This is a genomic window from Rhizobium sp. FY34, from assembly GCF_005222845.1.
Classification (GTDB): Bacteria; Pseudomonadota; Alphaproteobacteria; order Rhizobiales; family Rhizobiaceae; genus Neorhizobium.
The window spans coordinates 1-56,526 of record NZ_STFZ01000021.1; the positions used below are offsets into that span (position 1 = coordinate 1).

57 protein-coding genes and 4 tRNA genes (1 of these 61 only partly in view) are annotated in these 56,526 nt (G+C 59.3%); 17 read left to right on the forward strand and 44 right to left on the reverse strand.

All coding sequences use genetic code 11. The features are described from left to right. Positions 1–37: 37 nt before the first annotated feature. Together E8M77_RS16835 and E8M77_RS16840 are read right to left on the reverse strand one after the other, a co-directional pair. Positions 38–400, reverse strand: coding sequence for a hypothetical protein (locus tag E8M77_RS16835; protein ID WP_137131803.1), 363 nt, complete (start codon positions 398–400; stop codon positions 38–40). Position 401: 1 nt separating this feature from the next. Next, on the reverse strand, positions 402–605 hold the full coding sequence (locus E8M77_RS16840; RefSeq protein ID WP_137131804.1) for a DNA-binding protein: 204 nt from the start codon (positions 603–605) through the stop codon (positions 402–404). A gap of 101 nt (positions 606–706) precedes the next feature. On the opposite strand from E8M77_RS16840, the gene E8M77_RS16845 reads away from it, so the two are divergent. Both E8M77_RS16845 and lexA read left to right on the forward strand, forming a co-directional pair. Beyond that, positions 707–1,213: a helix-turn-helix transcriptional regulator gene (locus E8M77_RS16845; protein WP_170975913.1), complete on the forward strand. Its 507-nt coding sequence runs from the start codon at positions 707–709 to the stop codon at positions 1,211–1,213. A 348-nt stretch (positions 1,214–1,561) separates the two neighbouring features. Beyond that, a complete protein-coding gene (lexA, locus tag E8M77_RS16850; protein WP_137131806.1) occupies positions 1,562–2,272 on the forward strand; it encodes a transcriptional repressor LexA in 711 nt (236 codons plus the stop codon). Between the two features lie 31 nt (positions 2,273–2,303). Here lexA and E8M77_RS16855 read toward each other — a convergent pair whose 3' ends face one another. Continuing rightward, complete coding sequence (locus E8M77_RS16855; protein ID WP_246659303.1) at positions 2,304–4,736, reverse strand: ComEC/Rec2 family competence protein; 2,433 nt, start codon at positions 4,734–4,736, stop codon at positions 2,304–2,306. Between the two features lie 423 nt (positions 4,737–5,159). Between E8M77_RS16855 and gltA the strand changes: the two genes are divergently transcribed. Next, entirely contained in the window at positions 5,160–6,449 is a 1,290-nt protein-coding gene (gltA, locus tag E8M77_RS16860) for a citrate synthase (protein WP_137131807.1), read from the forward strand. Positions 6,450–6,653: 204 nt separating this feature from the next. Then, positions 6,654–6,899 (forward strand): DUF982 domain-containing protein, encoded by a 246-nt coding sequence (locus E8M77_RS16865; RefSeq protein ID WP_137131808.1) that lies wholly within the window; start codon positions 6,654–6,656, stop codon positions 6,897–6,899. Positions 6,900–7,387: 488 nt separating this feature from the next. On the opposite strand, the gene E8M77_RS16870 is transcribed toward E8M77_RS16865, so the two are convergent. The 5 genes from E8M77_RS16870 to E8M77_RS16890 all read right to left on the reverse strand — a co-directional run bounded on the left by E8M77_RS16870 (position 7,388) and on the right by E8M77_RS16890 (position 9,223). Beyond that, positions 7,388–7,464: transfer RNA gene (locus tag E8M77_RS16870), tRNA-Arg, on the reverse strand. Positions 7,465–7,487: 23 nt separating this feature from the next. Beyond that, positions 7,488–7,793, reverse strand: a complete 306-nt coding sequence (locus tag E8M77_RS16875) for an ETC complex I subunit (RefSeq protein WP_137131809.1) — start codon at positions 7,791–7,793, stop codon at positions 7,488–7,490. 146 nt (positions 7,794–7,939) lie between these two features. Beyond that, positions 7,940–8,016: transfer RNA gene (locus E8M77_RS16880), tRNA-Pro, on the reverse strand. A gap of 84 nt (positions 8,017–8,100) precedes the next feature. Further along, positions 8,101–8,538, reverse strand: a complete 438-nt coding sequence (locus tag E8M77_RS16885) for a DUF192 domain-containing protein (RefSeq protein WP_137131982.1) — start codon at positions 8,536–8,538, stop codon at positions 8,101–8,103. A gap of 106 nt (positions 8,539–8,644) precedes the next feature. Continuing rightward, positions 8,645–9,223 (reverse strand): cold-shock protein, encoded by a 579-nt coding sequence (locus E8M77_RS16890; RefSeq protein ID WP_137131810.1) that lies wholly within the window; start codon positions 9,221–9,223, stop codon positions 8,645–8,647. Between the two features lie 208 nt (positions 9,224–9,431). On the opposite strand from E8M77_RS16890, the gene E8M77_RS16895 reads away from it, so the two are divergent. The 4 genes from E8M77_RS16895 to E8M77_RS16910 all read left to right on the forward strand — a co-directional run bounded on the left by E8M77_RS16895 (position 9,432) and on the right by E8M77_RS16910 (position 11,108). Further along, complete coding sequence (locus tag E8M77_RS16895) at positions 9,432–9,872, forward strand: VOC family protein (RefSeq protein WP_137131811.1); 441 nt, start codon at positions 9,432–9,434, stop codon at positions 9,870–9,872. 102 nt (positions 9,873–9,974) lie between these two features. Further along, complete coding sequence (locus E8M77_RS16900; RefSeq protein ID WP_137131812.1) at positions 9,975–10,604, forward strand: hypothetical protein; 630 nt, start codon at positions 9,975–9,977, stop codon at positions 10,602–10,604. A 174-nt stretch (positions 10,605–10,778) separates the two neighbouring features. Next, positions 10,779–10,853, forward strand: a tRNA-Glu gene (locus tag E8M77_RS16905). A 180-nt stretch (positions 10,854–11,033) separates the two neighbouring features. Beyond that, a tRNA-Glu gene (locus tag E8M77_RS16910) sits at positions 11,034–11,108 on the forward strand. Between the two features lie 62 nt (positions 11,109–11,170). Here the strand turns inward: E8M77_RS16910 and recJ are convergent. The 5 genes from recJ to E8M77_RS16930 form a co-directional block, all read right to left on the reverse strand. Further along, positions 11,171–12,973 (reverse strand): single-stranded-DNA-specific exonuclease RecJ, encoded by a 1,803-nt coding sequence (gene recJ / locus E8M77_RS16915; RefSeq protein WP_137131983.1) that lies wholly within the window; start codon positions 12,971–12,973, stop codon positions 11,171–11,173. A gap of 99 nt (positions 12,974–13,072) precedes the next feature. Continuing rightward, a complete protein-coding gene (locus tag E8M77_RS23925; protein WP_170975915.1) occupies positions 13,073–13,246 on the reverse strand; it encodes a hypothetical protein in 174 nt (57 codons plus the stop codon). A gap of 189 nt (positions 13,247–13,435) precedes the next feature. Further along, a complete protein-coding gene (locus E8M77_RS16920; RefSeq protein ID WP_137131813.1) occupies positions 13,436–14,755 on the reverse strand; it encodes a homoserine dehydrogenase in 1,320 nt (439 codons plus the stop codon). Between the two features lie 63 nt (positions 14,756–14,818). Then, a complete protein-coding gene (locus tag E8M77_RS16925) occupies positions 14,819–16,042 on the reverse strand; it encodes an LL-diaminopimelate aminotransferase (RefSeq protein WP_137131814.1) in 1,224 nt (407 codons plus the stop codon). 98 nt (positions 16,043–16,140) lie between these two features. After that, the gene (locus E8M77_RS16930) at positions 16,141–16,539 is read right to left on the reverse strand and encodes an SHOCT domain-containing protein (protein WP_137131815.1); all 399 of its coding nucleotides are present in this window, start codon (positions 16,537–16,539) and stop codon (positions 16,141–16,143) included. A 141-nt stretch (positions 16,540–16,680) separates the two neighbouring features. On the opposite strand from E8M77_RS16930, the gene phaC reads away from it, so the two are divergent. From phaC to radC, 4 genes are all read left to right on the forward strand, one after another. After that, entirely contained in the window at positions 16,681–18,513 is a 1,833-nt protein-coding gene (gene phaC / locus E8M77_RS16935) for a class I poly(R)-hydroxyalkanoic acid synthase (protein ID WP_137131984.1), read from the forward strand. A gap of 23 nt (positions 18,514–18,536) precedes the next feature. Beyond that, entirely contained in the window at positions 18,537–19,253 is a 717-nt protein-coding gene (gene sfsA / locus E8M77_RS16940; RefSeq protein WP_137131816.1) for a DNA/RNA nuclease SfsA, read from the forward strand. Between the two features lie 30 nt (positions 19,254–19,283). Then, entirely contained in the window at positions 19,284–20,120 is an 837-nt protein-coding gene (map, locus tag E8M77_RS16945) for a type I methionyl aminopeptidase (RefSeq protein WP_137131817.1), read from the forward strand. 66 nt (positions 20,121–20,186) lie between these two features. After that, entirely contained in the window at positions 20,187–20,969 is a 783-nt protein-coding gene (gene radC / locus E8M77_RS16950) for a DNA repair protein RadC (protein WP_137131818.1), read from the forward strand. Between the two features lie 7 nt (positions 20,970–20,976). On the opposite strand, the gene E8M77_RS16955 is transcribed toward radC, so the two are convergent. From E8M77_RS16955 to E8M77_RS16985, 7 genes are all read right to left on the reverse strand, one after another. Next, entirely contained in the window at positions 20,977–22,785 is a 1,809-nt protein-coding gene (locus tag E8M77_RS16955; RefSeq protein ID WP_137131985.1) for an ABC transporter ATP-binding protein, read from the reverse strand. A gap of 8 nt (positions 22,786–22,793) precedes the next feature. Next, positions 22,794–23,552, reverse strand: a complete 759-nt coding sequence (locus E8M77_RS16960) for a DUF1028 domain-containing protein (RefSeq protein WP_137131819.1) — start codon at positions 23,550–23,552, stop codon at positions 22,794–22,796. A gap of 3 nt (positions 23,553–23,555) precedes the next feature. Beyond that, a complete protein-coding gene (locus tag E8M77_RS16965; protein ID WP_137131820.1) occupies positions 23,556–25,343 on the reverse strand; it encodes a gamma-glutamyltransferase family protein in 1,788 nt (595 codons plus the stop codon). An 18-nt stretch (positions 25,344–25,361) separates the two neighbouring features. Next, a complete protein-coding gene (locus E8M77_RS16970; RefSeq protein WP_137131821.1) occupies positions 25,362–26,231 on the reverse strand; it encodes an ABC transporter permease in 870 nt (289 codons plus the stop codon). Continuing rightward, positions 26,228–27,175 (reverse strand): ABC transporter permease, encoded by a 948-nt coding sequence (locus tag E8M77_RS16975; protein WP_137131822.1) that lies wholly within the window; start codon positions 27,173–27,175, stop codon positions 26,228–26,230. The genes E8M77_RS16970 and E8M77_RS16975 overlap by 4 nt, the downstream gene beginning before the upstream one ends. Before the next feature lie 105 nt (positions 27,176–27,280). After that, the gene (locus E8M77_RS16980) at positions 27,281–28,789 is read right to left on the reverse strand and encodes an ABC transporter substrate-binding protein (protein ID WP_137131823.1); all 1,509 of its coding nucleotides are present in this window, start codon (positions 28,787–28,789) and stop codon (positions 27,281–27,283) included. Between the two features lie 99 nt (positions 28,790–28,888). Further along, complete coding sequence (locus E8M77_RS16985; RefSeq protein ID WP_137131824.1) at positions 28,889–29,632, reverse strand: FadR/GntR family transcriptional regulator; 744 nt, start codon at positions 29,630–29,632, stop codon at positions 28,889–28,891. Between the two features lie 227 nt (positions 29,633–29,859). Here E8M77_RS16985 and sthA point away from each other — a divergent pair, with 227 nt between their 5' ends. Further along, positions 29,860–31,356: a Si-specific NAD(P)(+) transhydrogenase gene (sthA, locus tag E8M77_RS16990; RefSeq protein ID WP_137131825.1), complete on the forward strand. Its 1,497-nt coding sequence runs from the start codon at positions 29,860–29,862 to the stop codon at positions 31,354–31,356. Positions 31,357–31,392: 36 nt separating this feature from the next. Here the strand turns inward: sthA and E8M77_RS16995 are convergent, their stop codons facing one another. From E8M77_RS16995 to E8M77_RS17075, 17 genes are all read right to left on the reverse strand, one after another. Then, positions 31,393–31,608 (reverse strand): hypothetical protein, encoded by a 216-nt coding sequence (locus tag E8M77_RS16995; RefSeq protein ID WP_137131826.1) that lies wholly within the window; start codon positions 31,606–31,608, stop codon positions 31,393–31,395. Between the two features lie 98 nt (positions 31,609–31,706). After that, positions 31,707–32,591, reverse strand: a complete 885-nt coding sequence (locus E8M77_RS17000) for an aminoglycoside phosphotransferase family protein (protein WP_170975916.1) — start codon at positions 32,589–32,591, stop codon at positions 31,707–31,709. A gap of 95 nt (positions 32,592–32,686) precedes the next feature. After that, the gene (lpxB, locus tag E8M77_RS17005) at positions 32,687–33,856 is read right to left on the reverse strand and encodes a lipid-A-disaccharide synthase (RefSeq protein ID WP_137131828.1); all 1,170 of its coding nucleotides are present in this window, start codon (positions 33,854–33,856) and stop codon (positions 32,687–32,689) included. Then, positions 33,856–34,749 (reverse strand): LpxI family protein, encoded by an 894-nt coding sequence (locus E8M77_RS17010; protein ID WP_137131829.1) that lies wholly within the window; start codon positions 34,747–34,749, stop codon positions 33,856–33,858. The genes lpxB and E8M77_RS17010 overlap by 1 nt, the downstream gene beginning before the upstream one ends. A 3-nt stretch (positions 34,750–34,752) precedes the next feature. After that, a complete protein-coding gene (gene lpxA / locus E8M77_RS17015) occupies positions 34,753–35,568 on the reverse strand; it encodes an acyl-ACP--UDP-N-acetylglucosamine O-acyltransferase (RefSeq protein ID WP_137131830.1) in 816 nt (271 codons plus the stop codon). Beyond that, entirely contained in the window at positions 35,565–36,032 is a 468-nt protein-coding gene (fabZ, locus tag E8M77_RS17020; RefSeq protein WP_137131831.1) for a 3-hydroxyacyl-ACP dehydratase FabZ, read from the reverse strand. The genes lpxA and fabZ overlap by 4 nt, the downstream gene beginning before the upstream one ends. Next, the gene (gene lpxD / locus E8M77_RS17025) at positions 36,025–37,086 is read right to left on the reverse strand and encodes a UDP-3-O-(3-hydroxymyristoyl)glucosamine N-acyltransferase (RefSeq protein ID WP_137131832.1); all 1,062 of its coding nucleotides are present in this window, start codon (positions 37,084–37,086) and stop codon (positions 36,025–36,027) included. The genes fabZ and lpxD overlap by 8 nt, the downstream gene beginning before the upstream one ends. A gap of 50 nt (positions 37,087–37,136) precedes the next feature. Then, positions 37,137–39,464 carry an outer membrane protein assembly factor BamA gene (bamA, locus tag E8M77_RS17030; protein WP_137131833.1) on the reverse strand — a complete coding sequence of 776 codons (2,328 nt, stop codon included), beginning with the start codon at positions 39,462–39,464 and terminating at the stop codon, positions 37,137–37,139. Positions 39,465–39,652: 188 nt separating this feature from the next. Continuing rightward, the gene (rseP, locus tag E8M77_RS17035) at positions 39,653–40,774 is read right to left on the reverse strand and encodes an RIP metalloprotease RseP (RefSeq protein WP_137131834.1); all 1,122 of its coding nucleotides are present in this window, start codon (positions 40,772–40,774) and stop codon (positions 39,653–39,655) included. A gap of 31 nt (positions 40,775–40,805) precedes the next feature. Then, positions 40,806–41,639 (reverse strand): phosphatidate cytidylyltransferase, encoded by an 834-nt coding sequence (locus tag E8M77_RS17040; protein ID WP_137131835.1) that lies wholly within the window; start codon positions 41,637–41,639, stop codon positions 40,806–40,808. Beyond that, positions 41,639–42,382, reverse strand: a complete 744-nt coding sequence (locus E8M77_RS17045) for an isoprenyl transferase (RefSeq protein ID WP_137131836.1) — start codon at positions 42,380–42,382, stop codon at positions 41,639–41,641. Before E8M77_RS17045 ends, E8M77_RS17040 begins: the two co-directional genes overlap by 1 nt. Before the next feature lie 50 nt (positions 42,383–42,432). Then, on the reverse strand, positions 42,433–42,993 hold the full coding sequence (gene frr, locus E8M77_RS17050; RefSeq protein ID WP_137131837.1) for a ribosome recycling factor: 561 nt from the start codon (positions 42,991–42,993) through the stop codon (positions 42,433–42,435). Between the two features lie 72 nt (positions 42,994–43,065). Continuing rightward, a complete protein-coding gene (gene pyrH, locus E8M77_RS17055; RefSeq protein WP_137131838.1) occupies positions 43,066–43,791 on the reverse strand; it encodes a UMP kinase in 726 nt (241 codons plus the stop codon). A 98-nt stretch (positions 43,792–43,889) separates the two neighbouring features. After that, complete coding sequence (gene tsf / locus E8M77_RS17060; RefSeq protein WP_137131839.1) at positions 43,890–44,816, reverse strand: translation elongation factor Ts; 927 nt, start codon at positions 44,814–44,816, stop codon at positions 43,890–43,892. A 237-nt stretch (positions 44,817–45,053) separates the two neighbouring features. Further along, positions 45,054–45,821: a 30S ribosomal protein S2 gene (gene rpsB / locus E8M77_RS17065; protein WP_137131986.1), complete on the reverse strand. Its 768-nt coding sequence runs from the start codon at positions 45,819–45,821 to the stop codon at positions 45,054–45,056. A 424-nt stretch (positions 45,822–46,245) separates the two neighbouring features. Then, complete coding sequence (locus E8M77_RS17070; RefSeq protein ID WP_137131840.1) at positions 46,246–46,776, reverse strand: AAA family ATPase; 531 nt, start codon at positions 46,774–46,776, stop codon at positions 46,246–46,248. 189 nt (positions 46,777–46,965) lie between these two features. Then, a complete protein-coding gene (locus tag E8M77_RS17075) occupies positions 46,966–47,805 on the reverse strand; it encodes a cell envelope integrity EipB family protein (protein WP_137131841.1) in 840 nt (279 codons plus the stop codon). Positions 47,806–47,917: 112 nt separating this feature from the next. On the opposite strand from E8M77_RS17075, the gene E8M77_RS17080 reads away from it, so the two are divergent. Genes E8M77_RS17080 through E8M77_RS17095 form a run of 4 tightly spaced genes read left to right on the forward strand, consistent with a single transcriptional unit; the run spans position 47,918 to position 50,769 of the window. Then, positions 47,918–48,388, forward strand: coding sequence for a RidA family protein (locus E8M77_RS17080; RefSeq protein ID WP_137131842.1), 471 nt, complete (start codon positions 47,918–47,920; stop codon positions 48,386–48,388). Continuing rightward, entirely contained in the window at positions 48,385–49,122 is a 738-nt protein-coding gene (locus tag E8M77_RS17085; protein WP_170975917.1) for a glycerophosphodiester phosphodiesterase, read from the forward strand. Before E8M77_RS17080 ends, E8M77_RS17085 begins: the two co-directional genes overlap by 4 nt. Next, positions 49,119–50,306 (forward strand): GNAT family N-acetyltransferase, encoded by a 1,188-nt coding sequence (locus tag E8M77_RS17090; protein WP_137131843.1) that lies wholly within the window; start codon positions 49,119–49,121, stop codon positions 50,304–50,306. The genes E8M77_RS17085 and E8M77_RS17090 overlap by 4 nt, the downstream gene beginning before the upstream one ends. Before the next feature lie 28 nt (positions 50,307–50,334). Continuing rightward, positions 50,335–50,769: an HIT family protein gene (locus tag E8M77_RS17095; RefSeq protein WP_137131844.1), complete on the forward strand. Its 435-nt coding sequence runs from the start codon at positions 50,335–50,337 to the stop codon at positions 50,767–50,769. A 24-nt stretch (positions 50,770–50,793) separates the two neighbouring features. Here the strand turns inward: E8M77_RS17095 and E8M77_RS17100 are convergent, their stop codons facing one another. From E8M77_RS17100 to cysE, 7 genes are all read right to left on the reverse strand, one after another. Further along, positions 50,794–51,129, reverse strand: a complete 336-nt coding sequence (locus E8M77_RS17100) for an AzlD domain-containing protein (protein WP_137131845.1) — start codon at positions 51,127–51,129, stop codon at positions 50,794–50,796. Beyond that, positions 51,126–51,896 (reverse strand): AzlC family ABC transporter permease, encoded by a 771-nt coding sequence (locus E8M77_RS17105; RefSeq protein ID WP_137131846.1) that lies wholly within the window; start codon positions 51,894–51,896, stop codon positions 51,126–51,128. Before E8M77_RS17105 ends, E8M77_RS17100 begins: the two co-directional genes overlap by 4 nt. 88 nt (positions 51,897–51,984) lie before the next feature. Then, positions 51,985–54,507 carry an ATP-dependent Clp protease ATP-binding subunit ClpA gene (gene clpA / locus E8M77_RS17110; RefSeq protein ID WP_137131847.1) on the reverse strand — a complete coding sequence of 841 codons (2,523 nt, stop codon included), beginning with the start codon at positions 54,505–54,507 and terminating at the stop codon, positions 51,985–51,987. 9 nt (positions 54,508–54,516) lie between these two features. Beyond that, a complete protein-coding gene (gene clpS / locus E8M77_RS17115; protein WP_137131848.1) occupies positions 54,517–54,870 on the reverse strand; it encodes an ATP-dependent Clp protease adapter ClpS in 354 nt (117 codons plus the stop codon). Positions 54,871–55,128: 258 nt separating this feature from the next. After that, a complete protein-coding gene (locus E8M77_RS17120; protein WP_137131849.1) occupies positions 55,129–55,479 on the reverse strand; it encodes a phasin family protein in 351 nt (116 codons plus the stop codon). Positions 55,480–55,683: 204 nt separating this feature from the next. Beyond that, a complete protein-coding gene (locus E8M77_RS17125) occupies positions 55,684–55,887 on the reverse strand; it encodes a DUF3126 family protein (RefSeq protein ID WP_137131850.1) in 204 nt (67 codons plus the stop codon). A gap of 105 nt (positions 55,888–55,992) precedes the next feature. Further along, on the reverse strand, positions 55,993–56,526 hold the 3' portion of the coding sequence (cysE, locus tag E8M77_RS17130; RefSeq protein ID WP_137131851.1) for a serine O-acetyltransferase. Its footprint extends 291 nt past the window's final position; only the last 534 of its 825 coding nucleotides appear in the window; its start codon lies beyond the right edge, outside the window; it ends in the stop codon at positions 55,993–55,995.

Genomic DNA, 56,526 nt, shown 5'->3' on the forward strand with positions numbered 1-56,526 from the left:
GAGCCTGTAAAACGAACCAGAGCTTTGAGGCCATGATCTATATGGCAGCGGCTGTGATCAACTCACGATGAATCCCCACAGACCCTAGAATGGGGCGGATCACGTCCAGCTTCCAATTGTGTTCCGCCAAGCCGCGCTCATCAATCCGAAGGAATTTCGGCTCAATAGGTTCGCGGAAATATTCCTTTACCTTCTGCTGGATTTCAGGCGGGAGGCTGGAAACACGAACAACGTATTGTTTGCCGTCACTGCCGCCATGTTCGGCGCCGATCATGGTCACGTCGATGCGACATCCGTTCCATGCCTTCCCGGCAAGCCCATTCTGAAGGGCTTGCCGGGCTTTTTGGGCCGAAATGCCCGCCGCCGAAGCAAATACGTCACTCGTGATCCAAGGCATCATGTCAGGCGTCCAGCAGCGACTGTTTCACCGGTGGCTTGATGCCAAGTTCTACCGCGATTTTACGGCTCATGCCGTGCCTGCATTGCACTGTGCCCTGAAGAACGGCGTAGACGAGGCGCGGCTTGTAGCCCTTTGCCAATGCCCACTCCTTGATTGTTAGTCCTTCAGCCTCAAAGCGCTGACGCACTTGCTCTTGTATGCTCATACCTCTATCCTCCAATGTGCAAACCGTGTTCGGCTATGGTTAGCAAAATGTAGGATTTGGAAATCAATATGTCAACGTACAGTTCGCAAAATGATTCAAGCTTGGAAATCAATGCTGATGACGTAATTGACCGGCTGAAGCGAGCAGCAGGCGTCGACAGTGATATTGAACTGGCGGAGTCTCTCGGTGTAAATAAATCAACCGTCTCAACATGGAGAAGCCGCAAACGAATTCCCTACCCAGAAGTAGTTCGAGTCGCTTTAGATACGCGACAGAACATAGATTGGATACTAACCGGTAGAGAACGTGAGGAGATGATCCCCGGTGCGTTCGACGGCCCATTTAACGTAAACGTCTTATCCGCCGCGCTTTACGACGTCTGGGAGAGTAAGATTTTTCAGGACGGACAAAACGGCAACGATTGGAGAAAAGCTATCTTCCGCGCCAAGTGGATTATACAGCGCTACAATCAATTCATTTACATCATGGGCGACATGACGAAAGACGGTCGGATGACCGAAAAGGATTTCACTAACTATCTATTCGATATGCTCGGAATTGACGAAAAAGGTGTTCCAACAAGGAAGCCAAATGAGGCAGACGAGTAAGCTCATGATGGCTGTATTTGAGGGTGCGCAAAGGGTTCTCGAAATGGCACATTATGGAACTTAACATCTTCTAATGAAGGCAAGATTACACAACGAAATCAATAAGGTGGGAATTCTATTAGATTCACAAATCCTACTTTTGCACTCACGCCGATTGGGAAACACGAAAATCACGAAATTTCAGTGAGTTGGCGCGCTAAAATCTAATTTAATTTCCGACATCTGGGCGGGCAAAATCTAAAATAATTTCCACGCCTCCACAAGTTCACCGGTTTTTAGGCACTTGCAGAACACATACGGAACATATAGTGTCCATTCTGGATTTGTTTCCTCCATGGGGTGCCCTCGATGCTTACACGCAAACAGCAGGAATTGCTTCTGTTCATTCATGAACGCATGAAGGAATCCGGTGTACCGCCATCCTTCGACGAAATGAAGGATGCGCTTGACCTGGCGTCGAAGTCCGGCATCCATCGGCTGATCACCGCGCTTGAGGAACGTGGCTTTATCCGCCGCCTTCCCAACCGGGCGCGTGCGCTCGAAGTCATCAAGCTGCCGGAATCCTATCAGCCCCCGGCCCCGCGCCGCGGCTTTTCGCCCAGCGTCATTGAGGGCAGCTTGGGCAAGGTTCCGCCCGCCAAACCATCCGCACCGGTGATGGAAGAGGAAACCGGTTCAGCCAGCGTGCCTGTGATGGGACGCATTGCCGCCGGCGTGCCGATCTCCGCCATCCAGAACAACACGCACAATATCAGCGTACCGATCGAGATGCTCGGAACCGGCGAACATTATGCGCTGGAGGTGAAGGGCGATTCGATGATCGAGGCCGGTATTCTGGATGGCGATACGGTGATCATCCGCAATGGCAGTTCGGCAACGCCCGGCGATATCGTGGTGGCGCTGGTGGATGACGAGGAAGCGACGCTGAAACGGTTTCGCCGCAAGGGCGCCTCCATTGCGCTGGAAGCGGCAAACCCGGCCTATGAGACGCGTATTTTCGGCCCGGACCGAGTGAAGATCCAGGGCAAGCTCGTCGGCCTCATTCGCCGCTATCACTGAGGCCTTTCAAACGATGCTGCCGGATTAAGGTTCACATTTCTGATGCCGCGAGAAGCTGGCGTACGGGTTTAGGCACATCTGCATCAAAGGTTCTGTTGCGCCAGTCATAGGTTCTGCTGATGGTCCAGGGACGGTCGGCGCCATAGACAGCGCCACTCGCCTGCCAGTCGCTTTTGTTATGAGATCCGTTGAAGTCTATCTCGACGGTGCCAGTGAGGCGCAGAACCTTGCCGTTCAGCAGCAATGCGCCAGAACGGCAGGTCTCAAATCGGGCGGAGGCGGCAATGACGATATCGGCCACATCGCAGCCAATGCCGGCATACCGCCCATCCTCGATCATCACGATCTTGATGCCCTCTTGGGTTCTGGCAAGGCAGGCGATCTTGATCACGCAGACGAAACGGCCGGCGGGACTGGTGTCGATAAGGGTCTGGAATGCCTTTGCCGCCGTCTTCAGCGCCTCGGGTGACAGCGGCATGCGCTGCGGGTTTGGCGTATCACTCGCTGATGACGCGACGGCTGGAAGCGGGGATGACGCATTGATGGGGCTATTGCTTTGGTCAGGGCCGTTCAGTCCGAAGTCGTCTGGTTGGCGCTGGAGCGGCTGGAGGGTGTTTTCGATGCGCAAGGCATTTTGCCACTGGCGATAGATAAAGTCCGGTGGCTTTCGACGATTGATGGATGCGGTTCGGTCATCAAGGAGGGCAGCCAGCGTTCCATCTTCAAAGATCAGCAGGCTCGGCATTGGCCGTTGCGCCGACCAGACGAACATGCCGATGGCAGCCGCCATGAGTGGAAGTCCAGCAAGCCTGATGCCTGTCTTGAAGATCACCAGGATAAGAAAGCCGCTGACGGCAAGCCCGAGAAAACAGGGATGCGGCCGACCGGTGGGCATTTCGCCACCCCAGCCGGCAACGGTGCGGGCGACCGAAATCACGAGGTCCAGCGCCTGCCCCATCAGTTGGAAAAAGGGAGCATCAAGGCCGAATGGCATCAGCAGCATGCCGGCGAGCCCGCAGGGCATGACGACGAGCGAGATGAGCGGCATGGCGGCAAGATTGGCGACGAGGCCGTAACCAGTCAGTTGGTGGAAGTGGCTGGCCGAAAACATAGCGGTCGAGAGACCACCGATCAGCGATGTCATGGCCGTGCCCGCAACCATTGCCAGGCCGAGGGACAGGAGACCTGAAAGCGGTCCGCCGGTCGGTCGTGGCGCGTGATCCTCTGAGCGGTTGCGATGGCTCATCCAGGCGGCATAGCCGGCCACCAGTGCTGCGGTCGCCGCAAACGACATCTGGAAGCTCGCTCCCAGGAGAGCCGAAGGCGAGACCACGAGAATGACAAGTGCTGCAAGCGCCACATTGTGCAGGCTGATCGAGGGGCGATCGAAGAAAACCGCCAGAAGCATGATCGCCATCATCAGGAAGGCGCGCTCCGCCGAAACGCCAAAGCCCGAAATGAGGTAATAGGCCGTCACCATCACGAGGGCGCCGGCGGCGGCAATCTTCTTGGTGGCGACGCTCTGGGCAAAGACCGGCATCAGACTGAGCAGCGTGCGCACGCCGACAAAGAATATGCCGGCAGCAAGCGCCATATTGAGCCCGGAGATCGCCACGATATGTGCAAGACCCGATAGCCGCAGGGCCTCCAGCGTGTCGCGCGAAATGGCACGGCGCTCATCCGTCACGATGGCGGCGGCAAAGGCGCCAGCATCGCCGGGCACGTTGGAACGGATCCGGTCGCCGATCGCACCACGCAGGGCAAACAACTCGATACGCAGCCTTTGCCACGCCCCGATATCCTCATCCGGTGCAGCGCCCGCAGACGGTGCGCCATAGAAATAGCCGATCGCGCCGATCCCGTCAAAATAGGCCGAAAAGCCGAAATCAGAGAGGCCGGGCAGAGCCGGCCCGGAAGGCGGCGAAAGGCGGGCAAGGCCACTGATCGTCTGCCCCGGCTCCACCGGCGCTCCTCGCCCGCGCGCCAGGACCGCGACTTTTTCCGGCTGGCGTATAAGAATCGGCGCCCGCGTGCCCGTCAGGCGGATCTCGTAGCGCCAACGCCCCTCGCCTGCCGCTTCCCGGCGCTCTACCACGCCGGTCAGACGGGTGGTCACGGGCGTGTCGAGAACCACTGTCGCATGCCGCAGGGTCTCGAATGCCGCAAGCCCCATGCCGGCAAAAACAAGGCCCGACGCCATGAGCAGATGTCCCGCAAGGGAACGACCGCGCCAGCCAAGGGTTAGGCCGGCAAGCAGAAGCGGCAGCGCCATCGCCCCAAGCCAGGCCGGAGGATCGCGTGCCATCGAAAACCAGAACACCACGCCAAGCCCGAGGAAGACAGGTATCAGCAGAAACAGCCGTCCATGCGCCTCTTCCAGCAAAAAAGCACTGATTGTCCGTTCAGCCAGTCGCGTGCCAAAATCCCTGAATGTGCGGCGCCGCAGCTGCTTCGGCTGCGCCAAGCGGGTCAAATCGGCAGGGGTCGAAGATGGCAGAGGCACAAGCGTCGCAGGAGCCCAGGCCGTCGGCGCCTCGGTCGGTCGCGGCGGCAAATGTATACCGAGAGCATCCCCTTGCGACAATTTTCCACCCCTTGTGAATTGCCTGCCGCTCTTAACCGAAAGACAACCTGCACCTGATTATCTGATCGCGTCAATGCCGCTTCCGCCGGCAAGTCTTCGCTTTGGGCCATTGGATCGATTTAATCCAACTGAAGCGGAATTCGGCGTGTCTTAGTCCCGGAAGAACACATTGCATCTCGCTGTTTCGCGCTGCACAATTAGACATGTGGAGCGCTTGGCAGCGCGCTTTAGATCATATAGCTAATTTCAGACGCTTCACTCTTCTGGCGCAGATTGCGCCATTCCGCTCCTCGGAGGATCAGCATGACGGACACAAGCGCACATCTTGGATTGGGAGATAAGACGGTCGACCTTCAGGTCAGGAAGGGAACCATCGGACCGGACGTGATCGATATCGGTGCACTCTACAAGAATACCGGTACCTTCACCTACGATCCGGGGTTCACATCGACGGCGTCCTGCGAATCCAAGATCACTTTCATTGATGGCGACGAAGGCATTCTTCTGCATCGCGGCTATCCGATCGAGCAGTTGGCGGAACACGGCGACTTCCTGGAAACCTGCTATCTGCTGCTTTACGGCGAACTGCCGACGGCTGCCCAGAAGAAGGATTTCGATCACCGCGTCACGCATCACACCATGGTGCATGAGCAGATGAGCCGCTTCTTCACCGGCTTCCGCCGCGATGCGCATCCGATGGCTGTCATGTGCGGCTGCGTCGGCGCACTTTCGGCCTTCTACCACGATTCCACCGACATCACCGATCCGCACCAGCGCATGGTTGCCTCGCTGCGCATGATCGCCAAGATGCCGACGCTCGCTGCCATGGCCTATAAATACCATATCGGCCAGCCCTTCGTGTATCCGCAGAACAATCTGGATTACGCCTCGAACTTCCTGCGCATGTGCTTTGCCGTGCCTTGCGAAGAGTACAAGGTGAACCCGGTTCTGGCGCGTGCCATGGACCGCATCTTCATCCTGCATGCAGACCACGAGCAGAACGCCTCGACCTCCACCGTGCGCCTGGCCGGTTCGTCGGGTGCCAACCCGTTTGCCTGCATCGCGGCCGGCATTGCCTGCCTCTGGGGCCCGGCCCATGGCGGCGCCAATGAAGCGGCTCTCAACATGCTCACCGAGATCGGCTCTGTCGACAAGATCCCGGAATACATCGCCCGCGCCAAGGACAAGAACGATCCGTTCCGCCTGATGGGCTTTGGCCACCGCGTCTACAAGAACTACGATCCGCGTGCCAAGATCATGCAGAAGACGACGCATGAGGTTCTGGCGGAACTCGGCCTCAAGGACGATCCGCTCCTGCAGGTTGCCATGGAACTGGAAAAGATTGCGCTGACGGATGACTACTTCATCGAGAAGAAGCTCTATCCGAACATCGACTTCTATTCCGGCATCACGCTGAAGGCGATGGGCTTCCCCACGACCATGTTCACCGTGCTGTTTGCTCTGGCCCGCACCGTCGGCTGGATCGCCCAGTGGGCCGAAATGATCGAAGATCCGCAGCAGCGCATTGGCCGTCCGCGCCAGCTCTATACGGGCGCTGCCCAGCGCGATTACCTGCCGGTTTCCAAGCGTTGATCGCAGACTGACAGTTCGACACGACACGATAGCCCGCGAGAGTTCCGCGGGCTTTTTTTTTGTTGTGGCTGGCAAGTCGTGGAAGGATGGTGGCATCGATCAGCTTGTGCCAGCCCATGTGGTACAGTCCATCGATCCACTCTCGCCAGAGGCTCAGAATTCCTTTAGAAGCCAGCCAATCTTGAGAGTTTGGAGCGCGCGCCGATGAACACCCCCTGGAACAAACCCGTTGTCGTTCATCTGGGTGAGCCTCCCGTCGAAACCGTCATCGAAACGACACAGGCAGCCGCCTGGGCCATGATCGAGGACTGGCCGATGGAAGATGGCGTGGCGCTTGATCGCGCGCTGGAGGTTTGTGCAGCCGTGGATGCGCGCAAGCGCAAGCCCGAAGATGCCAGGCTTGCCTTTGTTCAAGCGGCCACAGAGGCCGGTATTCTGATACGTGCCTGAGATGAATTGGGCGGTGATCGACATTTCTGTCCGAACAGTGCGGACGATGGGTCAACTCGCAGAGCCACCCAGCTCTAAGCAGAGAAAACAGCAAATCATCAGGCTCTTGACTCCGACGACCGAAATCAGTGCCAGCACCTGGCTTGGGACAATCCGCGTCCAGATCCGTTTACGGCCGCTCCTGTAGGAAATAACCAGGATGCTAGTGCTTGCATCATACTGCGCACACATGATGCGCCGTCCAAAAAGGTAAAAATTCTGCTTTCCGTCAGTCATCGGACGCCACTGGTTCTTCGATGAACCATCTACGCACAACCTTCGTGCCGCTGCAACCTTTGCTGATCGATCACCGACATAGTGACGATAAATAAGTGTATCTATGCGGGAAAGTGAACTTAATATGCCATAGCGCCGTAAGTTCCTACCGGCCCAGGACGGACAGAAACGAAAGGATGAAAATCAAAAAAATAAAAATTTAAGTCGTGCTTTGGCGACCCCTGCAGGACTCGAACCTGCGACCTACTGCTTAGAAGGCAGTTGCTCTATCCAGTTGAGCTAAGGGGCCTGAAGCCGCCGGCCGATATACGCTCAATGCGTCCAGGGCTGGTTGCGATTGAATTTGAAATTGTCAGTGTAGGAAACGACCTGGCGTGCGGCTTCCTTCGGCGCAATCACACGGAATTCGAGACCCTTGCGCTCGGCATAGGACTGAGCCTGCTCCAGCGTTTCGAAGGTGAGCTTCACCTGCTGGTTCATATCGGAGGAGGAAGTGTATCCCAGCACGGGATCGATACTGCGCGGCACTTCCTGGTCGAATTCCAGGACCCAGAGATGCGTCTTGGCCTTGCCGGACTGCATGGCAGTTTTCGCAGGACGATAGATTTTTGCCGTCATTCCCAGTAACGCTCCTTCGCGCTCCATAAAGCCTGATACCATTTCCGTATCAGCCTACCATTTTTTCTGCGAGGAAGCACCAGTCTCGTCGAAACGTGGCCTGCCTACAGACCGATCCCGCAAGTCGCGGCACCGACAAGCGACGATGGTCGGAGTGGAGAGATTCGAACTCCCGACCCTCTGGTCCCAAACCAGATGCGCTACCAGGCTGCGCTACACTCCGTTCCAACGGTGAGATGGCAGATACACGGTTCATGCCATGCCTGCAACTGCAAATCTCACGCAGTGCACAAGTTGGCATGCCTATTCACTTGGTATTGCCGATTTGCCGGCTCAACACCCTATCGCCAACAGCGATATTGCGCCTTGCCGCCTCGCCGCCATTCAGCTCCAGTACGAATTTGACCGGGCCTTCCGACGAAATGATTGCCTCCGAATGCGGCACAGCGCCCGCATGGATGTGACGGATCGTGCCGTCTTCGCCGATAAACAGCATATCCAGCGGAATCAGCGTGTTGCGCATCCACATCGAAATCTCGCGGGCTTCATCGAAATCAAACAGCATGCCGGCATCCGGCTCCATTTTTTCGCGAAACATCAGGCCCTGCTGCCGCTGGCCGCTGTCCAGAGCCAGTTCCACCGTAAAGGCGTAGCGCTGCCCAGCCTTCGTCTCGATGGTGAGCGGCTGTTTATCGAATCGCAGCTGCGCATGTGTTTCGGCTGAAAAGGACAGTGTCAGAATCATAGCCAAAAACAGAAAGAGCGCCCGTGTGGCGCTCTTTCCCAGTGTCGAAATAGTCCGTGTCAAACCACGCATATCACACCACTCATTCTCAAAACACGTCAGATCATCAATGCGCCCGTGGCAGGGTAACTGGACCGTCTGGATGCACTTCGGCGGCCATCAGGCCCTTGTCGCCCGGTCCAAAACGCACCAGCACCACCTGGCCGGGGCGCAGCTCCGTCAAGCCGAAGCGACGCAGCGTTTCCATATGGATAAAAATGTCCTCGGTGCCTTCGCCGCGCGTCAGGAAGCCAAAACCCTTGGTGCGATTGAACCATTTGACGAGCGCCCGCTCAAGCCCGCTTGTCGCGGTGACCTGCACATGCGTGCGCACCGGCGGCAGCTGCGATGGATGTACCGCGGTCGATTGGTCCATGGAGAGAATTCGAAATGCCTGGTAGCCACGATCGCGTCTCTGGATCAGCGCCACGATGCGCGTTCCCTCCAGAATGGTCTGGTATCCGTCACGACGCAGGCAGGTCACATGCAGAAGAACATCCTGCATGCCATTATCGGGCACGATGAAACCAAACCCCTTGGCCACATCGAACCACTTGACCACACCAGTGATCTCAATGAGCTCAACCGGTTCACCGGCAAGTTCCTCAAAACTTGCAACGCCCTTCGATGACATTCTGTCCGCCATTCTGTCAGCCCCTGGTCTACGCGTCACGGTGGTACGGTTAACTGATTCTTAGAGGATATGTTAACATTGCGCGGTTCGTCCAGCGCAAGTCCCCGTGTCGGCTTTATCCCGTCCTTTATAGTATAAGCTGCTTGCCTGAGGCTGGCGTCGCCCCATATCTCTCAACCGCCAAAGCTCACGCACGCAACAGCCAGAAGGAAGACAATTCATGCGCTATCTGCACACCATGGTCCGCATCAAGGATCTCGATGCCTCGCTGGACTTTTACACCCGGATCTTCGGGCTCACGGAAGTTCGTCGCATCGAAAACGACAAGGGTCGCTTCACGCTGATCTTTCTGGCGGCGGCCCAAGACGTGGCGTCGGGCACGGAGCTCAAGGCACCGCTTCTGGAGCTTACCTATAACTGGGATAGCGAAGACTATAGCAGCGGGCGCAATTTCGGCCATCTCGCCTATGAAGTCGACAACATTTATGCCTTCTGCCAGGACCTGATGGACAAGGGCGTCACCATCAACCGCCCGCCGCGCGATGGCTATATGGCCTTCGTCAAGTCGCCGGACGGCATTTCGATCGAGCTGCTGCAAAAGGGCGAGGCCCTGGCACCCGCCGAGCCCTGGACGTCGATGCCGAACACAGGCAGCTGGTAACATTCAACGAAAGCTTGGTGCGGCAATGGCCGCGCCAAGCCTCACGCAGGCTTTCTCGGGCATCCTGTCCGTCAGCAGATGGAAACAGGAAATCGCACGCCCATGCCGCGCAGGATCAAAACCCTCATCACATCCACAGGTTTTCGCACTCAGCCTGCCGCCTGCCGCCTGTTGACGACAACAGCCCTTATTGCAGCAGGTCTCTCCCTGTCCGGTTGCGTGAGCCTGCTTTCCAAGGAAGCGCGCACCAAGGACGACACGGCAAGTATCGCGGTGGCGGATGCGGCAGATCCGGTGGCCAAGCCTGAAAAAGCACAGACCGTCGGCGTGCGCCTGATGGAGGGATCGGCACGCGCCGGTCTTTATGTCGATCCTATGCTGACGTCTGCGGGTAAAACGGCGCCGCCAGCGCAAACACAGGCCCACCCCCCGATCACGGCCCGCGCCACATCTCCTCGTCCCAAACAGCAGCCCGGCCCCTCGCCTGCACCCGAAGCTGCTCAAGCGGCCAATCTCGGCGAACTCGTAACCCAGCCGACAGCCGTGCAGGCCGGCCAAAACAGCATTTATGCGCTGGCCAATGCGAAGGTGGCTGAAGCCAATGGCGTGTCGTCCTATGCGCCGATGCGCAACATCAACCCGATTGCCGGCAGCGTCTTCACCATGCGCACCGCTCCGTCCAGCGAAGCCGCTCCAGCACCGGCTGCGGGCGGCACGGATGGCCTCTGGTAGGTCATTTGCGCCCTCACCCGCACAAGGTTCATCATGTTAACACTCTGATAAGCTGAAGGATTTCCCTGTCCACAGGGTTTATCCACGCAAACGGACTTTTTTCGTGCGCAGAAGCAAAAAGACACTTGCACCGATCAGATACCGCCCATATAAGGGCGCCACCACGAAGCGCACGCGCCCTTCGTCTATCGGTTAGGACACCAGATTTTCATTCTGGGAAGAGGGGTTCGACTCCCCTAGGGCGTGCCACTTCTGACCTCTGTTTCCCTATAAAATCAAAATTTTATCTCGCCGGTCGGACTGTTGTCCGAGGCGTTTTTGGCGCTTCCTCGAAGCCGAAAAATTTCCCGCATTCATCGCGGAAAACTGCATTTTGACGCTTGCATGACAAACGCCTCCCCCCTATAAGGGCGCCACCACGAAGCGCACGCGCCCTTCGTCTATCGGTTAGGACACCAGATTTTCATTCTGGGAAGAGGGGTTCGACTCCCCTAGGGCGTGCCACTTCTGGTTTCCACTTAGATTTAGGATGAAATGACAGCGGCTTGGCCGGCCTGTTGGTATTCTCACATGGCGCGTGCCGCATCCAATATACGCAATTGCACGCGCCGGCTTCCCTGCCAGTGATCAGCGCCGAGGCACCCCGCCACATGCAGCGTGCTGCCGCGCGAGGATAGAAGTAACTGTCCGAGCGGTGTTTCGGCTGCGCGAAAGGCAATGCCCTCCAAACGGCTGCCATCCATGCCCTGCAGAGTCACCTTCACATGTGCCGTGCCGATCAGGCGCGAATCGACGATCCGGTGCGCCGGAATGGCAAAGACGGGCTGGCTATGGCCTGAGCCATAGGGGCCTGCCTGCTCCATTTGGTCGATAAGCGCCAGCGTTGCACCGGAGGCTGCCAGCGCTCCATCGATCTTCAGCACATGATTGGCGACAAGATCAGGAATCACCGATTGCGCGGTGGCCTCGAAATGCGCCCGCAAGCCACCCAGTTTTGAACGCTCCACGGTGAGGCCTGCTGCCATGGCATGGCCGCCGCCCTTGACCAGAAGTCCGGCATCAACCGCGCCGCGCACCATCTTGCCGATATCGAAACCGGGGATCGAGCGTCCAGAGCCTGCCCCCTTGCCGGAAGGATCAAAGGCAATGGCAAAGGCTGGCCGCTTGAACTTCTCCTTCAGGCGCGCCGCAAGCAGCCCGACAATGCCCGGATGCCAGCTGTCACGCGCCGTGACGATCACGGTGGCATTCTCGCCATCGCCATATTCGGCAATCACCTCGGCCTCGGCCTCGGCCAGCATCACGGCCTCCATGGCCTGGCGCTCACGGTTGAGATCATCCAGCCGTGCGGCAATTTCATCGGCTTCCGGTGCCTCGTCCATGGTCAAAAGACGGCTTCCGAGCGCCGCATCGCCAATGCGGCCGCCGGCATTGATGCGCGGGCCGATCAGGAAGCCGAGATGATAGGGCGTCACAGGTCCGCCAAGGCCCGCCTTGCGAAACAGGGCCGCCAAACCCGCATTGCCCATATGCCGCGCCGTCATCATCCCCTTGACCACATAGGCGCGGTTCAGCCCCCTCAGCGGCACCACATCGCAGACGGTGGCAAGAGCGACAAGATCCAGCCAGGCCAAAAGATCGAGACTGCGGGCGCGTGCATCGCCGCGCTCGCGCAGCAGCCGGGCAGTGGCCACCAGCACCAGGAACACGACACCCGCCGCGCAGAGATGCCCCTGCCCCGACAGATCATCATTGCGGTTGGGATTGACGAGCGCCACGCAGGGCGGCAGCTGCGGACCCATCTGGTGGTGGTCGATCACCACGACGTCGCATTTTTCAGCCGCCGCAGCCTCCAGCGACTCATGGCTTGTAGAGCCGCAATCGACGGTGACTATCAATTGTGCGCCGCCGGCAATCAACTGGCGCATGGCATTGGGGTTCGGGCCATAACCCTCAAAGATCCGGTCGGGAATATAGATCTCGGCCTTGATGCCGAAATGCGCCAGAAACCGCCATAAAAGCGCTGAGGATGCCGCTCCGTCCACGTCGTAATCGCCGAAGATCGCAACTTTCTCACCGCGCGCCACGGCATCCGCCAGACGCGTCGCTGCCTTGTCGCAGTCCGACAGGGTGAATGGTTCGGGCATCAGGCTGCGCAGGGTCGGATCGAGAAAGGCCGGCGCTTCATCGACGCCCACGCCACGCCCGGCTAGCACACGGGCGATCAATTCCGGCAGGCCGTGGATCTGCGCCATGGCCAGAGCGCGGTTCTGCGCCCCCTGGTCAAGACGCGACAGCCAGCGCTGCCCGCTGGCAGAACGCTCGACTCCGAGAAAGGGACGCACGACGGGATCGACGGGTTCAGTCATGATGCTCATATCGCTGGCCGCAAAACATGGCCGCTTCTAAAGCATGGTGGCTGAAATCCCAAGCACCGTTCCTCTTTCTGGCGTGACGGATGAATGATCCTACAGAATCACGTAGATGGCCGAGGCAGCCAGACCGAGGGGCCAGACGGTAAGGGCCAATGCGATGCCCCAGTTCTGCTCACCCTCCGTCTCGGATGATGGCTCACCCGGTATTTCCCGTCGGCGGGCGGCCATGGGTTCGGTTTCCGGCGTCACCACCGGCAGTCCGGGCATGCCAAGAACATGTCTCTGTCTGAAATGAAGAATGGACATCGCGTTGCGCCTCCCACGCCCGTGAACCATTCCTAATATATATAGAACATAATGTGATTCTGCGCCAGATCCGGCCTATCGGAAGGTCAACAAAACACAAAAGCCGCCCCGAAGGACGGCTTCCAGATATTCAGCTCAAAACAGAGTGCTTCAGAATGCCTTGGGACGCTCGATGCGGATTACCTGCGGCTCGCTTGCCAGATAGCTTTCCGCCTTGATGCCGGCAACGGCCTTGCGCACCGAATCCTCGGTGGTCGCATGGGTCACGAGAATAATCGTCTTGGCGTCGCTGGCTGCACCGCCATTGGCTCTCTGAACGATCGATTCGAGCGAAATCCCGTTCTGCGCCATCTGGGTTGCCACATTGGCAAATACGCCAGCGCGGTCCGAGACCGTCAGGCGGATGAAATAACCGCCTTCATGGCTTTGCATCTGTGCCTTGCGATAGGGGGCAAGGCTCGCGGCGGGCACGCCAAGCACGGGCACGCGCTGGGCGCCGGGGCGGCTCTTGGCAATGTCGGCAATGTCGCCAAGCACGGCGGAGGCAGTGGCATTGCCGCCGGCGCCGGGGCCAACCATCAGCAATTCGCCGAGGATATCCGATTCGATGGCCACGGCATTGGTCACGCCATCGACCTGCGCAATCACCGAATCATGCGGCACCATTGTCGGGTGCACGCGCTGCTCGATACCTGTCTCGGTGCGTTGGGCGACGCCGAGCAGCTTGATCCGGTAGCCGAGATCGGCGGCGGCATGGATGTCATCGATCGAAATGTTCGAGATGCCCTCGAGATAGATTTCGTCGGCAGCGATCTGCGTGCCGAAGGCAAGCGTCGTCAAAATGGCAAGCTTATGGGCGGTATCATTGCCTTCGATGTCGAAACTCGGATCGGCCTCGGCATAGCCCAGCCGCTGCGCTTCCTTCAGGCAGGCCTCGAAGGTCAGCCCCTCCTTCTCCATGCGGGTCAGGATGTAATTGCAGGTGCCGTTCATGATGCCATAGACGCGGCTGACCGAATTGCCGGTGAGCGATTCGCGCAGCGCCTTGATCACGGGAATACCGCCGGCCACAGCGGCTTCAAAATTCAGGAGCACGCTCTTTTCTTCGGCAATCGTGGCCAGTTCCACGCCGCAGCGCGCCAGAAGCGCCTTGTTGGCGGTTACCACATGCAGGCCACGGGCGAGAGCTGCCCGCACGGAACGGTCTGCCGCGCCTTCGGCACCGCCGATCAACTCGACAAATACGTCGATATTGGCATTTTCGGCCATCTCTTCCGGCGTGTCGAACCAGGTGGCCGAAGAGACGTCCACGCCACGGTCCCTGTTGCGGTCGCGCGCGCTGACGGCGGAAATCACGATTGGACGACCGCAGGTCACCGCCAGTTCATTTGCCCGTGTTTGGAGGATACGCGCCAGTGATGCGCCAACGGTGCCCAGACCCGCAATACCGATTTTGAGGGCGTCTGCCATGCTGATGTTCCTGATTGTCGAAGAATGGGCGGCCATGCGGACCGCCCGATCACAAGGTGGGTCTCAACGGTGGGCGTTGAGCGGAATGACGTTGTGCATGGTCTCGTCGGCGGTCGAGAGAAACTTCTTGATGCTGCGGGCGGCCTGGCGAATGCGGTGCTCGTTCTCGACCAGCGCAATGCGCACATAGTCATCGCCATGTTCGCCAAAGCCGATGCCCGGCGCGACCGCCACGTCAGCCTTCTCGATCAAGAGCTTGGAGAATTCCAGCGAACCGAGCGGCCGGAACTTTTCCGGCACCGGCACCCAGGCAAACATCGAGGCGGCCGGCGGCGGCACATCCCAGCCGGCACGGCCAAAGCTTTCCACCATCACGTCACGGCGACGCTTATAGGTCTGACGCACTTCATCAATGTGCAACTCGATATCAGGATCATTCAACGCGGCAGCTGCAGCCACCTGAATCGGCGTGAACGCACCATAGTCGAGATAGGATTTCACCCGCGTCAGCGCCGAGATCAGCCGGTCATTGCCGACCGCAAAGCCCATGCGCCAGCCGGCCATGGAAAATGTCTTCGACATCGAGGTGAACTCGACCGCGACATCCATGGCACCCGGCACCTGAAGGATCGACGGGGTTGGCTTGCCGTCGAAATAGATTTCCGAATAGGCAAGGTCGGACAAAACGAAGATTCCATGCTTCTTCGCAAAGGCCACGACATCCTTGTAGAAATCCAACTCGACGACAGTTGCCGTCGGATTCGACGGATAGCAAAGGATCATCGCGATCGGCTTGGGGATCGAATGGGCGACAGCGCGTTCCAGCGCGCGGAAAAATTCGGCATCCGGCTCGACCGGGATTGAGCGTATAACGCCACCCACCATCAGGAAGCCGAAGGCATGGATCGGATAGGACGGATTGGGGCACAGAACCACATCACCGGGGGCGGTGATGGCCTGGGCCATATTGGCAAAGCCTTCCTTGGAACCGAGCGTCGCCACGACCTGGGTATCCGGGTTCAGCTTCACGCCGAATCGACGCGCATAATAGGTTGCCTGGGCGCGGCGTAGGCCGGGAATGCCCTTGGAGGAGGAATAGCCGTGCGTATCCGGCCGCTGCACGGTCTCCACCAGCTTGTCGACGATGAATTTGTTGGTCGGCAGGTCCGGATTGCCCATGCCCAAATCGACGATGTCGGCACCGCCCGCTCGCGCGCTGGCCTTCAAACGGTTAACCTGTTCGAAGACATAGGGCGGCAATCTGCGGACCTTGTGAAACTCTTCCATCGCGAACCTCGTTGGGCATTGAGAACAGCCCGTGGTGGCGGTCAGACACACCTCGGCACGGCAGTTGCTTTGCTTGCAAAACTGCCGGAAGGCAAGCCCTAATTGGCAATCTGCTTTTCGGCATCGGCCGCATGCTGGCCCGCCAGTCGACGAAGCTCGGCCACGCGGGACTGATACTCGGCTTCCGACACGGCACCGGACTGACGCGCAGCACCCAGCTGTTCAAGCTGGGTTTGGCTGCTCGTTGCCTCCGCATCGCCAATCTGCGTGTTCGCAGCTGTCATCTGCTTGGCAAAGGTCGGGTAGGTTCCCGTGTCCAGTTTTGCCAAAGCCTCCGGACGCGGCGTATTCTTTGCGCCAACCACAATCGCCGGCGGTGCCGTATTCGGTATGCCGTCATCCAGCGCAAAACTGGTGCAGCCGGCAAGCGCCAGAGGCGATGCACAGACACAGATGATCAACGGCCACCGCCAGAACCCGTGCGCCTGCTTTACCATTTCGCAATCCTACCCTTACTATCGAATGAGCCCGTCCTGGGCCGCTATCGCTGGAACTTGTATTCTTTTTCCTGCACAATGTAAAAACCAAAACAAGCATCGGCCACAAGGCCGGGATAGGGAGCGGGCAGCATGGTGGGTATGGGGCACTCGGAGCAGGCAGGCAGCGACTTCAAAGGTTTCGATCCGAAAGCACTGGAAGCCTATCTGGTAAAGGACCCCCAGGCGCTCGCGGTCAACATGGCCAAGGCCGCCGAGAACCTCGGCAAGGCCGCCACGCAGTGGCTTGGACCACGTGAACGCGGCGAAGTTGTGGATGAGCTCGATCCCGTCACCGAAATGGTCAAGACCCTCTCCAAGGTCACAGAATACTGGATGTCAGAGCCGCAACGCACGCTCGAGGCGCAGACGCTGCTGATGTCCTCCTATATGGGCATCTGGATGAACACGCTGCAGCGCCTGTCGGGCGATGGCGACGCTTCGGAACCGGATACGCTGCCCAAGGACAAGCGATTCGCCGACGAGGACTGGCGCCGCAATCCCTTCTTCGCCATGCTGCGCCAGGTCTATCTGGTCACCGCCACCTGGGCGGAAAAACTGGTGGAAAAGGCCGAAGGGCTGGATGAGCATACGCGCCACAAGGCACTCTTCTATATCCGCCAGCTGACATCCGCCCTCTCGCCGGCCAATTTCGCCCTGACCAATCCGGAAGTGTTTCGCCAGACGGTTGCCACCAATGGCGCCAATCTGGTCGAAGGCATGCGCATTCTGGCAGAGGACGTGGCAGCCGGCCGGGGCGAGCTGCGTGTTCGCCAGACCGATGGCCGGAAATTCCAGCTCGGCGTCAATGTTGCGGTCACACCCGGCAAGGTGGTGGCCCGCAGCCCGCTCTGCGAGGTCATCCAGTATTCGCCCTCGACGGAGACGGTGCTGAAGCGCCCGCTGCTGATCGTGCCGCCCTGGATCAATAAATTCTATATTCTCGATCTCGGCCCGCAGAAAAGCTTCATCAAATGGTGCGTCGATGAGGGCCACACGGTGTTCGTCATCTCCTGGGTCAATCCCGACGAACAACTGGCGAAAATGTCCTGGGAGGATTACATCCGCGACGGCATCGACTTCGCCCTGTCGACCGTGGAAACGGCGACCGGCGAAAGAGACGTCAACGCCATCGGTTATTGCGTCGGCGGCACGCTTCTGGCGGCAACGCTTGCGCTGCACGCCAAGAGTGATGACAGCCGCATCCGCTCCGTCACCTTCTTCACCACGCAGGTGGATTTCACCTATGCTGGCGAATTGAAGGTGTTTGTCGATGAGGAACAGATCGAGGCTCTGGAACGGCAGATGAATTCGACCGGCTATCTCGCCGGCTCGAAAATGGCGGGCGCTTTCAACATGCTGCGCGCCTCGGAACTCATCTGGCCCTATGTGGTCAGCAACTATCTGAAAGGACAGGAGCCGACGGCTTTCGACCTTCTTTACTGGAACTCCGATTCGACACGTATGACAGCGGCCAACCACGCCTTCTATCTGCGCAGCTGCTATCTGGAAAACCGCCTGAGCCAGGGACAGATGACCCTGTTCGGCAAGTCCATTTCACTGAAAGACGTGACGATCCCCGTCTATAGCCTGGCGGCCAAGGAGGATCATATCGCCCCTGCCCGCTCGGTCTTTCTGGGCTGCCAGCTGTTCGGCAGCGATGCCACGTTCGTGCTGAGCGGTTCCGGCCATATTGCCGGCGTCGTCAACCCGCCGGACAAGAACAAGTACCAGTACTGGACGAATGGCGCGCCGAAGGGAAAGCTGGAGGACTGGGTTGCCGGCGCAACGGAAACGCCAGGTTCCTGGTGGCCGCATTGGCTGGCCTGGATCAAGGGGCAGGACGAGACCCGCGTGCCCGCCCGCCAACCAGGCGGCGAAGCGCTTCAACCGCTCTGCGATGCGCCCGGTCTCTATGTGACGATCCGCAGCTGACAGTTTCAAGGCTCTATTTTTGAATGCAGTTTGATCCGCCTCTCGTGCCGGCGCGGCTGGTTGCCCGCTACAAGCGTTTCCTGTTCGATGCCATTCTAGCCGATGGCACGCCGATCACCGGATCATGCCCGAATACCGGTTCGATGCGCGGCCTGACCACGCCGGGCTCCGCCATCTGGCTGTCGCAGCATGACAGCAAGACCCGCAAATATCGCCATATGCTGGAACTTGTCGAAGCAGACGGGACTATGGTCGGCATCAATACCGGCCTGCCGAACCGGTTGGCGGAAGAAGCCATCCGGGCCGGCTTCGTCTCGGATTTTGCCACCTATGGCGAACTGCGCCGCGAACAGCGCTACGGGCAAAATTCGCGCATTGATCTACTCTTATCCGATCCGGCACGTGCTCCCGCCTATGTGGAGGTGAAGAATGTCCATTTCACCCGCACGGGCGGGCTTGCCGAATTTCCCGATTCGGTAACGAGCCGTGGCGCAAAGCACCTTGATGAACTGGGTGACATGGTGGAGGCCGGTTTTCGCGCTGCCATGCTCTATGTGATCCAGCGCGATGATTGTGACCGGTTGAGGATCTGCGACGAGCTGGACCCCGCCTATGGCAAAGCATTCAGACGCGCCCGTGCCCGTGGCGTGGAGGCCTATGCCATTGCCTGCCGCATCACATCTGCGGGAATTTGGCCAAGCCGCCCGATCCTGATAGACGAAACAGAACCGGCTGTTTAAAAACGGTGTGACGAAGACGAAAGTGATAACATGGTGACCTATATCGAGGCGTCATCCGCGCCGAAAAAGAACACGGGAGCCATACGGCTCTACACGCGGGACGATTTTGTCGGCATGCAGAATGCCTGCCAGCTGACAGCCCGCTGCCTGGATGAGCTGGCTTCCATCGTCAAGCCGGGCGTCACAACCAGTGCCATCGACCGCTTCGTCTTCGAATTCGGCATGGACAATGGCGCGCTGCCGGCCACGCTGAACTATCGCGGCTATAAATATTCCGTCTGCACCTCGATCAACCATGTCGTCTGTCACGGCATGCCGGATGAAAAGCCGCTGCGCGACGGCGACATCGTCAATATCGATGTGACCTATGTACTGGATGGCTGGCATGGGGATTCCAGCCGCATGTATCCGGTCGGTCAAGTGAAGCGCGCCGCCGAACGGCTGATGGAAGTGACCTATGAATGCCTGATGCGCGGCATTGCCGTGGTCAAGCCCGGCGTGCGCACCGGTGCCATCGGCGAAGCGATCCAGACATTCGCAGAAGCCGAGCGTTGCTCCGTGGTGCGTGATTTCTGCGGCCATGGCGTCGGGCGCCTGTTCCATGACAGCCCCAACATTCTGCATTATGGCCGCTCGGACGAAGGCCCGGAACTGCGCGAAGGCATGATCTTCACCATCGAGCCGATGATCAATCTCGGCAAGCCGCATGTGAAAGTGCTGGCCGATGGCTGGACCGCCGTGACCCGCGACCGGTCGCTGTCTGCGCAATACGAACATGCGGTCGGCGTGACTGCCACCGGCTGCGAGATCTTCACGCTGTCGCCCGGCGGCCTTGATCGGCCAGGCCTTCCTCCACTGAACGGGTGATCGATGTCCCATCCTCCGGTAGCGCCGTCCCAAAAGCATGGCTTGCCCGACGAGCCGGAGGACCGGATGGAGCTGTTTCCCGATGAGCGCGGCTTCTTTTCCGAACAGGCACCCAAAGCCGGAACGATGAAGAAGCCGGTGGCGCTGGGCAAATCGGAGGAGAAGACCGATGACAAGTTTGCCCATTACCATGGGCACCGCGACCGGTTGCGCGCCCGCTACCGCGAGCATGGCGACACGGCGCTGGCCGATTATGAAGTGCTGGAACTGCTGCTGTTCCGGCTCATTCCGCGCAAGGACACAAAGCCGATCGCCAAGGCGCTGATCGACCGCTTTGGCAATCTTGCCGGCGTGTTTGGTGCGCCGGCAGCCCTGTTGCAGGAGGTGAAGGGCGTTGGCGAAACCGTGGCGCTGGATCTGAAGCTCATAGCATCGGTCGGCCAGCGTATCCTGAAAAGTGAGCTGCGCGGCAAGCAGGTTCTGTCATCCTGGTCGTCGGTCATCGATTACTGCCATGCGGTGATGGCCTATGAGGCGCGCGAACAGTTCCGTATCCTCTTCCTCGACAAGCGCAATGCGTTGATTGCCGACGAGATCCAGGGGCGCGGCACGGTCGATCATACGCCGGTCTATCCGCGCGAAGTGGTGCGCCGGGCGCTTGAACTCTCGGCAACCGCCATCATTCTTGTTCATAATCACCCGTCCGGTGATCCGACGCCCTCGCGCGCCGATATCGACATGACGAAAACCATCGTGGACACGGCAAAGCCGCTCGGCATTACGGTGCATGACCACATCATCATCGGCAAGGACGGGCATGCGAGCCTGAAGGGCCTCAGACTGATCTGACGCCCCTTCAGGCCATCTGCACCAGATGGCCTGCCGACACTTCGCGGTACTGGCGTGCCGGAGGCTCAAATCCCACAGGGCGAACCGGGCTCTTCAACTCATCATCGGCAAGCCCGCGACGGATACCGCGACGAGCGGGATCCGGCACCGGCACGGCAGCAATCAGCTTTTTCGTATAGGGATGCTGCGGGTTCTCAAACACTGCCGCACGCGGGCCGATCTCGACAATCTCACCGAGATACATCACCGCCACCCGATGGCTGACGCGCTCGACTACCGCCATGTCATGGCTGATGAACAGGAATGCAAGATCGAGACTTTCCTGCAGGTCGAGCAGGAGGTTGCAGACCTGCGCCTTGATCGACACATCAAGCGCCGAGACGCTTTCGTCCGCCACGATCACCTTCGGATCGAGCGACAAAGCGCGGGCAATCGCGATACGCTGGCGCTGGCCACCGGAAAACTCGTGCGGATAACGGTTCATCATGGCACCGGACAGGCCGACGCGATCCAGAAGATAGGCAGTCTTTTCAGCGGCTTCCTTCGATCCGCCGAGTTTGTGCTTGAGGAAGGGTTCTGCAATTGCCTGCCCCACCGTCATGCGCGGATTGAGGCTTGAAAACGGGTCCTGAAAGATCATCTGGATGCTCTTGCGCATCCGCTGCAAGTCCATGCTGCCAAGCCGTTGCACATTATAGCCGTCGAGCTGGATTTCGCCCGATGTCGGCTCGATCAGCCGCATGATCGAGCGACCGGTCGTCGATTTGCCGCAACCCGATTCGCCGACAAGCGACAGGGTCTCGCCCTGGCGCAGATCGAAGGAGACATTCTCCACGGCGTGGATGGCACCGGTCTGGCGACTGAACAGGCCCGAGCGCACCGGAAAGCGCGTCACAAGGTTCTTCACCTCCAGGATCGGTTGGCGATGTCCAAGTGGTGCCTTGGCGGGGGGCGGGGCGATGGTGATGCCGGTTGCCGTATCGACCACCGGAAAGCGCAGCGGTGCCGCCTCGCCTTGCATGGAGCCGAGCTTCGGCACCGCCGACAAGAGCGCGCGCGTATAAGGATGCTGGCCACGGTGGAAGATATCGGCGGTATCGCCGGCCTCCACCGCATCACCGCGATACATCACCACCGTGCGATCGGCGATTTCGGCGACCACGCCCATATCATGGGTGATGAAGAGCACCGACATGCCCTCTTCTTCCTGAAGCGTCTTGATGAGATCGAGGATCTGGCCCTGGATCGTCACGTCAAGCGCCGTCGTTGGCTCGTCGGCAATCAGCAGTTTCGGGCGCGAGGCGAGCGCCATGGCAATCATCACGCGCTGGCGCATACCACCGGAAAACTGATGCGGATATTCGTCAAAACGGCTCGTCGCATTGGGAATGCGAACCTTTTCCAGCATGCGGATGGTCTCTGCTCGCGCCTCTCTCGTCGTCATGCCCTTGTGGCGCGTCAGCACCTCGGAGATCTGCCGGCCAATGGTGAAGATCGGATTGAGCGAGGTCATAGGCTCCTGGAAGATCATCGAGACCTCGTTGCCGCGCACGGCCCGCATGTCCTTCTCCGATAGCGCCAGAAGGTTACGGTTGTTGAGGATCACCTCCCCTTCGATGCGGCTGGCGTTTTCGGCGAGCAGCCGCATGATCGACAGCGAGGTGACGCTCTTACCCGAGCCGCTTTCACCGACAATGGCAAGCGTCTCGCCGGCCCGCACATCAAAGGACACGTCCCGCACCACGGATTTCCAGCCGCCATCGGTGCGGAAAGAGGTCGTCAGGTTGCGGACGGAGAGGATTGGCGGCCTATGCATCTCAGCGGTCATGACGGATTCCACGGTGTGGCGAAGGATGCACTGTCGCGACCGGCGGCGAGGCGCTCGGCTTCGAGTTCGGCAATCTTCCGGTCGATTTCGGTTCGGTCGGTCAGGCCGTGCGGGTTTTCGCGCGTCGGCATGGTCTCGGCCACATGCAGGTAGCGCTCCTGCGCCACCCGGTAGAGCCGCCAGAGTTCGTCGAGAGGATCGGGATGGTCATCGGCGCGGATGTTGAGCCAGGCGTAATCCTGATCCCGGTAGATGACGAGCGCTGCCGATTGCTTGCCGCGCTTATCGCCGCCGGCAGCTTCCCCGGCTTCCATTGCGCCCAGCAAGCGTTCGGCAAGCGGGGCTTTGCTCAGAGCCTTGTAGGCGTCGAGCGTCTTTTCCAGCACCTGCGGGCCGGCCAGCATATTGCCGGCAACCGACACGTTTTCATCAACGATATGGCCTGCCCAGTCGATACATTTGGTGCCGGTGAAAGCGGCATTGTGGCCGCTCGCATCGATGAGATGCATTTGCCGCTGCTCAGCGCCATCATCGCGCGCCGTCAACATGTCGATGATCGCCTGCGGGGCCATGCCCTCGCCCAGCATGGCAAGGCCATCGACGCCATAGAGCGGGCTGACGAAGGCCTGCGTGGCAACGGCGCCCACGCCGCCGCACAGATGGGGAACGGCCGAGCCGACGGCAAAGAAGCGGCTGGCAACGGCAATGCCGAGATGACCGGTTTCAGGATCGCGTGCAACAATGGACCAGGTCATGGCTCAGCGCCCCACTGCATAGGCTTGCATCAGGCGCGGCGTGGCCGCTGCCCGCAGCAACCCGTCGGCATCCCGGCGCGCCGCCGTCAGGCGTCCGACCGTCCAATTGTCGGCAACGGTCACCTGATGGCCGCGACGGCGCAGATCAGCGATGGTCGCTTCGCCAAAACCTGCTTCCACCATGATATGGCCGGGTTCCGACGTGCGCGGATAGAAGGAGCCGGGGAAATGCGTCGTGTGAAACAGCGGCGCATCGATGGAGGCCTGCAGGTTCTTGCCGTGATGCACATAGCGCAGGAAGAAGGGCAGTTGCCATTGGTCCTGCTGGTCGCCGCCGGGGGTTCCAAACGCAAGTGTCGGGCGTCCCTGATAGAGCGCCAGCGAGGGTGTGAGCGTCGTGCGCGGGCGTTTTCCCGGCGCCAACGACGTCGGCAAGCCATCCTTTAGCCAGAACATCTGGGCGCGCGAGTTCAACGCGAAGCCGAGGCCCGGCACGATCGGCGAGGATTGCAGCCAGCCGCCAGACGGCGTGGTGGAGACCATATTGCCCCAGCGGTCGATGACATCGATATGGACGGTGTCGCCTTTCTTCTCCGTCAGATGCGCCATGGTCGGCTCATAGACCGCGCCCTTGCCGGAAAATTCAGCCAGCATGGCCATGGTCGCATCGCGCTGGCGCTCGTAGCCGGGAACGGTGCCGGGGCGCAGTTCCATGGAAGCCTCTGCCCCCATCACCTTGCGGCGCTCATTGTTGTAGCCATCCGACAGCAGCGTGTCGGTCGGGATCTGACCGAAGTCCGGATCGCCGTAATAGACCTCGCGGTCGGCATAGGCGAGTTTCATGGCTTCGACCACATGGTGGACGAAATCGGGGCCGGTCGGGTCCATTGCCGCGAGATCAAAGCCCTTCAGCAGAGCGAGCGACTGCAGCAGCACCGGCCCCTGCCCCCAGGCCGGCGTTTTTGCCACCGTCCAGTCGTGATAATCAAACGTCTGTGGCGCTTCGATGCTGGCGCTCCAGCCGGCCATGTCGTCGGCGGTCAGCACGCCCTTGTGGCGCATGCCGCTCGCATCCATTACCTCAGCGGTCTTCAGATAGGTGTCGATGCTTTCAGCAACGAAGCCGCGATAAAAAGCATCGCGCGCACCTTCGACCTGGTCTTCGCGACTGCCGGTCCGCGCTTCCGATTCGGCAATGATCCGCTTCCAGGTGTCAGCGAGTACCGGATTGCGGAAGTTGGATTGCGGTTCGGGAGCAGTGCCACCCGGCAGCCAGGTCTCATGCGAAGTCGGCCATTCTTTCGCGAAGAAATCCGCCAGCCCTTTGATGGTGGCGGATACGCGCGGCAGCACCGGATGGCCGTGTTCGGCATAGTAGATGGCAGGCTCCAGCACTTCGCGCACAGACATGGTGCCATAATCGCGCAGCATCAGCATCCAGCCATCGAAGGCGCCGGGAATGACGGTAGAGAGCAGCCCATCGCCGGGGATGAGTTTTAGGCCTTCAGCCGTATAGTGTTCGATCGTGGCGCCCGCCGGTGCCGGCCCCTGCGCGCAGATGACCTCCACCTTGTCGGCTTTCTTGGAATAGATGATCGCCGGCATGTCGCCGCCTGGACCGCACAGATGCGGCTCGACGATCTGGAGGACGAAGCCGGCAGCCACGGCTGCATCAAAGGCATTCCCGCCCTTTTCCAGAATGCTCATGCCGACGGCAGAGGCGATCCAGTGCGTCGAGGTGACGACGCCGAATGTGCCGAGGATTTCCGGCCGTGTTGTGAAATCAGTCATGACATTTGCCTTTAAAGATCAGTGTTCGCGGGGGTCCAGCGCATCGCGCAGACCGTCGCCCAGAAGATTGAAGCCGATCACCACCAGGAAAATCGCTATACCCGGCCACATGGCCATCCACGGCGCCTGGGAGAGAAAATTCTTCGCAACATTCAGCATAGAGCCCCAGCTGGCGGCCGGCGGCTGCTGGCCAAGCCCCAGAAAGGAAAGGCTTGCCTCAGCGATGATGGCGGTTGCCACCGTCAGTGTCGCCTGCACGATGATCGGTGCGGTGACGTTCGGCAGGATGTAGCGCAGCATGATATCCATATGCCCGAGGCCGACGGATCTGGCACCCTCGACATAATCTTCGGTCTTGACCGAAAGCACCTGGCCACGCGTCAGACGCACGAAGATCGGCATGGCAGACAGTCCGATGGCAATCATCGCATTGCTAAGGCTGGGCCCGAGAAAGGCGGCAAGCGCAATCGCCATGATCAGGAAGGGCATTGCCAGCAGCGCTTCTGTAATGCGCGAGATGACCAGATCCACCCAGCCGCCGAAATAGCCGGCGAGAATGCCGAAGGGAACGCCGATCGCAACAGCAATAATGACCGAAAAGACCCCGGCCATCAGCGAGGCACGCGCGCCCCAGATCATGCGCGAAAGGATATCGCGGCCCAGATCGTCGGTGCCCAGCCAATGGGCAGCCGAGGGCGCCTTGCGAATGGCCGACCAGCTGGTCGCCACCGGATCGGGGATGGGCAGGATGGGCGCGGCCATCGCAAGAATTGTGAAAAACAGGATGATGGTCATGCCGGCCAGCGCGCTGCGGCTGTTGCGCAGCTTTTTCCAGGCGCGGCTGCCTTCGGCTTTCTCCACGATCGGCGTCTGTGCAATGGCGGTCATAGGCTTGCCCTCAGGCGCGGATTGAGAAGGACATAGAGGATGTCGGCAATAAGGTTCATCACGATAAAGCCGACGGCCGTGCACATCACGACACCCTGCACCACGGCATAATCGCGGTTGAACACGGCATCGACAATCAGCTTGCCAAAACCCGGAATGGTGAAGATCTGTTCGGTCAGCACGGCACCTGCCAGCAATTCGCCAAACAACAGGGCGGTCAGCGTGATAACCGGCAAAAGCGCATTGCGAAAACTGTGGCTGAGGATCACCTGGCGCGGCGACAGCCCCTTGGCGCGCGCGGTGCGAATATAATCCGCCGACAGCACACCGAGCATGGCCGAGCGGGTATGACGCATCAGGGTGGCGGCCAACGCGTTGCCAAGCACGAAGGACGGCATGATCATCGTCTGCAAGGACCGCACCGGATCGACGAAGATCGATTCAAAGCCGGAGGCCGGCAGCCAGCCAAGATTCACTGAGATGAGAAGGATCAGCATGATGCCGAGCCAGAAATTCGGCACCGACAGGCCAGACAGCGCCAGGATACTGGCGACATAATCGATCGCCGTATTCTTCTTCACAGCGGCCAGGATGCCCATCGGCACGCCAATGGCAAAGGCAAAGAACATCGACATGATGGCGAGCTGGATGGTGACCGGCAGCTTTTCAGCAATCAGTTCGGTCACCGGCTGGTTGGTGCGCAACGAGATACCAAGATCGCCCGTGAGCACGCCACCGAGCCAGGTGATATATTGCACTGGGATCGGGTCGTTCAGACGATATTTCTCGCGCAGCATGTCCAGGACAGCCGGATCGCGCTCCTCACCGGCCATGGCCATTATGGGGTCGCCGGGCAGGAGTTTCTGCAGCGAGAAGACGAAGATGGAAATGATCAGCAGGGTCGGGATTGCGACCAGCAGACGTTTTCCGATGTAGACGAGCATGGTGCCATCCTTGGCGGAACGGGTGGGATGGGTGGCGCCGCGGGCTGAACTCCGCGACGCCTCGGAAGGCCGCCGGCCTTCGCTTTTGTATCAGCCGAACAGCTGTCAGCCCTTCTTCATGCCAACCAGGCGGATCATGCCATCCGGCGAAGCGACGAAGCCGGTAACATTCTTCTGCATGGCCCAGATCCACGATTGGTGACCGAGATAGATAATCGGCAGGTCGTCGTTGAGGATGACGCTTGCCGCGTCATATTTTGCCTTGCGAACGGCCTGATCGGTGGTGGCACGCGCTTCGTTGAGCAATTCATCGACCTTCGGGTTGCAATATTTCGTATCGTTGATACCGCCCTTGCAGGTGATGAACTGGTGGATATTGCCATCCGGATCGACGCGACCGGACCAATCGGAGCGCGACAGCTGGTAATTGCCGCGCGTCTGCTCATCGAGCAACGTGGCAAATTCCGTCGATTTCAGTTGAACATCGAAGCCAGCTTCTGCCACCATCGACTGCACAACCTGCATCATCTGCTGGGCAACCGGGTTATTGGGGATCTGCATTTCGACGGGCACACGCTCGAAACCGGCTTCCTTGATGAGAGCCTTGGCCTTTTCCACATCGCGGGCCGGAACCGGAATAGCCTTGTTGAACCAGGGGCTGTTGGGCGGGAACGGCTGGTTGCCGCCCACGGCCGTACCCTCATAGACGATCTGGTTCAGCGCATCCCGGTCGATGGCGAGCGAGAAGGCCTGGCGCAGGCGCTTGTCCTTGCCGAACGGATTGTCGGCGCGCGGACCATTGGCGATGTTCGTATAAAGGCCCATGTAGCCAATGTTGACGACATCGGCATAGGTCAGCTTGGGGTTAGACTTCACGGTTGCCACATCGGTGGGCGCGAGCCGTTCGATCATGTCAAGGTCACCGGATTGCAGATTGGCCAGACGCACCGTCGTGTCCGGGATCGGAAGATAGGTCACCTTGTCGATGAAGATATTGTCCTTGTTCCAGTAATCCTGGAACTTCTCCAGCACGATACGGTCCTGCTGCACGCGCTCGACGAATTTGAACGGGCCGGCGCAGACCGGCTTGGAACCGAAATTGGCACCGAGTTCCTTGGCAGCCTTGGGCGAAACGATCATGCCGGCACGGTCCGACAGCTGGGCAAGCAGCGTCGCATCCGGCTTCTTCAGGGTGAACTTCACCGTGAGCGGCGCGGTCGCCTCGACCTTCTCGACCGAGGAAAGCTCGCTCTTGCGGCGCGATTCGGTAAGCGTCATGTTACGCTCAATGGTGGCAACGACGGCGGCAGCATCCATTGTCGTGCCGTCGTGGAACTTCACGCCGTTACGCAGGGTCATGGTCAGCACCTTGCCCTCTTCCGACCAGGCCCAGTCGGTGGCAAGCTGCGGCACGATCTTCAGGTCCGGCGAGACATCCACCAGCTTGTCGCACATCGCCGTATAGACGATACGGCCGACAAAAGTGCGCGACTGCGCAGGATCCAGCACGTCCGCATCATCCCCCAGGCCGATCTTCAATTCGGCGGCAGTGACAGGAAGCGCGCACAGCGCGCCGAAAGCCAGCGCCGTTGTCAGGCGCAAAAATCTGGTCATGATCATTCTCCTCTGATCGATTGGTTCGATTGGTTCACACGTGCCGGCTTGTAGCCGCCGGCTTTCCCGTCCTCCGGGCGAAGATCGCCCGACCAAGTTTCAGGAGGCGACAGCCTCTTCGCCCGCGACTGCCGAAGGCAGGTCGTGGTCGAGCGATGTCTCGCGGATCAAACGCTCGTGCAGCATCAGGAGATGCTGGCGCATGGCTTCGCCGGCGCGTGCCGGATCGCGCGCTGCAATCGCATCGATGATGTCTTCATGCTGCGCATAGGCGATCGAAATGCCCGTGCCGGTGCGTGCCCGCTCACGAATGCTCTGCCAGGCTTCATCCTGGCGTACATGGTTGATCACGTCGAAGATGGTGAGGAAGAGCTGGTTGCGGGCGCTCTGGGCAATCTGACGGTGCAGCGCACCATCCCATAGCTCGCGTGCATCCGCATCGTCGCTCTCTTGAATGCGTCGAGCCAGATCACGCATGCGAACCAATTCTGCCGGCTTGGCACGCAGCGCCGCCAGCTGCGCCAGCTGCGGCTCGATGCGCAGGCGCACTTCCATGATCTCCATGAAGTCGGTGCCCGCGACAATCGCGCCGACGCCATTGCCCAGCGCGCCCGGCCGCTGGCCGGCATAGGTGCCGGAGCCCTGGCGCCGCCAAACCTCGCCTTCCGCCTCCAGAACCTCGAGAGCCCGGCGGATGGCGCGACGCCCAAGCCCGAATTTTTCCGATAGCGCCCTTTCGGTCGCCAGCTTGCCATCGGCGCCGAAATCGCCGTCGCGCAGCATGTCACGCAGCTTTTCAAGCGCATAATTAGCATTGTCGGGATGCGGCTGAGGCTGGACCATTGCGTGAACCAATTTCGATATTGGTTCATCCTGTTGCACAAGGCGCCCGCCTGTCAAGCCGGAAAACTGCGCATTTTTACGCATGCCCAAACAGTGTGCAGCTGCACAAAAATTTTATGTCGAAAGGACCCTCCAAGTGGAGAAATTGGTCAGGAATGACGGTTATCATTTGACCGAACGCAGATGTTGCGCTGCAATAGGCAGCAGACCCCACGACGAGGCACACCATGTATCAATATGATCTCATCGTCATCGGCAGCGGCCCCGCTGGGCGCCGCGCGGCGATCCAGGCCGCCAAGCTGGAGAAGAAGGTTCTCGTGATCGAAAAGGGAAGCCGGGTCGGGGGCGTATCCGTACACACCGGCACCATTCCCTCCAAGACCTTGCGTGAGACGGCACTCAATCTCACCGGCTGGCGCGAGCGCGGCTTTTACGGCCGCTCCTACCGCGTCAAGCAGGAAATCAGCGCCGACGACCTGCGCCGCCGCCTGCTGATCACCCTAGATCACGAGGTGGAAGTTCTCGAACACCAGTTTGCCCGCAACCGCGTGCAGCAAATGCGCGGCCGCGCCCAGTTCATTGATGCGCATACGCTGGAGGTCGAAAAGATCGATGGCGAGATCCTGCGCGTGACGAGTGCTTCGGTGCTCCTGGCCGTGGGAACGCGCCCTTACCGCCCCTCGCACATTCCTTTCGATGGCGATGCTGTCATTGACAGCGACGAACTTCTGGAAATCAAGCAGGTGCCGCGCTCGCTGGTCGTTGTCGGCGCCGGCGTTATCGGCATCGAATATGCCACCATTTTCAGCGCTCTCGATACGCAGGTGACGGTCGTTGAACCGCGCGATTCGATGCTGGATTTCATCGACAAGGAAATCGTCGAGGATTTCGCCTATCAGCTGCGTGACCGCAACATGAAGCTGATCTTCGGCCAGACCGTGGAAAAGGTCGAACGCGATGCCGTGACCGGCAAATGCCGCGTCACATTGAAGAGCGGTCGCGCGCTTCAGGCAGAAATGGTTCTGTTTGCCGCTGGCCGCGTCGGCGCGACGGATACGCTGAACCTGCCGGCAGCAGGCCTTGAGGCCGATAGCCGCGGCCGTTTGAAGGTCAACCCGGATACATTCCAGACCGCCGTGCCGCATATCTATGCCGCCGGCGATGTCGTCGGCTTTCCGAGCCTTGCCTCGACATCGATGGAACAGGGGCGTATCGCTGCCCGCCATGCGGTGGGCGCGCCGGCCGGCGAACCGCCACTCTACTTTCCTTACGGGATCTATGCGGTGCCGGAAATCTCCACCTGCGGCTTGACGGAGGAAGAGGTCATCCAGCGCGGCATCCCTTACGAGACGGGCATTGCGCATTTCCGCGAGACATCGCGCGGTCATATCATGGGGCTCGATACGGGCCTGTTGAAAATGATCTTCTCGCTGAAGACACGCCGCCTGCTCGGCGTCCATATCGTCGGCGAAGGCGCGACCGAGCTCGTGCATATCGGCCAGGCAGTGCTCAACCTCAAAGGCACGGTCGAGTATTTCGTCGAAAACACCTTCAACTATCCGACACTGGCCGAAGCCTACAAGATTTCCGGCCTCGATGCCTGGAACCGCATGGGTGAAGGCCCGAAGGAAGCACCGGTAGCGACGGCCCAATCGACCGACACCACGGGCGACAAGGTCAATGTTGTGCCCGAAGGGCCTGCGAAAAAAGCCGCCTCCAAGTGAGGCGGCCAAGGACTGTAAGGCCATTTCAAAGGTGACCTATGCCCTGCCCTTTGCCGCGAGCAGTTCCAGCAAGAGACGAGCGCCGGCCTCGCCCGGTGCAACGCTTGTGGACAACCGCTGCCAGACGCTCTCAAAGCCCTGCAGCATGGCGGAACGTTGCGGCGTATCGGCCGTTCGCGCCAGCTCTATACGGGCGCTGCCCAGCGTGGTTACCCCAAGCGCTAGTCGCAGACTGACAGTTTGATACGACACGATAGCCCGCGAGCTTTTCGCAGTTCTTCTGTGCCAAGCGGCGCACGAAGGTTTATGGGCCAAACCGGCCAGTGCCATTGCACTTGCCTGGCGAGCTTTCAGAGCAACAAGCCGAGCCTTGCCAAGGTCAGGCGGCATTGCTGGCACAAGGGTTCATTCCTGCCGCATCGGTAATAGCTCAGGGCAATCACTGCGCCGTAAAGCGCCCAGGCTTTTCCCCGCAACCAATCACTCTCATCCAATTCCAGCGTGTCGCGAAATTTCCCGCGCGCCGAAGGCTGTACCCAAGACCATGCGGTGGCATAGTCCGCTGCGGGGTCACCAACGGCTGCCAAACCCCAATCGATAACGCCCGACAGTTTGCCGTCGATGGTCAACAGATTATCGGCCTTGAGATCGCCATGCAGCCAGACCGGCGCTGCACAATTGCGCGCGGCAAGAGCGGCATCCCAAAGCGCCCGTGCGGCAGATGCGTTGATCTCGTCTGACACCATCTCGATTGCTGGCAGCGTCAAGTCAGACATATCGGTAAGAGGGATGCCGCGAATCTTGTTGACGGGACCCGCCGCCGGTGCACCCTCAGTTGTCATGCGGTGCAGGGCTTTCAAAAAGCCCGCCAAACACACCGCGGCATCACCAGTATCCGAAACATTGTCAGGCGAAGCGATACTGCCTTCAAGCCAGTCAAAAATGCCGAACTTGCATTGAATTCCCAGATCAACGCGTCCACGATATCGCAGCGCGGGTGTTGCGAGAGGAAGTCCCTGCAAACGTGGCAGCCAGTCAAGTTCTTTGGAGACCAGAACGGCGGCGGATGCCCGGCGCGGGATACGCAGCACCAGACGGTCACCGATACGAAACAGCGCATTGTCTGTTCCGGAGGAATTCACGCGATGGAGAGGTTGGTCAGCCCATTGTGGCGTGTGTTCCACCAACAGGTCGCGGACGAGGGTCTCAGTCACAGGAAGATCATCATTGTGCATGGGGCCACGCGTAGACCACATCTATGCAATCTATGTGACACTGAACCATGCAGACAGCGTGACCCAGCCAGCACACCGCGTCAGGAACCGTAGGCCTACACCCTGCCCTTTGCCGCCAATAGTTCCAGCATCAGAAGGGCACCGGCCTCGCCCGGTGCAACGCTTGTGGACAACCGCTGCCAGACGCTCTCAAAGCCCTGCAGCATGGCGGAACGCTGCGGCGTATCGGTGGACAGGCATTCCGCCCAGCGGCAGAGATAGCCCGGCCGCACCAGCTCGTTGATATGCTCGGGGATCACCGGCTGATCGGCAATCAGATTGGGAAGGGCAGCCGACCAGACCTTGATGCGCTTTGCCATCATGCGGATGAGAAAATCCGCCTTGTAGATCGACAGCGTCGGCACGCCGCAGAGCGCCAGTTCCAGCGTCACCGTGCCGGAGGCGGCAATCGCCATATCGGCTTCGGCGAAGGCCTGCCATTTGGCTTCTGGACCGACCATGATTTCGGGCTTTATCGGCCATTCCTCAATCAGTCGACGCACCAGCACCTCCTGACGCGGCACGGTAGGCAGCACGAAGCGCAGACCGTCATTGCGCTGGCACAGCAGATCCACCGTCGCCTTCAATTCCGGCATCAGAGCGTTGATCTCGGTGGAACGCGAGCCGGGCAGCAGCATGATGGTGCGCTGATCGACTGCAAGCGGCCTTGTGCTGCGCTGCGCCCGCACACTGATCACCGATGGGTCGACCGTCAGGCGATGGCCGATGAAATCCGTCTTCGGCCCATCCAGCCTTTGCATGGCCTCAGGCTCGAACGGCAGGATGGCGAGCACCTGATCGACATAGGCGCGCATCGCCGGCGCTCGATATTCCTTCCAGGCCCAGACGCTCGGGCAGACATAGTCCACCACAGCCAGATCCGGCAGAGCCTTTCGCACGCGCTTTGCCACCCGGTGGGTGAAATCGGGGCTATCGATGATGAGAAGCACGTCTGGTCGCGCTGTAATGATGGCGTCAGCGGTCTGGCCAATCCGGCGCAGCAAGTGCGGCAGGCGCTTCAGCACCTGGGTAATGCCCATGATCGACAATTCGGAAAAGTCAAACAGCGAGGTGAGACCTTGTGCTTCCAGCGCCTCGCCGCCAACCCCTATCAGTTCGACAGGACCGCCATAGACGGATTTCAGCCGGGCAATCAGATCGCCGCCCAGAAGATCGCCGGAGACTTCACCGGCCACGACGGCCACCTTCAAGGGTCGCGCTGCCATCAGATTTCCTTTGCCTGCAATCGCTTGTCGATGCCCTCATCAATCCCGAGAACGAAAAGACCGCCCTCATCCGCCAGAGCCAGCATCTCGGCCTTGTCGAGTATGAGCGCACGGCCCGCCTCGATGGCGACGCCGCCGAGCCCCGCCGCAATCGCCGACCGGATGGTGGAGGGCCCAACGGTGGGCAGGTCGGCCCGCACATCCTGCTGCGGCTTGCAAAGCTTGACGAGAACACCTCTGCGCCGGCGCGAAATGCGTCCCGCGCCGCGAAGTTCTGCCACCCGTTGCAGCATGGCATCAGTACCTTCGACGCCCTCCATGGCGACGATCCGTCCGCCGACGCTGATGGCCCCTTGGCCGACATCCAGTTCGCCCAGCAGACGCGCAGCCTTTGATGCCATGGCAATATCGCGACGATCATCGTCCGTTGGCTGATGGCGCCCCAGCAGACCTGTTTCAGCCAGGAGCCCCGGCACGATATCATGCACACCGATGACGGTGCAGCCCATGCCTTCGAACAGCCCGATGACCATTTGCAGCACCGTGTCATCACCGCCGGACAGAAGCGTCTTGACCACATAGGGGATCTTGATCACCGTGCGCCAGGTGGGGTGAATGTCGCGCCATTCGGGACGGCGCTTGACACCACCGGACATGACGACGCGGCGCACGCCCTTTTCCCGCACCAGTCTTTCGATGCGCGCCAGATCGCCAACGCCGGCGACCTCATGCTCGAAGCTTGAAAAATCGCGATCGACTTCGTTCTTCAGGAGAATGACGAAGGGATTTTCACCGGCCTTGCGCGCCGCATCGGCCACATGCAGCGGCAGAAAGCCGTTGCCGGCGATGATCGCCAGCCGTCCCGCCCGATCGCGAACGGGATCGGCTTGCATGGCTCAGGCCTTGCCGCGATAGGGAGACGAAATCGCCCGGTCGCTTTCGGCGCAGATAAAATCGATGATTTCCAGAGCTTCAGGACAATCGAGATATTCGTCGCGCACGGCAGCCGCCTTGGCGCGGATGGAGCCGTCGCCATCGAAAACCTGCTTGAAGGCGCGGCGAACCGTGTGGATCGTCGCACGTTCGATGCCGGCGCGCGTCATGCCCACCACATTCAGACCACCCAGAATGCCAGGATTACCGTTCAGCATGCCATAGGGAATGACATCATAGTTGACGGCAGACAGGCCACCGATAAAGGCCTGGCGGCCAATCCGGCTGAACTGGTGAACGGCGCAGCCGCCGCTCAGGATGGCACGGTCGCCCACATGCACATGGCCAGCCAGCATGACATTGTTCGACAGGATAATGTCATTGCCCAGCTGGCAATCATGCGCCACATGCGAATTGGCCAGCAGCAGGCAATTGTTTCCGACGCGAGTGATACCGCCGCCACCCACCGTGCCGCAGTTCATCGTCACGCCCTCGCGCATGGTGCAATTTTCGCCCACCACGAGACGCGAATCCTCACCGGCCTCATGAAGGCTCTGAGAAACGCCGCCGATCACCGCCATCGGATAGATGCGGCAACCGCGACCAATCTCCGTCAATCCGGTGACGACCGCGTTCGACAGGACCTGCACATCGTCTTTCAGAATGACGCGCCCACCGATATGGCAAAAGGGTCCAACAAACACATTCTCCCCGATCACGGCGCCGTCTTCTACGACGGCCATGGGGTGGATGCGCGCACTGGCGGCAATGCTTATCATGCCAGATCCTTAGGACGGATCATCGCGCCGATATCGGCCTCCGCCACGAGCCCACCATCAACACGGGCCTCGCAATGAAATTTCCAGATATTGCCGCGCTGCTTCTGCTTCACGACATGCAGTTCCACGCGATCACCCGGCACGACCGGCTTGCGGAACCGGGCATTGTCGATCGTCATGAAATACACGAGATTGCCACCCTCGCCCTGTTTGCGCGCGCAGATGGCGCCGGCCGTCTGCGCCATGGCTTCCACAAGCAGCACGCCAGGCATAATGGGGCGTTCGGGGAAATGCCCGACGAAGTGCGGTTCGTTGGCAGTCACGTTCTTGATGCCGATCGCGCTATCATCGCCATTGATATCGATGATCCGGTCAACCAGCAGGAACGGATACCGGTGAGGCAGCAGCTGCATGATCTCCAGAATATCTGCAGATTCGAGCGCTCCCTTGTCCTGTTCAGCCATTCCTTTCTCCTCTTTTCTTTGCCCGCTCATCCGAGCGCGTCATGAGTTCCGCGATATCGCGCAGGAAATCCTGGATGGGGCGCGCGGGAATGCCGCCATATCGTCCACCCGCCGGCAGCGAACTGACCACGCCGCTCATCGCAGCGATCTGCACACCATCACCGATGGAAATATGACCGTTGACACCCGAGGCACCGCCAATCTGCACGCCATCACCAATTTTCGTGGAGCCCGCTATACCAGCACCACTCGCAATGGCGCAATGGCGACCGATACGCACATTGTGGGCAATCTGCACCAGATTATCGATCTTGGTGCCTTCACCGATGACCGTATCATCCATGGCGCCACGATCGACGGTCGTATTGGCGCCAATTTCGACGTGATCCTGAATAATGACACGTCCGATCTGAACCATCTTGACCATGCCGGCAGGACCTGGCGCAAAGCCAAAACCATCCTGACCGATCCGCACCCCATTATGGATGATGACATGATTGCCGATCAGCGCGCAGAGCACGGAGGCACCGGCAGCCACCGAACATTCCCGGCCAAGCTTGACACCGGCGCCAATCACGCTGCCTGCCCCGATATGCGTTCCGGTGCCGATTTCGACATCTGCGCCGATCACGGCCATCGGTTCGACGGTCACGCCAGGCTCAAGACGAGCAGACGGATGCACATAGGCTGCCGGAGAAATGCCGGTTTCCGGCACGGTGACAGGCGTGCGAAGCGCAGATGGGTGCAGGATGCCGCCCACACGCGCAAATGCCGTATGCGGATGTCGTGTCACAAGCACCGCAATATGATCGGGAATCATAGGTCGAAGCGCAGAATCACACAGAATCGCAGAGGCCTGACAACTTGCCAGATCCTCTTTGTACTTGCGCGATAGAATATAGCAAATATCGCCATGCTTGGCGCGTGAAACCGGCGAAACGGACCGCACGATACGGTCCGCATGCTCTTCATTCACCAGTTCCGCCCCAAGACGGTTGGCCAGCTCACGCAGGCTTATTCCGTCATGCGGCGGAAAGAAGTCGTTCTTGTCCATCAGCCAAAGCTCCAGAACAGTTTAAGATCCGCAGTTCTGGGCGGCAGATATCAGAACTGGTTCGCCATGCTGAAACGGAAGCGCTGAACTTCGTCGTAATCTTCCTTGGCGACCGGTACGGCATAGTCGAAACGCAGCGCACCAAAGGGCGAAGCCCAGGTGACGCCAGCACCAACGGATGCACGAAGCGAACTATCGGTTCCACGAGCGCCGGCGCTGCTGGCAACTTCGTTGCCGTAAAGCGTACCAGCATCGGCAAATACCGCAGCGCGCAGACCGAAGTCTTCCGGCACGGCCGGCATCGGAGCGCTGACTTCGGCGGAAGCGTTGAAATAGGTCGTACCGCCGAGCGTATCGCCATTCGGCATGCGTGGACCAATCCCGTCGTTCTCGAAGCCGCGGATCTGACGACCGCCAAGCGTGAACTGGTCGAAGACATTCAGGCTATCGCCCGTCTTCACCACATGACCGGCACCCACCGACAGCGAACCGATCAGATCAAGTTCGTCCGACAGGAGGTGGAAGTAGCGAGCGCGACCGAAGATCTTGTAATATTCGGAATCGCCGCCGACACCGGCGAATTCATGGGTCGCTGCTGCATAGATGCCTTCACGCGGAAGAGTCATGCTGTCGAGCGTGTTGTAGGTGAGCGTCTGACCAATGATCGACTGCGAATACTTGCCGCCATTGACGAGATCGATATAGGGCTGAGACAGGTTGTTCTGCCAGTCGCCATCGCCGGTATATTCAATCTGCTTGTAGGTGTAGCGGAAGGTCGTCGCCAGTTCTTCGGTGATCGGCGCCGTTACGCGCAGCGTGAAGCCCTGTTCGCTGTAGGTGTAATAGTCGTTAGACGAGCTTTCGCTCTTGAAGATGTCGAAACCAGCCGCCAGACGATAGCCGAGGAAATAGGGCTCGGTAAAGTTCAACGAATAGGTCCGAGCATCATCGGCGCCACCACCCGCTGCAACGCGAATATACTGGCCGCGACCGAGGAAGTTCTTTTCCTCGACCGAAGCCTCCAGAACGACACCATCATCCGCCGCATAGCCTGCGCCGATACCGAACGAACCGGTCGACTGGTCCTCCACATCGACCACAATCACGACGCGGTCCGGGGCCGAACCCTGCTGCGTGGTGATGTTGACCTTGGTGAAATAGCCAAGCGCTTCGAGGCGGCGCTTGGCGCGCGTGATCATCAGCTGGTTGAAGGCATCACCTTCGCTGAGATCAAATTCGCGACGGATCACATAGTCACGGGTACGGGTATTGCCGCGCACTTCGATGCGCTCGACATAGGCGCGCTCGCCCTGATCGACGAGATAGGACACACCAACCGTATTGCTCTGAAAGTTGCGGTCACCACGCGGGGTGACGCGGGCAAAGGGATAACCCGCGCCGGCAACCTGCTTGGAAATCGCTTCCATCGTCTTCTGTACGTCACGCGCATTGTAGGTATCGCCGGCCTTGGTCTGAACCAAACCCTTCAGGTCATCGCCGCTGACGCCATCAACCGTCGATTCGACACTGACTTCGCCAAAGCGATAGCGCGGACCTTCTTCGACCGTAAACGTGATCGTGTACTCGTTCTTCGATTCATCGAGAACAGCATCCGAGGACACGATGCGGAAATCCGGATAGCCATGATTGTAGTAAAACTGGCGCAACGCCTCTTCGTCAGCTCGGAGCTTTTCCGGGGAATAGACGTCCTTGCGGGTCAGGAAAGACAGAGGACCGCTTTCCTTGGTGATCAGCACATCATGCAGACGGCGATCACCATAGGCCTGATTGCCAACAAAATTAATATTGGCAATCTTCGTGCGGTCGCCTTCATTGATCACGAAAGCAAGATTAACGCGACCCTGACCGACCGGAACCACCTGCGTGGTGATTTCAACATCGCTGCGGCCAATGGCACCATAGGCCTCGCGCAGACGCTGGATATCGGCATTAACGAGGGCTTCACTGTAAGGGCCGAGCGGCTGGGTCTGAACGACATCCTGCAGCTTGTCATCCTTGATCTTGCGATTGCCGTTGAAGACGACCTGATTGACCAGCTGGTTCTCGCTGACCGTAACGACAAGCGTGCCGCCAGACACCGAGATCTTCACATCGGAGAAATAGCCCGTCGCATAGAGGCGCTTGACCGATTCATCTATGTCAGAATTGGAAAAGTTGACACCGGGACGAATGGTCAAGTTCGAACGAACGGCCTCCTGGCCGGCGCGCTGCGCACCACGCACGTCAACGCGCTGAATGACAGCAGCCTGAGCGGACAATGGCGAACCAACAAGCACCACACCCGCGCCCGACGCAACAACACCAGCAGACAGCGCAAACGCCGACACTGCGTTCAAAAACTTTGAACCAGCTTTCATTTTCAATTCTTACCTTTTCCCGTTGTCCCTTGGCGGGTGCAACCCGACTCCGGCCACGTGTGTCGTTTTACCTGCTTTTACCCTACAAGCAAGGTATCGCGTTAATTTCTATTTACTTCCTTTGAAGGCGTGACCCAATCGCAACGGCCATCTTCAAACAGGGTAAATAGTTGGTTTATTTCCGAAACTCAGCCAATCAGATTGCTGATGTCATTCCACGTTGCAAATACCATCAGGCTCAGAACCATAGCGAGACCGATGCGAAATGCAATCTCCTGCGCACCCGCTCCCAAGGGTTTTCCGCGCACAGCCTCGATTGCGTAAAACACCAAATGCCCACCATCAAGCACCGGCACGGGCATCAGGTTCAGAAGACCGATCGATACCGAGAGCACCGCCGCCAGTTGCAGGACGGCAGCAATGCCGAGCGTCGCCATCTGGCCGGAAGCCTGCGCCACGCGCACCGGCCCGCCCAACTGGTCAGGCTTCATGCGCCCCGTCACCAGATTGCCTATATAGCGGAAGGTACCGGTGACGATATGCCCCGTCTCACGCACGCCTTCCACCATCGCATCGACGGGGGTGAAATTCACGACGCGAAAATTTCCGCTCTGTTCATTGGTGACAATGCCGATCAGACCAAGCTCGACCTTGTTGCCGAACTGGTCGGTAATTTCGCTGCGCTTGGGCACCATCGGCAGATCCAGCCTTTGACCTGCGCGCTCCACGGTGACCGTAATCTGTGTCTCGGGACGAATGCTGACATAGCGACGCACATCATCGAAGGTCCGAATCGTCTCCCCGTCCAGCGCCACCAGACGGTCACCCGGCTGCACGCCCGCCTCCAGCGCAGCACTATCGGGACGGACTTCGGCGACAACAGGATCGGCCACGACCTTGCCATAGACGCTGAAAAGCACGGTAAAAATCACGATGGCGAGAATGAAATTGGCAATCGGGCCAGCAGCGACAGTAGCGGCTCGCTTCCACAGCTTGGCTCCGGCAAGCGTTTGCGCACGCTCGGCCTCGCTCAATTGGGCAAGTCCCTCGGAATCCGGGCGGCTTGAAGCATCTTCATCGCCGAAGAATTTCACATAGCCGCCGAGCGGCACAGCTGAAATCTTCCAGCGCGTTCCATGACCATCGGTGAAACCGATCAGTTCCGGCCCAAAGCCGATCGAGAAGGCAGTGACCCGCACGCCGCTCCATCGACCGACCAGATAATGGCCCATTTCGTGGACGAAAACGAGCAGCGACAGGACCAGCACGAAGGGCACGATATAGCCCGTAATGAAGCTCAGGATCGCCATCAGTCAGTCCGCCTTCCAAGTCATGCGGCGTTCAAAGTCCGAAGAGAAACGCCGCCACAGATGTTCCACCTTCTTCCGACCATGCCGCATGCAGGATTGCAAGCAGGAAAGCGGCGAAGCTGGCGAATACGAGCCCATCGACACGGTCCATCACGCCGCCGTGACCGGGAATGAGGTGGCTGGAATCCTTCACGCCGAAACGCCGCTTGATAAAACTCTCGAACAGATCACCGATCTGGCTTGCAGCAGAAAGCAGAAAGGCGATTGCCACGGTGCGCGCCGGGAGCACCGGAAAGAACACCAGCGAAACAGCGCTTCCGGCCGCAATGCCGGACATGGTGCCACCAATGGCCCCGGACCAGGTCTTGCCCGGCGAGATGCGCGGCGCAAGCTTCGGTCCACCCAAACGGCGACCGACGAAATAGGCGAGGATATCGGTGGCCCAGACGACGGAAAATACGAACAGCATGGCGACAAAGCCAGGTTGGTCAGCGGCACGGATAGCCGAAAGTGACACGCCGCTCAGGCCCGCATAGACAATGCCACCCGGCAACCAGCCCGTGCCGCCGCGCGCCAGAACCAAGAACAGTGCCGTCAGCGAAAAACCACCGATCAATGGCACGCCCATTCCTTCATCGCCGATCACGATATTGCCGGCAATGGTGGCAATGGCCAGCCAGCCCAGCGCATTGCCGCGAAAGTCGCGCTCGCTGAGGCGCGTCATGCGCGACCATTCATAGTAGACGAAAACAGCGATCACAGCCGAAAGCAGCCGGAAGGACGCCCCACCAAACCAGGTGGCGGACAAGGCCACAGCAGCCAGAACCAGCGCCGAACCGGTACGTTTTTTCAGCTCGGGCGACATCAGCCCGCCGCCGCCGCTTGCTGTTCGGCAAGACCACCAAAGCGGCGGTCGCGCGCGCTATAAATGCGCAGCGCCTCGTGAAACATGTTGGCGTCAAAATCCGGCCAATAGCCGGGCAGGAAGACAAATTCCGCATAGGCTGCCTGCCAGAGCAGGAAATTCGACAGGCGTTCTTCGCCGCTGGTTCGAATAATCAGATCAGGATCTGGAATATCCGCCGTATCGAGTTGCGCGGAAATCATATCTGGTGTGATCGAGGCCGCGTCCAGCCGACCAGCTCCCACTTCCTCAACCAGCCGCTTCACGGCCCGCGAGATTTCGTCGCGGGCGCCATAGTTGAAGGCGATGATCACCGTCAGGGCGGTATTGCTGCGGGTGGTCTCCTCCGCTTCGATCAGAAGCGGAAGGATGTCGCCCTTCAGGTTTTCGCGGTCGCCGATAATCTTGATTCGGACATTTGCCCGGTGCAGTTCGGCCAGATCGCGCCGGATGAACCGACGCAGAAGCCCCATAAGGTCAGAAACCTCGTTTTCGGGGCGGCTCCAGTTTTCTGATGAAAAGGCAAACAGGGTCAGATACTCAACCCCGGCTTCGCCAGCGGCCTTTACAGCGCGTCGCACGGCCTCAACGCCCTTGCTGTGACCGATTGTGCGCGGCAAACCGCGTTCTTTGGCCCAGCGCCCATTGCCATCCATGATGATGGCAACATGCTTCGGCACTATTGGCTGCTGACCATTCATCATGAAATATCCGTCCGCCTTACCGTTTGAAATGAAAGAAGTCGTGCAGGCTGTTAAACCTGCATGATTTCCTTTTCCTTGTCGGCAAGCAAGCGATCGATTTCAGAAATTGTTTCATCCGTCATCTTCTGCACGCGCTCCGACTTGGCGCGGCTGTCGTCCTGGCCGATGACGCCGTCTTTTTCGGCCTTCTTCAAGCCTTCCATGCCGTCGCGGCGCACATGGCGGATCGCGACCTTGCTCTTTTCCGCATAGTCATGCGCCACCTTGACGAGCGACTTGCGGCGCTCCTCGTTGAGTTCCGGCAGCGGGATGCGCAGGTTCTGGCCATCCACGATCGGGTTAAGGCCGAGATTGGCTTCGCGGATGGCGCGATCGACGGCATTGACCATCGACTTGTCCCATATGGAAATGCCCAGCATGCGAGGTTCCGGCACGGTGACATTGGCCACCTGGTTGAGCGGCACGCGCGAACCATAGGCCTCGACCATGACGGGATCGAGAATATTGGCCGAGGCACGGCCGGTGCGCAGCGAAGCAATATCGCTCTTGAAAGCCGAAATTGCGCCGTCCATGCGACGCTTGATGTCGTTGAGATCGATATCTCCGCTCATCTTCCACTCCGTTCGTCTTGGGTCATGTCGTCTTGAATCATGCACGGAAGGCATACCGCCCGGCAGCTCATCTCAAGTGTCGCTGACGATGGTCTTGCGTCCACCACCGGTCAGGATCTGGCCGAAACCGCCCTTCTCATGGATCGAGAAGACGATGATCGGGATCGAATTTTCACGTGCAAGCGCAACGGCTGCAATGTCCATCACAGCCAAGCCCTTTTCCAGCACTTCGCTATGCGTCAGTGTTTCGAAGCGGGTGGCATGCGGATCCTTCTTGGGATCGGCCGAATAGATGCCATCAACCTGCGTGCCCTTGAAGATAGCTTCCGCACCGATTTCAGCAGCGCGCAGGGCACCAGCCGAATCCGTCGTGAAGAAGGGGTTGCCGGTACCGCCGGCAAAAATTGCAACGCGGCCTTGGGCCATGTGATGCAACGCCTGGCGCTGCGAGAAACTTTCGCAGATTTCCGGCATGGCAATGGCCGACAGAACCACCGTGTCGACACCCTGCTTGCGCAGCGATGTAGCAAGTGCCAGTGCATTGATCACGGTTGCCAACATGCCCATGTGATCGCCGGTGACCCGGTCGCCACCCTTGGATGCCACGGCCACGCCGCGAAAGATATTGCCGCCGCCGACGACAACACCGACCTCGACGCCCATGCCGCGCGCTTCCGCGATATCGGAGGCAATGCGATCGGCAACAGCGACATCGATGCCAAAGCCCTGGCTGCCCATAAGGGCCTCGCCCGAGACCTTCAGCAGTACGCGTTTATAGACGGGATGGGTGGAAGACATGGAAACTCCTTCGAGGATCGCACCGACAGCCGGATACACGAAGGGCATCGCATTGTCACGCGACGCCCTCCGCTTTCACAAGATTTGACGAGTATAACTTAGCGCTTGACGGTCGCTGCGACTTCAGCCGCAAAATCGGTCTCTTCCTTCTCGACGCCTTCGCCGAGGAGAAGACGGACCATGCCGGTCACTTCGATCGGCGCGCCAACGTCCTTTTCAGCTTCCTTGAGGGCAGCTGCGACGGTCAGGTCGGGGTTAATGACGAAAGCCTGCGACAGAAGAGCAACTTCTTCGAAGAACTTACGCATGCGGCCATCGACCATCTTTTCGATGATGGCTTCCGGCTTGCCGGATTCGCGAGCCTGCTCGATGAAAACATTGCGCTCGCGCTCGGCAACAGCCGCATCGACTTCTTCCGAACGCACGGCAAGCGGGTTGGTCGCAGCAATGTGCATGGCAACCTGGCGGCCGATAGCCGTCAGGGCATCCTTGTTGCCGGTCGACTTCAGGGCAACCAGAACGCCAAGCTTGCCAAGGCCTTCCGCGGCAGCATTATGCACGTAAGTGGCAACAACGCCGTCTTCGACAGACAGCTTGGCGGCGCGACGCAGCGTCATGTTCTCGCCGATATGGGCGATGGCATCCTTGATCGTGTCGGCAACAGACTTGCCGGTGGCCGGATAGGTGGCAGCAGAAACAGACTCGACCGAACCTTCAGTGGTCAGCGCAACCGAAGCGATGCCACGCACGAGGTCCTGGAAGGCATCATTGCGGGCCACGAAATCGGTTTCGGAATTGACTTCGACGACGACAGCGCTGGTGCCGGCCGAGGCGATGCCGATCAGGCCTTCAGCAGCCGTGCGACCAGACTTCTTGTCGGCCTTGGCAATGCCCTTGGCGCGTAGCCAGTCGATTGCCGCTTCCATCTCGCCAGCGGTCTCGGCAAGCGCCTTCTTGCAATCCATCATGCCTGCGCCGGTCTTCTCGCGCAGTTCCTTCACCATTGCGGCTGTGATTTCGCTCATTTTCGCCTCTTGTCCGATTCGGAGGGGTGCGCCTGCCTAAATAGGGAGGGCATGCACCCGATTGGGGCACGAATGTACCCGTAAATGTGACAGCGTGATGAATGGCCGTCCGCGCAACTTCCAGATGGAAGGGCAGAATTCTATCCGCCGGCGCTCGACGCCCTTCATAAAGAGGAAGCCGCCTTGCGGCGACTTCCAGAAGTTCAGCTTCGGGGCGGAGGACCGCCCCTCGACAAGTCAGCCTTCGACAGATTCGGCCAGAGCCGGCTCGATCGGAGCTTCGATGGAGGCGCCGATATCGCGGCCCGATGCACCCTGCTGGCGTGCGATGCCATCGATGGCAGCACGAGCGACCAGGTCGCAATAGAGAGCGATGGCGCGGGAAGCGTCGTCATTGCCGGGGATCGGGTAGTCGATCAGGTCCGGATCGCAGTTCGAGTCGATGATGGCGACGACCGGGATGCCCAGGCGCTTGGCTTCATCGATAGCGATCTTTTCCTTGTTCGTGTCGATGATGAACATCAGGTCCGGGGTGCCGCCCATATCACGGATACCGCCGAGAGCCTTGTCCAGCTTTTCGCGTTCGCGCTCAAGGTTCAGGCGCTCCTTCTTCGTGAAGCCCTGGGCATCCGAAGCGAGGATCTCGTCGAGCTTGCGCAGACGCTGGATCGAGTTCGAAATGGTCTTCCAGTTGGTCATCATGCCGCCGAGCCAGCGGGAGTTGACGTAATACTGGGCCGAACGCTTTGCGCTGTCGGCGATCAGCTCGGAAGCCTGACGCTTGGTGCCGACGAACAGGACGCGACCGCCACGGGCAACCGTGTCGGAAATGACCTGAAGGGCGCGCGACAGCATCGGAACGGTCTGAGCCAGGTCGATGATGTGGATATTGTTACGATCGCCGAAGATGTACGGCTTCATCTTCGGGTTCCAGCGATGCGTCTGGTGACCGAAGTGAATGCCAGCTTCCAGAAGCTGACGCATGCTAAAATCAGGCAATGCCATGCCTTTTCTCCTTGTTTCCGGTTTAACCCCCGCGAAGCGAACAGCTGTTTGGAAACAACAGCCACCGGCGGAACGGCCCGGATTTCTCCCGGACTATCCCAAGCTTCGCGTGTGGAATGGAGGTGCGCATAACTGTGTTGGCCGCCAAAAGCAAGCTCAACCTTCAACAATCAGGACTGTATCAGGCATCTTGTGCCCTGAACCCGGTATTTCAGACCCTGAGATGAGGGAATACAACGACGCTGTCAATCGTCGGCCGTCAACCCCGAAGCGGACATTGAGATCGTCTGTTCGGGGTGGCTGTCAGCCTGTCCCGCTTCAAACTAACCGCGTCATCCCGCGACGTGTTCGCGGGATGACGCCGATACAATGGGGCTAACCGAAGCAGACCTTCCTTCCGGTTGAGAAGGGTGGTTGGCGATCGTTAGTCAACCCAGCGGCTACAGACATCCAAGGCGAGGGCGGGAATATCGATCGATCGGGTCGTGTCCACGGCTATGGTGACCCCCACGCCCATGGGCCGGCCATATTCGGCCAACATATCCGGCGGCAAAGCGAGTAGGGGATGAGCGCCAGCGTGATGGGTGCAAGTGGCGGCCCGTGAGGCAAACCGCCTGGCCGTTTCAGCCGGCCCGCAATCACAATGGATTTCCACGATGTCGGCTTTGAGGGATCGAAGCTTCCCCAATTCATAGTCGCTATGAGGGCGGAAATTCGCCTCCAAAACGGCGAACGGCGTCCTCGTCGCCAGCGACCATAAAAGCTCCATGGCCGCGCCGCCCAATCGCCTGGAAGCCTCCAACGATCCGGCGTCGTCGCCCAGAACATCCATCAAGGTCTCCTTGATGAAGTCCTTGGAGAACAGCGGATAGCGGAGATGAGCCGCTAGCGGGACCGCTAGGGTCGTTTTACCGGCGCCTGGCGCTCCAGATACGATCACGAACCTGCGCCTCATCGTCCCCTCTCTCTCTGCGCCGTCACCCCGTCAAACCACCGGCACGCAGCAAGGAGGAAGCGGACGGTGGGCACGTCCGGGCTCAGGGTCGTGATGAATCATCAGGACAGACGCTAAATCCGGACATTCAGATCGCGACCGCGAGCAATTGTCGGTCCTGGTAAATTACCGCCCGTGCGACGCCGATCGTCAGTGGCAGTTCTCTGCCGCCGCGTCCTTGCCCAGAAGCTCAAGCTTCGACAGGGTGCCAGACAAAACGAAGTCACCATAATCCATGGTGAGGTCGCGGGTGATGCCATTGTCGTAAAGCTTGAAGGACATCCGATAGACCGGCAGCGCGTCGGTCTTGGTGTCCTCGTTGAAATAGGCCATGGTCACCGGCCAGAACGGCTTTGCGGCAAATTCTCCGGCGCTCTTGGCATCCGCATCATCGGGCTGCGGCATCTGTTGCGGGCCAACCACCGTGCTGGTCATAAGGCTCTGGTCGCCATCTTCGGATCCATCAAAAATGCGGGCCTCGAAGAAGCGCTTGCCGGAGCGGGCGTTCTCGATCACCTCCAGCATATGTTCCGTCGGAAATTGTGCCGGCGTCAGATCCACTTCACGCTGATCCGGTTTGGCGAGAGCCACTTTCATCCCGTCGGGCTGGTCGTTCGCCTCCCCGGTCACCTGCTTGTCCAGCTTCTCATCGGTGAACGACTTGGTGTCGAAGCGGAACTGGCGCGACGCGGCGTTCTCGAATGTGGTCGTCTGCTGGTCAGTCAGACGCATCTCTTCGCCCGTGTCGATCTTCGTCACGAAGCGGAAGTTGGTGGTGAAACCGGAGCAGGCCGAGCCGGTAAACTCATAGACCATGCGGCCGAACATCCCCTCGATGCCGGATCGGTCGGAGACATCCTTGAGCTTCAGATCATAGACCGCGCGATGGGCGACAAGCGCTCGCGCGCCCTCCATGCCGGCCAGTGCGGGCGAAACGGCGGACAGGGTGCCGCTTGCAAGAAGGACGGCTGCAAAGCTCTGTCGCAACATCCACAATCTCCTATGGGACTCGACGCGCAATGTTATATGAACGCCATCGAGAAATGCTTAGCGTCATGTTTGACGGAATCGCGTCTTTTTTACAATCAAGCCGGAGAACGAAATGTCGGAAGCGATCGAAACCCGCCTGAAAGAACTGGGGATTGAACTGCCGGTGGCGGCTGCACCTGCGGCCAACTATGTTCCCTACACGCAGAGCGGAACCACATTGTACATTTCCGGCCAGTTGCCGATGGAAGCCGGCAAGATCGCCATAACCGGCCTGGTCGGCGCAGATGTAGACGTGGCGACTGCCCAGCGCGCAGCCGAACTCTGCGCCATCAACATTCTGGCGCAGGTCAAGGCAGCGCTTGGCGGCGATCTCGGCAAGGTTCGCCGCGTGCTGAAGCTCAATGGCTTCATCGCCTCGGCCCCCGGTTTCATCGAACAGCATCTGGTGATGAACGGTGCTTCCAACCTGATTGCCAATGTGCTGGGTGAGGCTGGCAAACACGCCCGTGCCGCCGTCGGCATGGCCGCCCTGCCCTTCAATGCCGCCGTCGAAGTCGATGCCATCCTGGAAGTTGACGCATGAGCACGAATGCTGACTGGATCAAGGACATCCCGGTCGCCCATCGCGGCTATCATGACCTCAACAAGACCGTCTGGGAAAACACGCTCTCTGCCTTTTCGCGGGCGATCGATGCGGGCTTTGCCATTGAATGCGACATCCAGCTTTCGGCCGACAGCGTGCCGATGGTGTTTCACGACCACGACCTGCAGCGCCTTTGCGGCATACAGGGCGAAGTGCGCGAGCGGATGGCCAACGAGCTTGGCGCGCTGTCCGTGGGTGGAACGGCTGACCGCATCCCGACGCTGAAGCAGATGCTGGCGCTGGTGAAGGGCCGGGTTCCGCTGGTCATCGAATTGAAGGGCATGGACGCCGAACAGGATGACGGTTTCGTCGAAAGCGTGCTGGAGGTATTGGAAGGTTATGAGGGCAAGGTTGCCCTGATGAGCTTTGATTTCCACCTGCTGCGCAGCCTGAAGGCTGCCGGCGCGCCCTATCCCCTGGGCTTGACTGCCGAGGGCAATACGCCGGAGAAATTCTTCGAGCATGACGAAGCCATGCATCTGAAGCTTGATTTCATCTCCTATCATTGGGCTCACCTGCCCAACAGCTTCATCACGGCCCAGCGTTCACGCAACATCCCGGTGATTACCTGGACCGTGAGGGATGAAAACGCCCGCAGCCATACCTATACTCATGCCGACCAGATGACCTTCGAGGGTTTTGACCCGAGAGAAAGTGCCAAGCCCGCCGCATGACTGAAGATCTCACCATCCGCGTCGAAAAATCCTTCAACGCCATCAGCCCGGAAAGCTGGTCGCAGCTGTCGGGCACACGGCGCGGAGGCGAGACGCCCTTCAACCCGTTCCTGTCGCATGCCTTTCTATCCTCGCTGGAAGAATCAGGCTCGGCCTCGGCAAAGACCGGATGGATGGGCCATCACCTGCTGCTCGGGGATAGCGCCGGCACGCTGCTCGGCGCCATTCCCGGCTATCTAAAGAGCCATAGCCAGGGCGAATATGTTTTCGATCATGGCTGGGCGGATGCCTTCGAGCGCGCCGGCGGGCGCTATTATCCCAAACTTCAATGCGCAATACCCTTCACGCCGGCCAGCGGACCGCGACTGCTTGTGCGAGACGGTCATCAGCGCGATGCCCTGAAAGTGACGCTGGCCGCAAGCCTTGCCGAAGTCACCCGTCAGCTCGGCATTTCCTCGGCGCATGTCACCTTCCTGCCCGAGAGAGAGCTGCCGGCCTTTGAAAAGGCAGGCTTCCTGCGCCGCACTGACCAGCAGTTCCATTTCATCAATGAGGGTTATGAGAACCACGAGGCCTTTCTCGCACAGCTTTCCTCATCGAAACGCAAGAACCTGCGCAAGGAACGCCGCCAAGCACTCGAAAACGGCATCACCATCGACTGGCTGACCGGCAAGGACCTGACCGAGGAAATCTGGGACCAGTTCTTCACCTTCTATATCGATACCGGCAGCCGCAAATGGGGCAGACCGTATCTCACCCGGCAATTCTATTCGCTGATTGGCGAACGCATGGCCGATGATATCCTGCTGGTCATGGCCAGACGCAACGGCCGCTATGTGGCCGGCGCCATCAATTTCATCGGCGAGGAGGCGCTGTTTGGCCGGCATTGGGGCTGTATCGAAGACCACCCCTTCCTGCATTTCGAGGTCTGCTACCACCAGGCCATCGATTTTGCGCTTGCCAAGGGGCTGAAGCGCGTTGAGGCAGGCGCCCAAGGGGAGCACAAGCTTGCACGCGGCTATCTGCCTGTCGCCACGCATTCGGCCCACTACATTGCCCATCCGAGCCTTCGCCGGGCGATTGCCGATTATCTGCAACGCGAACGCCAGGAAGTGAACTATGCGAGCGAATACTTGAACGAGCACAGCCCTTTCCGCAAGGGAGAGCGGCAGGAGCAGGATTGATGAAGAATAGCGAGAGGAAGCAAGACCTATGAGCGGCCAGACCTATGACGAGACCAATATCTTTTCAAAGATGCTGAAGGGCGAAATTCCCGCCCACAAAGTTTATGAGGACGACCACACGCTCGCCTTCATGGATGTGATGCCGCAGGCGCCGGGCCATCTTCTGGTCATCCCGAAGATCGGGTCGCGCAACCTGCTCGACGCAGATCCTGAGGTTCTCTCACACCTCATCCCGGTGGTGCAGAAACTGGCCGTAGCAGCCAAGGAAGCCTTCGAGGCGGACGGTATATTCATCGCGCAGTTCAACGAACCCGCAGCCGGACAGACGGTGTTTCACCTGCATTTTCACGTCATTCCCCGCCATGAGGGAGAGCCGCTGAGACCACATTCCGGCAAGATGGAGGATCACGCCATTCTGGCTGCGAATGCTGAGAAGGTGCGCGCCGCGCTAGCATTGCAATAGGCTCAAGAGCCTATCTCCTCAACATTAAAGCACCATCAGTCCGGCAATCAGCAGTGCGATAGATACGCCTACGCAGACAATCACGCGCTGGCCCGTGAGCAGAAAGACGAGAAAGCCGATGCCAAGGGCTGCAAGCCGCAGCCAGAGCGGTGATTCGGCAAGTGTTCCTGTCGGGAAGAAGACGAGCTTTGAGGTTACGGCCATCACCAGTGCGGTGGCCACCGCCCTCACCCATTGCAGCGCCTCGGAGTCATCATCCAGCCGGTTGCCGACGATGACGCCGAGCCAGCGCCAGAGATCCGTTGCCAGCCAGCCGGCAATAATGATGACCAGATAGGTCCACCACCAGGCATCGCTCATGGCATGTCCTCCATCACGGAAGGGCTGGCCTTCGCCCGCCGACGCGGGCGCAGCACATAACGGTCAAACAGATAGGCCAGCGTGCCGCCGCCGAGCCCGGCATAGAGAATGTCAAATTCAGGCTCGATCATCGCCATGGCCGGCCCCATTACGACCCCGACCACAAAAGCCAGTTTCACCACGTCATGGCGAGCGCTCGCCCAGATGGAGGCGAAAAAATAAATCGGTGTCAGCATGAACAGCGCGCCCGCAACAATGGGCGGAAACTGCGCGACAATGCCATAGCAGACACCGACGATCACCGCGTTGATCAGCGTGAGCGTGATGGCAAAACCGCCGAAATAGGCAATCCGCTTATCACGCGGCACATCATTCAGGTGCTGGATGGCAAAGACCCAGGAGGTGATCGCAACGAAATGCGACAGGAAGAGCAAGAGCCAGGTCGGGCTTTTGTCGTTCTTCATGTCGGGCATGATCGAGGCAACCATCGGCATCATGCGGATCGATGACAGGGTCACAGCAAGAAAGCTGGCCGCCAGCGGCGCACCGCCAGCCATGGTGCCGATGAGGATCATCTTGGCCGGCAGGGCCCAGACCACCAGCGTCATGAACACGGCCTCACCGCGGCCAATGCCGGATTCAAGCGCAAAGGCGCTGAAGCCGACAAAGGATGTCATCAGAATCAAGGCAGGCAAAGAGAGGATGCCGCGCATGCCGGAGAGAAACCAGGACAGGCTGGAGCGCACATCGGAGGGAGAAAACAGCATGGGGCATTCCGGCAAAGACCGATCGTTGACCGGCAGAACAGAAAGATGCCGGGGAAGATCCCCGGCATGTCATTGTCTTTAAGGGCGTTTATTTCTTCTTCGGCACCCGTGGCACCGTAGAGCCCTTGCGGGGCTTTTCGGCGGGCTCTTCGGTCAGCACGTCATCCTCGGTCTCGGACGTCGCCTTCAGCGATTTTTCCTTCGGCGCGGCTTTGCCTTTGCCCTTGTCGGCCTTCGTCTTCAACTTGGCCTTGACATCGACGTCTTCCGCCGATTCGACCTCAGCCTCCGGCTTCGGCTTTACCGGTGCCATTTCCGAGATCGATTCGAGAACGAGGCCATCCTTGCCATCATCCTTCTTGCCGACTGTGACGCGCACAACGCCACCCTTGCGAAGCGCACCGAACAGGATCTCGTTGGCGAGCGGCTTCTTGATATGCTCCTGGATAACGCGCGACAGCGGACGTGCCCCCATCCGTTCGTCATACCCCTTCTCGGCCAGCCAGGCGATCGCGTCCTGATGGAGGTCGAAAGTGATGTTGCGTTCGGACAGCTGGGTTTCCAGCTGCATGACAAATTTCTGCACCACCTGATGGATCACTTCGGTCGGCAGCGGTGCAAACGGGATAACCGCATCAAGACGGTTGCGGAATTCCGGCGTGAACAGGCGGTTGATCGCCTCCTCATCCTCACCCGTGCGCTTGGAAGACCCGAAGCCAAAGGCGGCCTTGGCCATTTCGGAGGCGCCCGCATTGGTCGTCATGATCAGGATGACATTGCGGAAGTCGATCTTCTTGCCGTTGTGATCCGTCAGCGAGCCGTGGTCCATCACCTGCAACAGGATGTTGTAGATGTCCGGATGGGCCTTCTCGATTTCGTCAAGCAGCACGACGGAATGCGGATGCTGGTCCACCTGGTCGGTCAACAATCCGCCCTGGTCGAAACCGACATAGCCGGGAGGTGCACCGAGCAGACGCGAGACCGTGTGCCGCTCCATATATTCCGACATGTCGAAGCGTAGCAGTTCCACGCCCAGCGACGAGGCAAGCTGCTTGGCAACCTCCGTCTTGCCGACGCCTGTCGGACCAGAAAACACGTAGGAGCCGATCGGCTTGTTCGGTTCGCGCAGGCCTGCACGGGCAAGCTTGATGGCGGTAGACAAAGCCTCGATCGCCGTGTCCTGCCCATAGACGACCGAGCGCAATTCCTTTTCCAGATTGGCGAGAACCATCTCGTCATCCTTGGAAACGGTCTTGGCCGGAATCCGGGCCATGGTGGCGATCGTGACCTCGATCTCCTTTTCGGTGATCAGCTTGCGACGCTTGGAGGCCGGCAGCAGCATCTGTGCCGCTCCGGTCTCGTCGATCACATCGATCGCCTTGTCCGGCAGCTTGCGGTCCGAGATGTAGCGTGCCGACAATTCCACCGCCGATCTGATCGCCTCATTGGTGTAGCGCAGCTTGTGATAATCCTCGAAATAGGGCTTCAAGCCCTTCATGATCTCGATGGCATCGTCGATCGACGGCTCGTTGACATCAATCTTCTGGAAGCGACGCACCAGTGCCCGGTCCTTTTCGAAGAACTGGCGATATTCCTTGTAGGTGGTCGAGCCGATGCAACGGATCGCACCGGACGACAGAGCCGGCTTCAGGAGATTCGATGCGTCCATGGCGCCGCCCGAGGTGGCGCCGGCACCAATCACCGTATGGATTTCATCGATGAACAGCACGGCGCCCGGATATTCTTCCAGTTCCTTGACGACCTGCTTCAGCCGCTCTTCGAAGTCACCGCGATAGCGGGTGCCTGCCAGAAGCGTGCCCATGTCAAGCGAGAAGATGGTGGCATCAGCCAGCGCTTCCGGCACCTTGCCTTCAACGATGCGCTTGGCCAGTCCCTCGGCAATCGCAGTCTTGCCGACGCCCGGATCTCCCACATAGAGCGGATTGTTCTTCGAGCGGCGGCACAGCACCTGGATGGTACGGTTGACTTCCGAATGGCGGCCGATCAGCGGATCGATGCGGCCGCTGACGGCCTTTTCATTGAGGTTGACGCAATAGGCCTTCAGCGCATCCTGCGGCTTCTTGGAGGAACCCTCGTCCTGTTCACGGCCGGGCTTTGCATCCGGCTCGTTTTCGTCGGCACCACGCGGCGGACGCGGCTGCGACGCACCCGGACGCTTGCCAATGCCGTGGCTGATATAGTTGACCGCGTCATAGCGGGTCATTTCCTGCTCCTGCAGAAAAAACGCCGCATGGCTTTCGCGCTCGGCAAAGATCGCCACGAGCACATTGGCGCCGGTGACTTCCTCGCGGCCGGACGACTGGACGTGGATGACCGCACGCTGGATGACGCGCTGGAAGCCGGAGGTCGGCTTGGAATCCTCGTCATAGCCGGTCACGAGATTGGCGAGTTCGTTGTCGACATAATCCGAGACTGTTTTTCTCAGAACGTCGAGATTGACGTTGCAGGCTCCCATCACCGCTGCTGCATCAGCATCGTCGATCAAGGCGAGCAGCAGGTGTTCAAGCGTGGCATATTCGTGGTGCCGCTCGTTGGCGAAGGTCAGTGCCTGATGCAGCGCCTTTTCGAGACTAGGCGAAAATGTTGGCACGTCGGTTCCTCACTTCTTTTCCATGACACATTGCAGCGGATGCTGGTGCTGGCGGGCAAAATCCATGACTTGGCTCACCTTGGTCTCAGCAACCTCATACGTAAAGACCCCACATTCGCCGACACCATGATTGTGAACGTGCAGCATAATGCGAGTGGCCGCTTCGCGGTCTTTCTGGAAGAAACGCTCCAGTATATGGATGACGAAGTCCATAGGGGTATAATCGTCATTTAGCAGCAGGACACGGTAGAGGCTGGGCTTCTTGGTCTTCGCTTTCGTACGGGTGATCACCGACGTTCCGCGATTGCCCTTGTCTGCGTGGTCGTCCTTGTCGTTTTGCATACGGATCGGCTGTGCGATCATCTCTCTTCATTCCCCAGTTGTCCGGAGGCTTGAACCAAGTCTGCCTGACCGAACATCAGATGCCCTTATTTAGTTCGCCATCTGCTGATTTTAAGCCCCTTGCGCCGTGGCGCAATCACTATTCCTGCTGGAAGGAGCTTGAAGGACAGATTTCGCACCGGGAAAGACAAATCCGAATCAAAAAGGGCCGCCAGCATCCTCGACGCTAGCGGCCCTGAACTGTGCTGGCCACTCATGGCCAAACGATGGTCGCCTGTTTTAGGCCGGGCTGGAAGCCACAACAGCCGTCGCGCGAGCCACGGGTGCCTCATAGGGCTTGTAACCGGTCTTGGCGAGATCTGTGTACATTTCGCCAAGTTTCGTGGCTTCGGCAAAAAAGCCTTCAAAGGCCGATTTGGCGAATTTCGTCTGCAGCTCGTAAACGGCTTCGACGCTACGTGCCGCCATCAGCTGCTCCATATAGGAACCCATATCCTGAAAAGACTTGCGCGAATAATCCGTCGCTTCGCCGGCAATCGCCTGAAAGCTCTTCGTCATCTCCGCATAGCTGCGCAGAACGGTATCGACCGTTTCCTTGCTCTTGCGATTGGCTTCATCAAGATTGAACACTTACCGCCTCCATAGGTTTTATTCCAACATTCTTATGGAATGATTCCGCAATGCAAAAGTCAAGTGCGAAACCGTTCGCAAATGCGAAATGCCAGATGTGGCACATAAAGTTTCACCTGTCGGAAAGTCCTGCGGTGAAAGACCCATTAAAAACGGCGGGTCACCAGAGTGCCCGCCGGATCGTCCTTCAGAATTATTGTCGACTCACAGATCAACGTCGAGGATCGCCATCTGGAAGTTGTAGGAGCGCTCATCGTCCTCGTCATCGACATAGATCACGCCGAGGAATTCGTCGCCCGCATAAACCTCTGCCGAATCGTCCTTGCGTGGGCGTGCCTTGACGACCATGGCCGGGTTGAACACCCGCTTGAAGTAGGCGTCGAGCTTCTTGATTTCGTCGGGTTTCACTTGTGTTTCTCCGTCAGCGTTCGCGTTGCGGCGCTTTTGGCACGGGACAAAGGCGAAAGTAAAGAACGTCCGCCACTCATCCAGTCCAGATCGCCTGCCCTGCGATCATTCTTCGGACCGCAAGATCTGGTCCATCAGGCGGGAGGGTTCGGAACACCCTGCTTCCCCGACCACTTTGGCCGGCACGCCGGCAACCGTGGTCTTGGGCGGAACGGCCTTCAGCACGACAGAACCAGCCGCCACGCGTGAGCAATGGCCGATCTCGATATTGCCGAGGATCTTTGCGCCAGCACCGATCAGAACGCCATTGGCGATCTTCGGATGCCGGTCGGCGCCCTCCTTGCCAGTGCCGCCCAGCGTAACACCGTGCAGTATAGAGACATTGTCGCCGATGACCGCCGTTTCGCCAACCACGAAGCCAGTGGCGTGATCAAGGAAGATGCCCTTGCCGATACGGGCAGCCGGATTGATATCCGTCTGGAAAACCGAGGATGCGCGGCTCTGCAGATACATGGCGAAATCACGCCGGTCGCGTTTCATCAGCCAATGAGCCAGCCGGTGCGTCTGGATGGCATGAAAGCCCTTGAAATAGAGGACGGGCTCGACAAACCGCAGGCATGCCGGATCACGATCGTAATA

Excerpts from the sequence above, each read along its gene's own strand:
- frr (WP_137131837.1), bottom strand. The coding sequence starts at position 42,993 with ATGAGCGGAGATATCGATCTCAACGACATCAAGCGTCGCATGGACGGC.
- E8M77_RS17070 (WP_137131840.1), bottom strand. The coding sequence starts at position 46,776 with ATGAGGCGCAGGTTCGTGATCGTATCTGGAGCGCCAGGCGCCGGTAAA.
- E8M77_RS16985 (WP_137131824.1), bottom strand. The coding sequence starts at position 29,632 with ATGGTCCAGCCTCAGCCGCATCCCGACAATGCTAATTATGCGCTTGAA.
- E8M77_RS16970 (WP_137131821.1), bottom strand. The coding sequence starts at position 26,231 with ATGACCGCCATTGCACAGACGCCGATCGTGGAGAAAGCCGAAGGCAGC.
- lpxD (WP_137131832.1), bottom strand. The coding sequence starts at position 37,086 with ATGGACAAGAACGACTTCTTTCCGCCGCATGACGGAATAAGCCTGCGT.
- E8M77_RS17100 (WP_137131845.1), bottom strand. The coding sequence starts at position 51,129 with ATGAGCGATGCCTGGTGGTGGACCTATCTGGTCATCATTATTGCCGGC.
- E8M77_RS16890 (WP_137131810.1), bottom strand. The coding sequence starts at position 9,223 with ATGGCGGACAGAATGTCATCGAAGGGCGTTGCAAGTTTTGAGGAACTT.
- E8M77_RS17040 (WP_137131835.1), bottom strand. The coding sequence starts at position 41,639 with ATGTCGCCCGAGCTGAAAAAACGTACCGGTTCGGCGCTGGTTCTGGCT.
- E8M77_RS17080 (WP_137131842.1), top strand. The coding sequence starts at position 47,918 with ATGTCGGAAGCGATCGAAACCCGCCTGAAAGAACTGGGGATTGAACTG.
- E8M77_RS17105 (WP_137131846.1), bottom strand. The coding sequence starts at position 51,896 with ATGCTGTTTTCTCCCTCCGATGTGCGCTCCAGCCTGTCCTGGTTTCTC.
- phaC (WP_137131984.1), top strand. The coding sequence starts at position 16,681 with ATGGGGCACTCGGAGCAGGCAGGCAGCGACTTCAAAGGTTTCGATCCG.
- E8M77_RS16840 (WP_137131804.1), bottom strand. The coding sequence starts at position 605 with ATGAGCATACAAGAGCAAGTGCGTCAGCGCTTTGAGGCTGAAGGACTA.
- E8M77_RS16920 (WP_137131813.1), bottom strand. The coding sequence starts at position 14,755 with ATGGCAGACGCCCTCAAAATCGGTATTGCGGGTCTGGGCACCGTTGGC.
- sfsA (WP_137131816.1), top strand. The coding sequence starts at position 18,537 with ATGCAGTTTGATCCGCCTCTCGTGCCGGCGCGGCTGGTTGCCCGCTAC.
- sthA (WP_137131825.1), top strand. The coding sequence starts at position 29,860 with ATGTATCAATATGATCTCATCGTCATCGGCAGCGGCCCCGCTGGGCGC.
- radC (WP_137131818.1), top strand. The coding sequence starts at position 20,187 with ATGGAGCTGTTTCCCGATGAGCGCGGCTTCTTTTCCGAACAGGCACCC.
- E8M77_RS17085 (WP_170975917.1), top strand. The coding sequence starts at position 48,385 with ATGAGCACGAATGCTGACTGGATCAAGGACATCCCGGTCGCCCATCGC.
- E8M77_RS16975 (WP_137131822.1), bottom strand. The coding sequence starts at position 27,175 with ATGCTCGTCTACATCGGAAAACGTCTGCTGGTCGCAATCCCGACCCTG.
- E8M77_RS17095 (WP_137131844.1), top strand. The coding sequence starts at position 50,335 with ATGAGCGGCCAGACCTATGACGAGACCAATATCTTTTCAAAGATGCTG.
- E8M77_RS17090 (WP_137131843.1), top strand. The coding sequence starts at position 49,119 with ATGACTGAAGATCTCACCATCCGCGTCGAAAAATCCTTCAACGCCATC.
- bamA (WP_137131833.1), bottom strand. The coding sequence starts at position 39,464 with ATGAAAGCTGGTTCAAAGTTTTTGAACGCAGTGTCGGCGTTTGCGCTG.
- E8M77_RS16965 (WP_137131820.1), bottom strand. The coding sequence starts at position 25,343 with ATGACTGATTTCACAACACGGCCGGAAATCCTCGGCACATTCGGCGTC.
- gltA (WP_137131807.1), top strand. The coding sequence starts at position 5,160 with ATGACGGACACAAGCGCACATCTTGGATTGGGAGATAAGACGGTCGAC.
- map (WP_137131817.1), top strand. The coding sequence starts at position 19,284 with ATGGTGACCTATATCGAGGCGTCATCCGCGCCGAAAAAGAACACGGGA.
- E8M77_RS16925 (WP_137131814.1), bottom strand. The coding sequence starts at position 16,042 with ATGGAAGAGTTTCACAAGGTCCGCAGATTGCCGCCCTATGTCTTCGAA.
- E8M77_RS23925 (WP_170975915.1), bottom strand. The coding sequence starts at position 13,246 with ATGCCCGGACTGCCGGTGGTGACGCCGGAAACCGAACCCATGGCCGCC.
- E8M77_RS16835 (WP_137131803.1), bottom strand. The coding sequence starts at position 400 with ATGATGCCTTGGATCACGAGTGACGTATTTGCTTCGGCGGCGGGCATT.
- pyrH (WP_137131838.1), bottom strand. The coding sequence starts at position 43,791 with ATGTCTTCCACCCATCCCGTCTATAAACGCGTACTGCTGAAGGTCTCG.
- lexA (WP_137131806.1), top strand. The coding sequence starts at position 1,562 with ATGCTTACACGCAAACAGCAGGAATTGCTTCTGTTCATTCATGAACGC.
- E8M77_RS16895 (WP_137131811.1), top strand. The coding sequence starts at position 9,432 with ATGCGCTATCTGCACACCATGGTCCGCATCAAGGATCTCGATGCCTCG.
- E8M77_RS16865 (WP_137131808.1), top strand. The coding sequence starts at position 6,654 with ATGAACACCCCCTGGAACAAACCCGTTGTCGTTCATCTGGGTGAGCCT.
- E8M77_RS16960 (WP_137131819.1), bottom strand. The coding sequence starts at position 23,552 with ATGACCTGGTCCATTGTTGCACGCGATCCTGAAACCGGTCATCTCGGC.
- tsf (WP_137131839.1), bottom strand. The coding sequence starts at position 44,816 with ATGAGCGAAATCACAGCCGCAATGGTGAAGGAACTGCGCGAGAAGACC.
- E8M77_RS17075 (WP_137131841.1), bottom strand. The coding sequence starts at position 47,805 with ATGTTGCGACAGAGCTTTGCAGCCGTCCTTCTTGCAAGCGGCACCCTG.
- E8M77_RS16900 (WP_137131812.1), top strand. The coding sequence starts at position 9,975 with ATGCCGCGCAGGATCAAAACCCTCATCACATCCACAGGTTTTCGCACT.
- E8M77_RS16930 (WP_137131815.1), bottom strand. The coding sequence starts at position 16,539 with ATGGTAAAGCAGGCGCACGGGTTCTGGCGGTGGCCGTTGATCATCTGT.
- E8M77_RS16980 (WP_137131823.1), bottom strand. The coding sequence starts at position 28,789 with ATGACCAGATTTTTGCGCCTGACAACGGCGCTGGCTTTCGGCGCGCTG.
- lpxB (WP_137131828.1), bottom strand. The coding sequence starts at position 33,856 with ATGGCAGCGCGACCCTTGAAGGTGGCCGTCGTGGCCGGTGAAGTCTCC.
- E8M77_RS16955 (WP_137131985.1), bottom strand. The coding sequence starts at position 22,785 with ATGCATAGGCCGCCAATCCTCTCCGTCCGCAACCTGACGACCTCTTTC.
- E8M77_RS17045 (WP_137131836.1), bottom strand. The coding sequence starts at position 42,382 with ATGATGAATGGTCAGCAGCCAATAGTGCCGAAGCATGTTGCCATCATC.
- fabZ (WP_137131831.1), bottom strand. The coding sequence starts at position 36,032 with ATGGCTGAACAGGACAAGGGAGCGCTCGAATCTGCAGATATTCTGGAG.
- rseP (WP_137131834.1), bottom strand. The coding sequence starts at position 40,774 with ATGGCGATCCTGAGCTTCATTACGGGCTATATCGTGCCCTTCGTGCTG.
- lpxA (WP_137131830.1), bottom strand. The coding sequence starts at position 35,568 with ATGATAAGCATTGCCGCCAGTGCGCGCATCCACCCCATGGCCGTCGTA.
- recJ (WP_137131983.1), bottom strand. The coding sequence starts at position 12,973 with ATGACTGAACCCGTCGATCCCGTCGTGCGTCCCTTTCTCGGAGTCGAG.
- rpsB (WP_137131986.1), bottom strand. The coding sequence starts at position 45,821 with ATGGCATTGCCTGATTTTAGCATGCGTCAGCTTCTGGAAGCTGGCATT.
- E8M77_RS17000 (WP_170975916.1), bottom strand. The coding sequence starts at position 32,591 with ATGCACAATGATGATCTTCCTGTGACTGAGACCCTCGTCCGCGACCTG.
- E8M77_RS17010 (WP_137131829.1), bottom strand. The coding sequence starts at position 34,749 with ATGCAAGCCGATCCCGTTCGCGATCGGGCGGGACGGCTGGCGATCATC.
- clpS (WP_137131848.1), bottom strand. The coding sequence starts at position 54,870 with ATGATCGCACAGCCGATCCGTATGCAAAACGACAAGGACGACCACGCA.
- E8M77_RS16875 (WP_137131809.1), bottom strand. The coding sequence starts at position 7,793 with ATGACGGCAAAAATCTATCGTCCTGCGAAAACTGCCATGCAGTCCGGC.
- E8M77_RS16885 (WP_137131982.1), bottom strand. The coding sequence starts at position 8,538 with ATGATTCTGACACTGTCCTTTTCAGCCGAAACACATGCGCAGCTGCGA.